Raw genomic sequence first — 56,563 nt, 5'->3', positions numbered from 1 at the left:
GCGAATCCCGCCCAGCTCCAGCACACGGCGTTCAATCTCGCTGAGCGAGATGCGCTTCTCTTCGATTTTGACCACCCGGCCACGGCGTCCTGCAATCTGGAATGTGCCCTTTTTATCGAAAATCAGCACATCATCGAGCAATAATCCATCCTGTTCAGGGATGATCGGCGAATGGGCACGAAACGCATCGCCTTCCTGCGCAATTGTCACGCCGGGGAAGGGCAACCAGGCAATCGCGTCCTCGCGGCGATAGCGCCAGGCAAGGATCCCCGTTTCAGTGCTGCCATAAATTTCATCCGGCCAGACACCCAGCCAGGCCGCTGCACTCTGCACATCACGCCACGGCAGCATACCGCCTGCTGAGAGGATCAGCGTGACCGGCGGCGGGGTAAGCTGCGGATCAAGGCGTTTTAAAAACGCGGGGCTACTGATAAAGGCGTAACGATACTGTTCCTCCAGCGCGGCGAGTTGCTCGGCGTAATAGAGCATGGCGGCGTGCAGTGGCAACCCGAGCGACATGGGCAAAAAGATGCGGAATGTCAGACCATACAGGTGCTGCGGCACCACCGAGGCGACAACCCGGCAGCCAGTCAGACGTTCGCCGAAGCGTGCGGCCAGCAATGCTGCTTCTTTGTCGAGACAGGCGATGGGTTTAATGACTCTGCGCGGTTGCCCGGTAGAGCCGGAGGTAAATAATTCGACATGGGCGTCGTTACGCAGCGCCGGAAACGTATATTCATCTGTGGCCTGGTGATTGTCGGATACCACAACCAGACGCGGCCCTTGCCAGTTCAATGCGCGATCGCTTAATACGCCGTCAAACAGTGCTTTTTGTTCCGCCAGTAATGATTCCCGGCTATGACCTGGAATAACCGGGGTTTTCCCGGCATGCAGCGTGGCCAGCAGGGCAACAATAAACAGATAGCTATTTTCAAAGCACAGTGCCCAGCGCTCGCCCGGCTGGCGGGCTAATTGCGCCATGCACTGGGCGACATCGTGACGTAAATGCCCCAGCGTCCATGTCTGTGCGCCAAGCCAGGCTATCGGCGTGTCGTCAGCGCGCGGGCTGCTTAGCCAGGCGGCGAAGGGTAGGGTCTTCATTGGATCTCTCGTTTTATCACCTGGCGGCGTACCAGCCATTCGCCCGCCATCAGCACGCCCATCAACAGATAAGCGATCATGCCGTTCCATGCTGTCCACAGGCGCATATCGCCATGCAGGGCGGTAAATAGCGCAATTCCGCCATTTACAATAAAAAAGCCGCACCAGATTTGCGTCACACGGCGGGTATAGCGAATGGCTGCGACGGGCAGCTGCGGTTCGCGCAGGCGCGCCAGCCGTTCCACCAGCGGCATTGCTGTCCAGAGCGATCCGCCAAATACTGCCAGCATGATGAGATTGACCGCCACCGGGTAGTACAGCAGTAGCTGGTGCGTTTTGAGCAACCAGCTGGCTGCGCAGAGCGCGATGCCGACGACCGCGACGCCGCCAGTAACCGCGCGCAGCGGCGCAGCCGCCTGCCGCGCCTGCCGCAAGCGAAAAAGCAACATCAACGCCATCAACGGCAGCAGCCAGTGCAGGCTGTTATGTGCCAGACCAAACCAGACCACAAATGGCCAGGCCAGCATTAACAGCGCAGCGAAGAGCTTTAGTCCCGATTCGAGGCGGGATTTACGCATGGCGACTTAGTCTTCCTGCAACAGGCGTTCTACGGCGTCGACCACGTCCTGCACGGTGCGCACCGCTTTGAACTCTTCCGGTTTGATCTTCTTACCGGTTTTCTTCTGCAGGTGCACAATCATGTCGACAGCGTCGATACTGTCCAGCTCGAGATCTTCGTACAGGCGGGATTCGGGGGTGATATCCTGCGGTTCGATTTCAAACAGTTTGGTGAGAAGCGCGGAGACTTCCTGATAAATTTCGTTTTTCTCAGTCATAGCGAACCCGTTCTTATGCGCGTTGAGCCTGGATAAAGGAAGCCAGCGTAGCGACTGAATAGAAATGCTGACGCATCTCTTCGCTTTCCGCGGACAGAACAACGGCATATTGATTTTTAATCGCCAGACCTAATTCCAGTGCATCGATTGAATCCAGCCCGAGGCCGTCCCCAAACAGCGCCACGTCCGTTTCGATGTCATCGGCGCTCAGTTCGTCCAGATTCAGTGTGTTAATGATGAGATTTTTAAGTTCAAGATAAAGCTGTTGCATCATTCATTCCTAAAAAGGTGCAAAACCCGGTGTCAATTGATGCAGAAGATGCCGGTTCAACTGCCTTGCTGCCAGCGCCGGTTCTTGCGATTCCGCATCAAAAAATTGTTTTATTGCCACCCTGTCGCGAACCTCAACGGTAAATAGCGGCTTGCGGGGTGGGACGTCATACCATCGGCTGTGTTTATCCAGCAGATGTTCACTACAGTGGATGACCACGATGCGTAAATCACAACCGCAGCGTACAGCAATGTTTGCCGCGCCGCGTTGCAGTGTCATTTTCTCGCCCGGCTGCGTCCGTGTGCCTTCCGGGAAGATTAAAATCGTGTCGCCCTGACGGAGCCGTTGCTCGCAGGCGGGGAGCAGGGCATCTGCCTGGCTGTTGATCAGGTAGTCCGCTGCTTTCACCACACCGCCGAGAAACGGATTGCGTAGCAGTGCGCTCTTCACCAGACAATCGGTTTCCGGCATCACTGATGCCAGCAGAACATAATCAATCAGCGTAGGGTGATTAGCGACCACCAGACAGCCGCGCTCATTGCGCAGCGTGTCGATACCGTGAATGCGGTAATCCAGCGCGCCTGTGGCTTTTGCGATATGTAAAAAAAGCCTGAAGCTGGCGGCGATACTACGCCGCGCCAGACGGCGGCGCTTTGCCCGATCCCGTACGGCAACCAGCAGCAGGTTAAACCACACCAGTGACAACAGCAGCCCGCCGATGCCGAAGAGCGCAAAGCACATACCGGTCATTAACAAGCGCCAGACCCAGTTGATGCGCAGTTTCAGCGATCTCATTTGCGGCTCCAGCGCCAGTTCAGGCGTTCGCCAGCAATGCTGAATGCCGGTGTGTGCGACAAATAATGTTGTAAAAATTGCAGACTTTGCGGCAGCGCAGGCTCGCCATCAAAACAGGCCGCTTCGCTGACGCAGCGCAGGCTTTCTCCCGCTTCGAATACCAGTGCGACGGCATAGGCCCAGGTTGGCATATCGGGATTCAGCCCGGGGTGATAAAACGCGGGCAGCGTGCCGTCAAAATCCACCATTAACACGCGCTTGTAGCCCGCCTGCAGGAAACAGATCACCTCGCACAGCCCCTGCTGGAAGGTGTCCAGCCCGGCGGAAATAGAAGAAGAGACGATCGGTTGCTGCATTGCGATGGTGAGATTGCCGACCGCCGAGTTGTGCACCGACATAGCAAAATCCGTTGGCGAGAGGTCCTGGCCTGTCGCCAGCGCTTGCAGAATACGGTAGTTACGCTCCAGTTCACCGTGGCGGCTGGTAAAGACAACCGCATCCACCTGATGCTGTCGCAGCAGGATCATGCCGCATTCGACAGCCAGACGGCTACCCGAGCTGAGACGGCGCGCGGTCATCATTGGCAGAGTGGTCAGTTTTGCCTGCGGCAACGCTGGATCGATAGCGTGACGGCTTTGTGACCAGTGTTGCCACTGTGCCGTTTCGCTTAATCCCGGTGCTCTGGCCTGCCAGTCGGTAATCTTGAGTGCAAATTTCATTAAACGCGCGTCCGCGAAAAAACGTGATTCCCATTGACGCCGGTAAAAGCGTCATGGCGGCACGGGGCCGCCCTGTCTTATTTTTTATGACATATCAATAAAGTATGCCCCACCCCGAGGTTATCGAGGCGTCTTTCTACGCTAAAGCCAGCCGTATCGAGATAACGCAGGAACTTCTCTGCGCTATAAAAACGGCTGTTGCCATTCGCCATACAGGTGAAGTACAGCGAGGTGGCATTCAGACTGAATGCGGCAGCATCAAATTTTTGCGCGTCCCAGAACAGTTCCATCACGCACAGCCTGGCGTCCGGTTTCATGGCCGCGGCTATTTTACTTAAGATGCCGACAATTTGTTCCCCGGAAAAGCAGTCCAGGAATTGACTCATCCACCAGATATCCGCTTCGTTGGGCAAGGGTGCATTGCTCAACATATCAATCGCGTGGAAGTTGATCCGTGAGGATAATTCCGCTGCTTCTACATTTTGCTGTGCCAGAACAATCTGTTCAGGTAAATCTAACAAGGTAATGGCGACATTATCATCATACTTACAGCAGTTAATCGCCCATTTCCCGGTATTGCCGCCTATATCGTACAGATTTCGCGGCTGGCTGGCGAATACATGCGGCAGTGCGGCATTAAACGCGGCATCGGAATAGTAATGATCAAAAGCAAACCAGCTATCACGCGCCGGGTTCGGTAATTGCGATAACGCCGGGTATATCGTTGGCCACTCGCCGAATACACGCAGTCCTGCGGGCTTCCCCTCTTTTAATGCTTCTTCAAGGAAAAACAGCCCCTGGTAACAAACGTCTTGCGAAAAGTCCATATTCACACGCGTCATTGTATCATGAAGCAGGTAGTGTCCGACTTTCGCCAGATAAAAGCGATCTTCACGCCGGGTGACAATTCGCCCGCTAAGCGCCATGTCCAGTAATATACTTGCGGCATATTCATCCGCCTCGCTTCCTTGCACAATTTCGTCCAGGGTTGCGCCCTGTTTTCCTTGTTTATCAAGAAAATCCAGCAGACCAAACTTACGCAAACACACCGCGGTCTGAAATAACATTGGGGCAAAAGCAATACGCTGCGCTTCAGCTATCGCTTCCAATGCGCTGAACGGATCCTGTTCATACATGCTGTGTGCAACCTTTTTTAAATGCATGAGGATTATCGGACCGTTACCGGCCCGACTTTAGGCAGGATGGCAATTAAAGCGCGGCACCGGATGACAAGTTCAACTGAATTTGTTTATCGAGGTTGTTCACCCAGGTATTGTATTTTTTATGAATCCGACCATCAGAGGCTTTGAGATTCATACTACTTTCGTAGTTGATGGAGTAGCTGCTGGCAGAGTAATTGATACGCACTTCGGCAATGTGCCCGCGGTTATCCAGACGGCCTTTAATCACGCCGGGACCCGCATCGTTCATTACCCACTGACGTTGTTGGCCCGCTTTCAGGATGGCAGCACGGACTTGTGCCTGAGTATGACCGGCGCTCACCGGGGCGTCGACATTTTGTACAATGGCGGTGCGGGCGCAGCCAGCCAGGGCACCGGCAACGGCAATCACGGCCAGGAACTTAACAATCTTTTTCATGCGAACTCCGTATCAAATAATTGAAGATTGAGAACATGCTTAATTGCTGGAATTAAGCCAACACAATGATGTCATTCAGCAAAATGAGTTTGCCTGCTAATGACAGCAGTGCAGGTTTTCATTCCTGCTTGCGAATTATGGGTGTTTTTTAAAGTGAGTATTGCCCGGCTTTTTATAATTTGTTGCCTGCGTTATGCCGGGCCAGCCTGAGTGCGCGAATAATAAAATAGGATTGTGTACAGTGCAACTATAACTGCTTACCGATATCTCACGTAATAATTGATATCGTATAAATTACAGGACATTAGCATGGTGATAAATAGGGTAATTAACGAGGTTGCCAGAATGTTATATTAATTCCAAACCTTAAGGTAAACTTTCCGTGGCTGGAACTGGCACCCTTGATAAAAAACAACGCCCGCATAAACTCTGCAGGCGTTATTATTTTCTTTACTTTATCGTTAATGGCATAAATATAAAACTACCCGCGTTGGTAGTATTTTACCCGGGTAGCCGACTTTTGGGCCGGCCTGGGCCAAGGAGGATCGCCAGTTTGCTGCCACCGGTAGTCGTCTCCATCCAGATTTTACATACGCTGGTGAGCGGAACAGATAACAGCATCCCTACCGGGCCAAGCAGCCATCCCCAAATTAATAACGACAGGAATACCACCAGCGTTGACATACCAAGACGGTGGCCCATCATGCGGGGTTCCAGGATATTACCGATGATCATATGCACCATCAGGAACAGCACACCCACCAATACGCATTCATAAACACCATTAAACAATAGCGCCTGTAGCATGGGCGGAATGGCGGAGATCACCGACCCGATATTGGGAACATAATTGAGCAGGAACGCCAGCACTCCCCACATCAGGGCGAATTGCACATCCAGCGCGACCAGACCCACCCAGACGATAACGCCCGTCCACAAGCTCAGCAGGGTTTTCAGCGCAAGATAATGCGAGACACCTTTCAATGCGCGGTGCAGCCCGGCGATGTGGATTTGCGGGTTACTCAGAGCAAAACGCAATTTGTAAGGTACATGGCGCACTTCAAACAACATAAAGACGACAGTCATCACCAGCAGGACAATGCTGGCCATTGCATTCGACAACTGTGTCATCATGGCCGTGGCAAAGGACATTAATCGATCGGAATCCATACGTTGCAGCATACGTTCTGGCGACATATGCATATTAAGGAAGGGCACCATTCGCTGAAATTCAAGGAACTTACGCGTAAACTCGCGATTATATTTCGGTAACAGTGTCATAAAGTCATTGATTGAGGCGGCCAGTACCCCCACCAGCGCGGTGAGCACAATCAACATCACCAGTACCACAATGGCAATAGCGATGGGACGCTTCAGTCCCCGGCGAATAAACCACCTGACTAACGGGTTGAGGACGATGGCGAAAAAGAGCGCCAGTAAGAGCTGCACAATAATGTCTGCCGCTGCATGGATACCGGCGAGGATCACCACCAGTGCAGCGAGTTTTAAAAGAATGTGTAAACCCATTTGATCAGGCTGAGGTTGCGTCATGTTTAATTCCTTTTGTCATCTGGCCTGTTCAAGTGTAGTGCCTGGTAAGCCCTTCGCCTGACTGAGATATTCTTAAAGTGCGTGCTGATTTCTCTGCGCCGACGTGGTAATAGTGAAACACTGTTGCAAATATCTGGATTGAACTCTCATGCCTGAAAACGCCGCCGAACCGGCGCTTAGCGGATTGCGCCTTAATCTGCGGATTTTGACCGTCGTTATTTTTAACTTTGCCAGTTACCTCACCATTGGACTGCCGCTGGCGGTACTGCCGGGCTATGTTCATGACGTGATGGGGTACAGCGCTTTCTGGGCGGGTCTGGTCATCAGTTTGCAGTACTTCGCCACGCTGCTCAGTCGCCCGCATGCCGGGCGTTACGCCGACTTGCTCGGGCCGAAAAAGGTTGTGGTGTTCGGCCTGTGCGGCGCGTTGCTCAGTGGTCTGAGCTATCTGCTGGCCGGTGCTGGCAGCCATGCGGGGATGCTGAGCCTGGCGCTGCTGTGCCTGGGACGGGTGATCCTCGGTATTGGTCAGAGTTTTGCAGGAACAGGCGCGACGCTGTGGGGCGTGGGTGTCGTGGGATCGATGCACATTGGCCGGGTCATCTCCTGGAACGGTATTGCAACGTATGGCGCAATGGCGCTCGGCGCACCGTTGGGCGTTCTGTGTTATCAGCATGCCGGTTTACAAGGCCTGTCATTAACCATAATGGCGGTAGCGTTGTTGGCTATTTTGCTGGCGCTGCCGCGTGCGGCGGTCAAAGCCAGTAAAGGTAAACCGCTGCCGTTTCGCGCCGTGCTTGGGCGTGTGTGGCTGTATGGTATGGCGCTGGCGTTGGGCTCTGCGGGGTTTGGTGTTATCGCCACCTTTATTACCCTCTACTATGATGCGAAGGGCTGGGAAGGCGCTGCGTTTGCCCTGACGCTGTTCAGCGTGGCTTTTGTCGGCGCGCGTTTGCTCTTTCCTAATGGTATTAACCGTCTTGGCGGCCTGAATGTGGCGATGATCTGCTTTGTGATTGAAACCCTCGGACTGGTGCTGGTTGGGCTGGCGGTTGATCCATGGATGGCAAAACTGGGCGTGTTCCTTGCCGGTGCGGGTTTCTCGCTGGTCTTCCCCGCCCTTGGCGTGGTGGCGGTGAAAGCTGTGCCGCAGCAAAATCAGGGATCGGCGCTGGCGACCTATACGGTGTTTATGGACTTGTCGCTGGGCGTGACCGGCCCGCTGGCAGGGCTGTTAATGGCGTGGTCGGGGGTGTCGACAATTTATCTTGCAGCGGCAGGCCTTGTTGCCGTGGCGCTGCTGCTGGCGTGGCAACTAAAGCAAAGGCCGCCGCTAAGAGAGGCATAAATACGGCTTCGGATGCTCAAAACGTGAGTATTGAGGACAAAAGGCCTGCTGTCTTTCTCCGTTGAACGTCGCCATCAGGCAATAAAAAAGGAACCCGCGGGTTCCTTTTTTGCATTCGCTGCGCGATTATTTCACCTCAATGGTGTTAATGATGTTCTCGGCGGCGGTTTGCGCTTGCTGCTGGTTGTCTGCTGGCAGGGTAACCTGCAGAGTCAGCAGCTTATTGTCGACTTTGCCCAGTACGACGGAAGACCATGCAGTCTGGCCTTTGGCGGAGATAATGCTGTCGAGCTGTTGCAGTGTCTGGCCTTTCAGTTCGATGGCTTTATTGGTCACCACTTGCAACTGTGGGTCGCGGGCGCGCTGCTGATCTTCCAGACGTTTCGCCAGTGCGGAAAGCGCTTCCTCGGTGTTGTCGCCCACGATCACAATCACTGCTTTCTGCCCGGTGGCATCGGAATAGACGTGCATATTATTGGCCTGGGTACCCAGTTTACCGCTCTGATCGGTCATATCCGCTGGCAGCGAGAAGCTGAGCTTACCATCAAGCAGTGTAACCGGCTGACCACTGGCATTGCTTTCTGCGGCCGCACCAGCAACAGGCTTTTTGCTGTCGCTGTTATCACAGCCTGCCAGCCCGACAACGAGCAGACCAATACCGACATATTTCACCAGATTGCGCATTGACTTCATCCTTTCAATAAACAGCCATAACGGCTCATCGGTGCATCTTATCATAACTGACAAGCCGTACCTTTAACTCGCCTGTAACGCGGGAATTTCAGATTTGTCTGCCAGTCTTTTCAGTAACATATTCAACAATACGCCGTACATCGGCAGGAAGAACGCGATGCTGATAAGCACCTTGAAGCCATAGTCAACGGTGGCGATTTCCATCCAGTGCTGCGCCATGAAGGCGTCCGGGCTGTGCCAGAAAGCAATAAAGAAGAACGCGATGGTATCGCTGGCGTTGCCGAATACAGTGGATGCCGCCGGTGCCAGCCACCAGCGTCGGTGCTGGCGCAGACGGTTAAACACATGCACATCAAGAATTTGACCCAACGCGTAGGCCATAAAACTGGCGGCGGCGATACGCGCCACAAACAGATTGAAGTGAGCAAGTGCGCCAAAGCCCTGCCAGGTGCCCATATAGAACAGTGACGAGATGGCGTAAGAAGCCAGCAGCGCCGGCACCATTACCGCAAAAATAATCCGTCGGGCCAACGGCGCGCCGAAAATGCGCACGGTTAAATCCGTCGCCAGGAAGATAAACGGGAAACTGAACGCGCCCCAGGTGGTATGGAAACCAAAAACAGCGACCGGTAGCTGAACCAGGTAGTTACTGGAGATGATCACCAGCAGGTGAAAAAGCGAAAGCCAGAACAGCGCCTTCATGCGCTGCGAGTGTGTAAACTGCGTCATATTGTGACCTTTTTGGTAAATGGGGTGAGGGAACCCAGTACTTTTTATGCACTGCTGTGCAGAGCCGCCGCATAATACTGCAATCGTAAACGGATGCAATGGCTAATTTTAGCGCAATCGTTAACCTCGCTTGCGTCACAAAAAAGGCAGCGTAAACTAATGCGGTTTTTTCCGTTGTGAGATGAAAATGACCGATCCGTTTACCACTGCCGACCATACGCTGGATGCCCAGGGCCTGCGCTGCCCGGAGCCGGTAATGATGGTGCGCAAAACTGTGCGCAATATGCAGGTTGGCGAAACTTTGCTGATTATTGCCGACGATCCGGCGACCACCCGTGATATTCCCGGCTTTTGCCGTTTTATGGAACATGAGCTGGTCGCCGGGCACACCGCGTCACTGCCTTACCGTTATCTGGTGCGTAAAAGCCACTAATCTTTGCTGCGTAACAGACGCAGCGCGTTGGCGGTGACCAGCACTGTTGCGCCCGTATCCGCCAGCACCGCCAGCCACAGTCCGGTAACGCCGGTAAGCGTCGTCACGAGAAAAATGGCTTTCAGGCCCAGCGCAATGGCGATGTTCTGCCGGATATTTCGATGGGTGGCGCGCGCCAGGCGAATCATCTGCCCAAGGCCAGTCAGGCGATTGTGGGTTAACGCGGCATCTGCGGTTTCCAGTGCCACATCGGTTCCGCTGCCCATCGCAACACCCAGCGTGGCCGCTTTCATCGCTGGCGCGTCATTAATACCATCTCCGACCATGGCCAGCGGCGCATGTTGATTCAGGGCTTGTACCGCACTGACTTTATCTTCCGGCAGCAACCCGGCACGGAAATCCAGCCCCAGCCTTCCGGCAATGGCCGCCGCAGCACGCGGGTTATCCCCGGTGAGGATCACCCCCTGTACGCCCAGGTCGTGCAAGTCGTCGACCGCGGCTTTCGCGTCTTCGCGCAGCGTGTCCTGCAAGGCGAGCGTACCGATCACCGCGTTATCACGCTGAACCACCACTACGGTCTGGCCCTGGCTTTCCTGCTGCGCAATTTGCGTCATCAAATCGCTTTCCAGCACACCTGCAGCGAGCTTATCCGGCGCGCTAATGCGAATAACATGCCCGTCGACCATGGCTTCAATCCCTTTCCCGGCGAGTGTACGCTGCGCCTGTGCAGTCAGAATTGGCAACTGGCGCTGCTGTGCATGCTGGACTATCGCCAGCCCCAGCGGATGAGTCGACCCCTGTTCTACCGCAGCGCTCAGGGCTAACAGTTCCTCTTCGCCGCCTTCGTTCAGCGGGGTTACGGCAGCGACCTGCGGCTTACCGATGGTCAACGTCCCGGTTTTATCGAATGCCACCTGACGGATAGTGCCCAACTGCTCCAGTGCCGCACCGCCTTTGATGAGCGCCCCACGGCGGGCTGCTGCCGCCAGCCCGGAGGTGATCGCCGCCGGCGTTGAGATCACCAGCGCGCACGGGCAGCCAATGAGCAACAATGCCAGGCCTTTGTAAATCCATGCCAGCCACGGTGCAGAAAACAGCAACGGAGGCAGGAGGGCGACCAGCAGCGCCACTGCCATGATCGCGGGTGTATAGACCCGGCTAAAACGATCGATAAAGCGTTCAATCGGCGCGCGGCGTTCCTCCGCTTCTTCAATCAATTTTAGAATGCGATCGATGGCGCTTTCGCCCGGGCGGGACACCACTTCGAGCGTGACCAGCCTGTCGACGCTGGTGGCTCCGGCGGGAACATGTTCACCGCTGGCGCGCCCGACCGGTACCGACTCGCCGGTCAGTGCGCTTTCGTCAAAACTGGCGAAGGTTGTCAGCAGCCGGCCATCTGCCGGTAAACGCCCGCCGGCAGGCACTTCAATGGTGTCGCCAGGTTGCAGTTCACTGGCCGCGACGGACTCGCGTTCGTCATTGCGCAGGCGTATGGCTGTATCCGGCTTCAATGCCATCAACGCCGTAACACCGCGACGCGCACGGCTGGCAGCCCAGCCCTCAAGGCGTTCACCAATCAAAAACAGCAGCAATACCATTGCGGCTTCGGCGGTCGCGCCGATAAACAACGCGCCGATAGCAGCGACACTCATCAGCGTTTCGATAGCGAACCAGCTACCGCTTTTCATTAAACGTAACGCCTGACGGGCAATCGGCCACAGACCTACCAGTGTGGTCGCGATAAAGGCCCCCTGGCCGAAGGGGTGATTAAACTTTTCCAGCCCCCAGCTTAGCGCCATCATGACCACCAACAGAAGCAACGGCAAATTCTCGCGCAGGCGTGAAGAAGCAGGTTCTGGCGAGCTGTCGGTGCTGCGTAACTGATAACCGGCCTGTTGTACCGCCTGCTCAATCTGGTGACGAATGTCGCGGCTGGCCACGACTGTCAGCTTTTCGGTGGCAAACGCCACTTGCACCCCGTTAATGCCGTCGAGCTGGCGCACGGCGTTTTCGACTTTGCGGGCGCAGGCGGCGCAATCCATGCCGCTAACATGCCAGCTAAAACGTTCACCTCCGACAGGGCTTTCCTCTATGGCTCTGTTTTCGCAGGCTTCGTCGGCGCAGCAGGCGTGCGATTTTTCCGGCATTGGGCGCAGTTTAACGGCGGCGAACTGCGGCGCTTTGTTCTGTTGGGATGGCGGTGTGGGGGCGGTCATGGCATCCTCCGGCTAATGATAATTTTCTCATTAACCGGAGTATGCACTCTGGAGTCGACTCCAGAGTCAAGCGTTTTAAATATACAACGAGCGGACGATAAGAAAGTGCCCTGCAAAATAGCAGGCGGAGGAGATGGCGTTATCTGCGCTGAAGCGTTTGCGGTAGTGGCTACCCAGCCAGACCACGTTGCCAATCAGCAGCAGCGCGGCGCCGACAAAAGCCGAAAGCGCCGTACTGGTTGGGCGGAAGAACCAGAGTTCACCGGCCAGCCAGACCATGACCAGCGTCATAGCGAAAAATGTCAGTACAGGCAGACGCATCTCTTCCAGCCGCGACCAGATCACCGCCACTAACAGTGCGCCAATCACCAACAGCACCAGCGGTAACGGCCAGAAAAAAGAGAGCGTCATCTGGCTGGCAAAGTAGATGGTGTACAGCAAATGGGCGAGGAAAAAAGCCCCGAAGGCGTACAACATTTTTTGCCGTGACAGCAACATCAATGCATCACCCACCAGCGAAGCGCACAGACCCGCGAGTACCAGATAGCTGATGGCATCAAACATGGGCGCTTGCCAGGCCAGCAACAGCAGAAGGAGTAAGGTGACGGGTTTGAATACCCAGCGCTGCCATGCCGGGCCGCGATAAGACGCGTCGACATACAACCAGGCAGACAGACAGACAGCAATAAATGACCAAAGCATAATTAAGTCCCTGTATCTTTTAGCGTTGCGTGAATCTCTCTTATTCAGTGTAGTGGGGGGGAAAGGGGGATGACAATGCGACTCCCCCCTGAAGGGTGTAATTCCGCTTTTTCTGACAGGGTTATTTCTTTGCTTTCAGCTTTTTTTGCCACAGCAGCAGTTCAAAAACACCGAACAAAAAGATGCGCGCTTGTTCTGCTCTGGTCATTTGTGGACCCTCTTTCGGCAGGGCTGTTTTCAGCATGGTGGCCTGTAAGGCATGCATAAACACGGTAAAAACGAGCGCCACATTGACGAAAATATTCAACGGGCGTGGAAACGGCTGAATTAAATTCCACAGCAAAAAGACCCAGATGCAGAGCATCATCAGGCGTCCCAGATTAATCAGCAGCGGCATGCTTCTCTCCTTGCGCTTCGCGGTGATACAGACGATAGGCGACCTGACCCGCCACTTTTTCCCGATGCAATTGCCAGTGCGCAGGCACCGGCGGTTGCCCATTTTCTACTTCGCTTTCGATATAAACCAGCGCGTCATCGGCGAGCCAGCCATTGTTTTCCAGCAAACGCAGCGTCTCTTCCAGCATCCCTTTACGAAAGGGGGGATCGATAAACACAATATTGTGCGGCGTACCTGACGCCGCTAAAAACGCCAGCGTATTGGTATTAACCACGTTGGCATTCTTAGCATTGAGCGTGGACAGATTCTTTTGCAACTGCGCGGCAACACTGCGTTCCATTTCCAGCAGCGTGGCGCTGGCGGCATAACGCGAGAGCGCCTCCAGCCCCAGCGCCCCGCTGCCCGCGAAACAGTCGAGACAATGCGCGTCTACCATTGAAGGTGCCAGCCAGTTGAATAAGGTTTCCCGCACGCGGTCGGTCGTCGGGCGCAGGCCTGGGCTGTCGGGTACCGGCAACTTACGGCCTCGCCATTGCCCGCCAATAATGCGTATCTGGCCGCTGGCGGCACGGTTAGGTTTCTTCATGGTCATCGCTTTGGTCATCATTTCGGCCTGCTATTCTAGCGGCCCGACGCTGGACGTTAAACCCTAATCCGCAGGTCGTGATGAGCGTTAAGTAAAGTGGTAGACTATCCGACTAATTAACAAATGTTTTCAGCCCTGGTCGTGCAGACAGGCTGCGCCATGAATCAATCGCGAGGAGTGTAGTCGCCAATGGCAAATGAGAAGAAACGTGGCTTTTTTTCCTGGCTGGGCTTTGGACAGAAAGAACAGGCCGATGAGGCGCAAACCGGGCAACAACCGTCCCCTGAACATCCGGTAGAGGAGACGCCGGTTGTTGAGCCAGCTGTCGATAGCGAAAAATTCGCCGAAGAAGTCGTCGAAGTCACTGAGCAGCTCGCACAGGAAGAGGCCGCCCACGAGGATACGTTGCCGGAACTTGCGGTAGAAGCGCAGCATGCCAGCGTTGAGCATGAAGAACTGCCGTTGCCTGAAGAGGTGGCGCAGCAGGAAATCGGTGCGGAAGAGTGGCAGGCTGAAGCCGAACCGCAAGATGAGGCGGCCGCGGAAGAAACCGATCTGCCGTTGAGTGATGAAGCGCTGGATGCGCAGGCGCTGGCTGCCGAGGCGGCAGAAGAAGCGGTGCTGGTTGTGCCGGTGGAAGAGGCGGCAACCGGGCAGGAAGCGCTCGAACAGGAGAAACCAACAAAAGAGGGGTTCTTTGCGCGTCTTAAACGCAGCCTGCTAAAAACAAAAGAAAACCTCGGTTCCGGATTTATCAGTCTGTTCCGCGGTAAAAAGATCGACGATGATCTGTTTGAAGAGCTGGAAGAGCAACTGCTGATTGCAGATGTTGGGGTCGATACCACGCGCAAAATCATCACCAACCTGACCGAAGGCGCCAGCCGTAAGCAACTGCGTGACGCAGAAGCACTTTATGGTTTGCTGAAAGAGGAAATGAGCGAGATCCTCGCGAAGGTCGACGCCCCGCTCAATGTGGACGGTAAAAAGCCGTTTGTTATTTTGATGGTTGGCGTGAACGGCGTGGGTAAAACTACCACCATTGGTAAACTGGCGCGCCAGTTTGAGCAGCAGGGGAAATCGGTGATGCTGGCAGCGGGGGATACGTTCCGTGCGGCCGCCGTTGAGCAGTTGCAGGTATGGGGCCAGCGTAACAATATTCCGGTAGTGGCCCAGCACACGGGTGCGGATTCCGCCTCGGTGATTTTTGACGCCATCCAGGCGGCAAAAGCACGCAATGTGGATGTGTTAATTGCCGATACTGCCGGGCGCTTGCAGAACAAAGCGCACCTGATGGAAGAGTTGAAAAAGATTGTCCGCGTGATGAAAAAGCTGGATGAAGATGCGCCGCACGAAGTGATGCTGACGCTTGATGCCAGCACCGGGCAAAATGCGATAAGCCAGGCCAAACTGTTTCACGAGGCGGTCGGGTTGAGCGGTATTACGCTGACGAAGCTGGATGGTACCGCCAAAGGCGGCGTGATTTTCTCGGTCGCGGATCAGTTTGGCATTCCTATTCGTTACATTGGCGTCGGCGAGCGTATTGAAGATCTACGTCCGTTTAATGCGGGCGATTTTATAGAGGCACTTTTTGCCCGAGAGGATTAATAATGATTCGCTTTGAACACGTCAGCAAAGCCTATCTTGGTGGGAGACAAGCGTTGCAGGGGGTGACTTTCCACCTGCAGCCGGGCGAGATGGCCTTTCTGACCGGGCATTCCGGTGCGGGGAAAAGCACCTTGCTGAAGCTTATCTGCGGGATTGAGCGGCCCAGCGCCGGTAAAATTCTGTTCGGTGGGCATGATATTACGCGTCTGAAGAACCGTGAAGTGCCGTTTTTGCGTCGTCAAATCGGTATGATTTTTCAGGATCACCATCTGTTGATGGACCGCACGGTATTCGACAATGTCGCGATCCCGCTGATTATTGCGGGTGCCAGCGGCGATGATATCCGCCGTCGTGTGTCGGCCGCGCTGGATAAAGTCGGCTTGCTCGACAAAGCGAAAAGTTTCCCCATCCAGCTTTCCGGCGGTGAACAGCAGCGCGTGGGCATTGCCCGGGCGGTGGTGAATAAGCCTGCGGTGCTGCTGGCGGATGAGCCGACCGGTAACCTGGATGAAGCGCTCTCTGAAGGGATCCTGCGTCTGTTCGAAGAGTTTAACCGCGTTGGGGTTACCGTGCTGATGGCGACGCACGATCTGGGGTTAATTTCCCGGCGTTCCTATCGCATGCTGAACCTGAGCGACGGCCATTTGCACGGAGGCCATGCGGGTGAATAAGCGTGATGCATTAAACCAGATCCGGCAGTTCGGCAGTAAGTTGGATCGTTTTCGTCAATCGTCTGGCTCGTCCGGCGACAGCAATCGCAATGCGGCGCGGCGCGGCAAAACACCGCCTAAAGCGCCATCGCGTAAAAGCAATGTTTTTAACGAACAGGTGCGCTACGCCTGGCATGGTGCTTTGCAGGATCTGAAAAGCAAACCGCTGGCGACATTCCTGACGGTGATGGTTATCGCCATCTCGCTGACGCTGCCGAGTGTCTGCTATATGGTGTATAAAAACGTCAACCAGGCGGCTTCGCAGTACTATCCTTCACCGCAGATCACCGTGTATTTCGACAAAGCGCTGGATGATAACGCCGCGCAGCAGGTGGTTGGGCAGTTGCAGTCCGAGCAGGGCGTTGAAAAGGTGAACTACCTGTCACGTGAGGATGCACTGGGTGAGTTCCGTAACTGGTCCGGCTTTGGCGGTGCGCTGGATATGCTGGAAGAGAACCCGTTGCCAGCGGTTGCAGTGGTGGTGCCCAAACTCGATTTCCAGGGCACGGACTCGCTGAATACGCTGCGCGATCGCATTTCGCATATTCAGGGCATCGATGAAGTGCGGATGGATGACAGCTGGTTTGCGCGCCTGGCCTCGCTGACCGGGCTGGTGGGGCGAGTGTCAGCCATGATTGGCGTTCTGATGGTGGCAGCCGTGTTCCTGGTGATTGGCAACAGCGTGCGGCTGAGCATTTTTGCCCGCCGCGACACCATTAACGTGCAGAAACTGATTGGCGCAACGGATGGCTTTATTCTGCGTCCCTTCCTGTACGGTGGTGCTCTGCTGGGCTTCTCCGGTGCCTTTTTGTCGCTGATCCTGTCAGAAATCCTGGTGATGCGTTTGTCCTCGGCGGTAACCGAAGTGGCGAAGGTGTTTGGCACCCAATTTGAGCTGAGCGGATTGTCTTTTGATGAGTGTCTGTTGCTGTTGCTGGTGTGCTCCATGATTGGCTGGATCGCGGCCTGGCTGGCGACAGTGCAACATTTACGTCACTTTACTCCGGATTAAAAAAAGTCTGGTATACTCTTTCCCTGCAATGAAGTTCCCGTAGCAGGGAAAGCGTATGACCTCCTTTCTGCCGTTCCTTGCTTCGGTTTTCATCCTGATGTCACAATTTGTGCGTAATTTATTCACAACCCTACAAGGAACTTGTGGATAAAATCACTGTCTGATAAAAAAGTGGATGTTATTCTCGTTGCTGATAAGCGCTGGCATGTTTGTTGCCTGATGGGGACAGACCGCCGCCAGTTGAAAGTGAATTGAGAGGATTTGAATGACCAAAGAAATGCAAACTTTAGCTTTAGCCCCTGTTGGTAACCTGGAATCGTATATCCGGGCCGCTAACGCATGGCCGATGTTGACGGCTGATGAAGAACGGGCACTGGCTGAAAAGCTGCATTACCAGGGCGATCTGGAAGCAGCGAAAAAGCTGATTCTGTCTCACCTGCGCTTTGTTGTTCATATTGCTCGTAACTACTCAGGCTATGGTCTGCCACAGGCGGATTTGATCCAGGAAGGGAACATCGGTCTGATGAAAGCCGTGCGTCGCTTCAACCCGGAAGTGGGAGTGCGTCTGGTCTCCTTCGCCGTGCACTGGATTAAAGCCGAAATCCATGAGTACGTGCTGCGCAACTGGCGTATCGTGAAAGTCGCGACCACCAAAGCGCAGCGTAAGCTGTTCTTTAATTTGCGCAAAACCAAACAGCGTCTGGGTTGGTTCAACCAGGACGAAGTAGAAATGGTTGCCCGTGAACTGGGTGTTACCAGCAAAGACGTGCGTGAAATGGAATCACGTATGGCTGCGCAGGACATGACGTTTGACATGTCTTCCGATGACGATGCGCAGGACAGCCAGCCGATGGCTCCGGTGCTCTATCTGCAGGACAAATCATCCAACTTTGCCGATGGCATTGAAGATGATAACTGGGAAGAGCAGGCCGCGAATAAGCTGACCGATGCCATGCAGGGGCTTGACGAACGTAGCCAGCAGATTATCCGCGCGCGCTGGCTGGACGAAGAGAACAAGACCACGTTGCAGGAACTGGCTGACCGTTACGGCGTCTCTGCCGAACGTGTACGCCAGCTCGAAAAAAACGCGATGAAAAAACTGCGCGCAGCGATCGAAGCGTAAGCATACTTGCCTTGAATAAGCCGGGTCGGCGCAAGCCTCACCCGGTTTTTTATTGCCTGATTACCATCCCATTATCACTCTCAGGCATAGCTCCTCCTCTCTTCTGTTGCACTTATCCTACTTTGCTTCTGTCACATCCTGGCAGCAGAGCTGTCCTGTCGGTGTCCCGTTGCTTGCGCGAAACTGAGCGAAATATCGCATTGCTAAAGGCGCTATATACTTGTTAGGCGGGCATACACAGACAGGGGACATAAACGTGAAGAATAACGAATTGCACCAGCGCCGTTTGCAGGCGACGCCGCGAGGGATTGGGGTGATGTGCGGTTTCTACGCCGAGAAAGCGGAGAACGCGACGCTGTGGGATGTGGAAGGGAATGAAGTGATCGATTTCGCTGCCGGGATCGCTGTGCTCAATACCGGGCACCGTCACCCTAAAGTGATCGCCGCAGTAGAAAAACAGTTGCAGGCATTTACGCACACGGCTTATCAAATCGTACCGTACGAAAGCTATGTCTCGCTGGCGGAACGCATTAATGCACGTGTGCCGGTGAATGGACCGGCGAAGACGGCGTTTTTTTCGACCGGTGCCGAAGCGGTTGAAAACGCCGTGAAAATTGCCCGTGCCTATACCCGTCGCCCGGGTGTTATTACTTTTGGCGGTGGCTTTCATGGTCGCACATTTATGACCATGGCGCTGACTGGCAAAGTCGCGCCCTACAAAATCGGTTTCGGCCCGTTTCCTGGTTCGATTTATCACGCGCAATACCCCAATGCACTCCATGGCGTAAGCACAGAAGAGGCGCTGAAAAGCCTGGAACGTATCTTTAAGGCGGATATAGCCGCCGATCAGGTGGCGGCCATTCTACTGGAGCCGGTACAGGGTGAAGGCGGCTTCAACGTCGCACCGAATGATTTTATGCAGGCGCTGCGTGCATTATGCGACAGCCACGGTATTTTGCTGATTATGGACGAGGTGCAGAGCGGTTTTGCACGTACCGGCAAACTGTTTGCTTCTGAATATTATGACGTGAAACCTGATCTTATCACCATGGCTAAAAGCCTTGCCGGTGGGCTGCCTTTATCGGCCGTCGCCGGGCGTGCGGAGGTAATGGACGCACCAGCGCCTGGCGGTCTGGGCGGTACCTACGCCGGTAACCCACTGGCCGTCGCGGCAGCGCATGCGGTAATGGATGTGATTGAAGAAGAGGATCTTTGCGAGCGTGCTAATCATCTGGGCAAACATTTGGTGGAAGTGCTGAATAACGCCAAAGCGTATTGCCCGCATATTGCCGAGATTCGCGCTCAGGGTTCAATGGTGGCGGTGGAGTTTAACGATCCGCATACTGGCGCGCCGTCGCCGGAGTTTACCAAACAGGTACAGGATAAAGCGCTGGCTGCGGGGCTATTGCTGTTGAGTTGCGGTGTTTACGGTAACGTTATCCGGTTCCTGTATCCGCTGACTATCCCGGAAGTACAATTCCGTAAAGCGCTGGATATTCTGCACCAGTCGCTGACGCAGTAATTATTCAGCCGCCTTATGGGCGGCTTTCTTCTCTTCTCTCATCACGCTGTCGTATAACCTTCAAAAATGTTATTCCATATTCCGAAAAATGGGGTATGTTTTAGCAGAGTATGCTGCCCAGGCACCGGCAGAATGGCTAATAACGACTATCATATTCTTTGCTTATGATAATAAGCAAAACAATGTGCCACACAACAACATCACAACAAATGCAATAACCATAACAATGGGGAATCTCAGGATGAAAATGAAGGGCAAAGCGTTACTGGCAGGATGTATTGCGTTAGCAATGAGCAACGTGGCATTCGCCAAAGATATCAAAGTTGCCGTTGTGGGTGCGATGTCCGGCCCGGTTGCGCAGTACGGTGACCAGGAATTTACCGGCGCTGAGCAGGCGATTGCCGATATCAACGCGAAGGGCGGCATCAAAGGCGACAAACTGGTTGCGGTAAAATATGACGATGCCTGTGACCCGAAACAAGCGGTTGCGGTTGCGAACAAAGTGGTCAATGACGGCATCAAATACGTTATTGGTCACCTGTGCTCCTCTTCTACTCAGCCAGCGTCAGATATTTATGAAGACGAAGGCATTCTGATGATCACACCTGCGGCGACAGCACCGGAGCTGACGGCGCGTGGTTACAAGCTGACGCTGCGTACTACCGGTCTGGATTCCGATCAGGGACCGACCGCGGCGAAATACATTCTGGAAAAAGTGAAGCCACAACGTGTTGCCGTTATTCATGACAAACAGCAATACGGCGAAGGGCTGGCGCGTGCTGTACAAGACGGGCTGAAAAAAGGCGGCGCGAATGTGGTGTTCTTTGATGGCATCACCGCAGGTGAAAAAGACTTTTCTACGCTGGTGGCGCGCCTGAAGAAAGAAAATATCGACTTCGTTTATTACGGTGGCTACCACCCGGAAATGGGCCAGATCCTGCGTCAGTCTCGTGCGGCAGGTCTGAAAACCGCCTTTATGGGGCCGGAAGGGGTAGCAAACGTCTCCTTGTCTAACATTGCCGGAGAATCGGCTGAAGGCATGCTGGTCACCAAGCCGAAGAACTACGATCAGGTGCCGGCGAACAAACCGATTGTGGATGCGATCAAAGCTAAAAAACAGGATCCAAGTGGTGCATTCGTGTGGACCACCTACGCAGCGCTGCAGTCACTGGCTGCGGGTCTGAACCAGTCTGCCGATCCGGCGGCTATCGCAACGTATCTGAAAGGCCACTCGGTGGATACCGTTATGGGGCCGCTCTCCTGGGATGAGAAAGGCGATCTGAAAGGCTTTGAGTTCGGTGTCTTCACCTGGCATGCGAACGGCACAGCGACCGACGCGAAGTGAGAGTGAACTGACTGTCGCCTGTCGTGCCGTTGGCACGTTGGCGGCATTCACTGGCCCCGGTTGTTGACATCAGCCAGCGCCGGGGCTTTGCCGGTTTGCCGCAGCCTTGCTGCAAACGGTAAGAATAACTATGCCGGGTAAGCGTCGCGCTGCCCGGCATTTTTTTAGCGTTTTTCCCAGCCGTTTTTCTGCGCGGTAAAACCCAGCGCCTGCGTAAAGGCGGCCATCACCCCTCTGTCTTCGACACCGATATCCATTATCCACCAACTGGTGATAGCAGGGTTATCGCGGATCACTTCCTCCACCAGATATTGCCCTACACCACGGCGGCGAGTGACGTCCCGCACGCGAAGTGAGTCCAGCGCGCCTTCCGTTCCGCGCAAGGTTACGCGAACGGCGGCCAGCAAACGGTCATTAAAACGCGCGGCATAAATGCGGTGCGTGTCGTCAACATCCAGAGAGGCGGGTGAGTATTCCGGCCAGACCTTCGCTAAATCAATATGATCCTGCTCGGTAAACGTTACCAGTCGGATAATAGTCAATTTCATCTACAGCTTGTCCAAAAGGCGAAAGATACTGTGAGTGTAATCAATTTGCCTGACGGGGTCTGAGAGTTTTTTATTTTTCATGCAACAGGCGAATAATTTTGCCCCAGCCGCTGAGGTAGCGTGAAACATTGGAGATCGAAAAACACGCAGAATTTTAACCTGAACACTAGTGATTTATTCCGCTCTTTGTACCATTATTTTATGCTGGGGTCGGGGCTTTTTTTGTTTATCTCCGATTAAATACAGAATATTATCTCTGCTTAATCGCCTGAAAAATAGAGGATTTAGTCTGGTTTTTGGCAAAAGACTGCGCTAAACCATTAAAGGCACTGGTAAAAATAGCGTTGTACATTAAAAGCACAGTCCGCTTTTAACCATAATAAAACAAAATTATTACACAAATAATTCATGCTCCCGGTGCCCGCGGGCCTGTGAGCTGAAGCGTGAAGTGTAAACACGACATCACGAATGGGGATTTACAAAAAATGAAAAGGAACGCGAAGACGTTGATCGCGGGGATGGTTGCACTTGCGATGTCTCACGCGGCCATGGCGGCAGAGATTAAAGTCGCGGTTGTCGGTGCGATGTCCGGTCCGGTTGCCCAGTGGGGCGACATGGAGTTTAACGGCGCGCGGCAGGCCATTCACGATATTAATGCCAAAGGCGGCATCAAGGGCGACAAACTGGTTGCCGTGGAATATGACGATGCCTGTGATCCGAAACAAGCCGTTGCTGTCGCAAACAAAATTGTTAACGACGGCGTTAAATATGTGATTGGCCATCTTTGCTCATCATCCACGCAGCCGGCGTCCGATATTTATGAAGACGAAGGCATTCTGATGATTACCCCTGGTGCGACGAACCCGGAACTGACCCAGCGCGGCTATCAGCACATTATGCGTACTGCCGGGCTGGACTCTTCGCAGGGCCCCACTGCTGCGAAATATATTCTTGGCACAGTTAAACCGCAGCGCATCGCTATTATTCACGATAAGCAACAGTACGGCGAAGGCCTTGCACGTTCAGTGCAAGAAGGCCTGAAAGCTGGCGGTGCAAACGTTGTGTTCTTCGACGGCATCACCGCGGGTGAAAAAGATTTTTCAGCGCTGATTGCGCGTCTGAAAAAAGAAAATATCGACTTTGTCTACTACGGTGGTTACTACCCGGAAATGGGGCAAATGCTGCGTCAGGCGCGTTCCAACGGCCTGAAAATCCAGTTTATGGGCCCGGAAGGTGTGGGCAATGCCTCGCTCTCCAACATTGCGGGTGATGCGGCGGAAGGCATGTTGGTCACAATGCCGAAACGCTATGACCAGGATCCGGCGAACCAGAGTATCGTTGATGCGCTGAAAGCAGAGAAAAAAGATCCGAGCGGCCCGTATGTGTGGATCACTTACGCCGCTGTACAGTCGCTGGCGACAGCGCTGGAGCGCACCGGCGGCGGTGAGCCGCTTGCACTGATCAAAGATTTAAAAGCCAACGGGGCTAAAACCGTAATTGGGCCGCTGAACTGGGATGAAAAAGGCGATCTGAAGGGATTTGATTTTGGTGTCTTCCAATGGCACAGCGATGGTTCGTCGTCTGTGGCGAAATAACTGTCATCCCTCTCTCCGGGCGCAACGTCCGGAGAGATTTAAGAAGGTTATGTTATGTCCGAGCAGTTTCTTTATTTCTTGCAGCAGATGTTTAACGGCGTCACGCTGGGAAGCACTTATGCATTGATCGCCATTGGTTACACCATGGTTTACGGCATTATCGGCATGATTAACTTCGCCCATGGCGAGGTGTACATGATCGGTAGTTATGTCTCTTTTATGATTATCGCTGCGCTAATGATGATGGGCATCGACTCCAGCTGGTTGCTGGTGGCAGCCGGTTTCGTCGGCGCTATTGTGATTGCCAGCGCCTATGGCTGGAGCATCGAACGGGTGGCCTATCGCCCCGTGCGTAACTCCAAGCGCCTGATTGCGCTCATCTCCGCCATCGGTATGTCTATCTTTCTGCAAAACTACGTCAGCCTGACCGAAGGTTCGCGTGATGTGGCATTGCCAAGCCTGTTTAATGGCCAGTGGGTTGTAGGCCATAGTGAAAACTTCTCCGCAAGTATCACGACCATGCAGTTAGTTATCTGGATTGTGACCCTGGTTTCCATGCTGGCGCTGACGCTGTTTATCCGTTATTCCCGTATGGGCCGCGCCTGCCGCGCCTGTTCTGAGGATTTGAAAATGGCCAGCCTGCTGGGCATCAACACGGACCGCGTGATCGCACTGACTTTTGTGATCGGTGCAGCAATGGCGGCTGTGGCGGGTGTTCTGCTGGGGCAATTTTATGGCGTTATCAACCCTTATATCGGTTTTATGGCTGGGATGAAGGCTTTTACCGCGGCGGTACTGGGCGGTATCGGCAGTATTCCTGGTGCAATGATCGGTGGGTTGATCCTCGGGGTAGCGGAGTCCCTCTCTTCGGCGTATTTAAGCACCGAATATAAAGATGTGGTGTCGTTTGCGCTGTTGATCGTGGTGTTGCTGGTGATGCCTACCGGTATCCTCGGTCGCCCGGAGGTTGAAAAAGTATGAAACCGATGCATTTTGCGATGGCGCTGCTTTCAGCTGCGATGTTCTTTATCCTCGCGAGCGTCTTTATGGGTGTGCAACTGGAACTGGATGGCACCAAACTGGTGGTCGACACCGCGGCGGATATCCGTTGGCAGTGGGTATTTATCGGCACCGCAGTGGTCTTTTTCTTCCAACTGTTGCGCCCGGTTTTCCAGAAATCCCTGAAAGGTGTTTCCGGGCCGAAATTCGTTCTGCCGGCGATTGATGGTTCAACCCTCAAGCAGAAACTGTTCCTGCTGGCGCTGTTGGTGATTGCCGTGGTGTGGCCGTTTGTGGTGTCACGCGGTACGGTAGACATTGCCACCATGACAATGATTTATATCATCCTCGGTCTGGGGCTGAACGTAGTGGTAGGGCTGTCTGGGCTGCTGGTGCTGGGCTACGGCGGGTTCTATGCCATTGGCGCTTACACCTTTGCGTTGTTGAACCATTATTACGGTCTTGGTTTCTGGACGTGTCTGCCGCTGGCCGGGCTTGCCTCCGCGGCTGCGGGTTTCCTGCTTGGCTTCCCGGTGCTGCGCCTGCGCGGTGATTATCTGGCGATTGTCACGCTGGGTTTCGGCGAGATTGTTCGCATTTTGCTGCTGAATAACACCGAAGTGACCGGTGGTCCGAACGGCATTAGCCAGATCCCTAAACCGACGCTGTTTGGCCTCGAGTTCAGCCGTACGGCACGTGAGGGCGGTTGGGATACCTTCAGCAATTTCTTCCATGTCGATTACGATCCTAGCGACCGGGTGGTGTTCCTCTACTTAGTGGCGCTGCTGCTGGTGGTCCTGACCCTGTTTGTGATCAACCGCCTGTTGCGGATGCCGCTGGGCCGCGCATGGGAAGCCCTGCGTGAAGACGAAATCGCTTGTCGCTCACTGGGCTTAAGTCCGACCCGTATTAAGCTGACGGCGTTTACCATAAGCGCGGCATTTGCCGGCTTCGCCGGGACGTTGTTTGCGGCTCGCCAGGGGTTTGTCAGCCCGGAGTCGTTCACTTTCGCCGAATCGGCCTTTGTACTGGCGATTGTGGTACTGGGGGGAATGGGGTCGCAGTTTGCAGTGATCCTTGCGGCGATTCTGCTGGTAGTGTCCCGCGAACTGATGCGTGACTTTAACGAGTACAGCATGTTGATGCTGGGTGGTTTGATGGTACTGATGATGATCTGGCGTCCGCAGGGCTTGCTGCCGATGACCCGTCCACAGTTAAAACTGAAAGATGGGCAAGTGAAAGGAGAGCAGGCATGAGTCAGCCTTTGTTATCCGTTGACGGTCTGATGATGCGTTTTGGCGGCCTGCTGGCCGTGAACAACGTGTCGCTTGAACTGCGTGAACAGGAAATTGTCTCGCTGATTGGCCCTAACGGTGCCGGCAAAACCACCGTTTTTAACTGCCTGACCGGTTTTTATAAGCCAACGGGCGGCACCATTAAACTGCGCGAGCAGCATCTGGAAGGGCTGCCGGGGCAGCAAATCGCCCGTATGGGTGTGGTGCGTACGTTCCAGCATGTGCGGTTGTTCCGTGAAATGACGGTGATTGAAAACCTGCTCGTAGCGCAACACCAGCAGCTTAAAACAGGCGTATTTGCCGGGTTACTGAAAACGCCATCATTCCGCCGTGCGCAAAGTGAAGCGCTGGACCGGGCAGCAACCTGGCTGGATCGTATTGGTTTGTTAGCGCACGCTAACCGCCAGGCCAGCAACCTCGCTTATGGAGACCAGCGTCGTCTGGAGATTGTTCGTTGCATGGTGACGCAGCCGGAAATTCTGATGCTCGATGAACCGGCCGCGGGTCTGAACCCGAAAGAGACCAAAGAACTGGACGAGCTGATCGTAGAGCTGCGTAACAATCACAACACGACAATCCTGCTTATTGAGCATGATATGAAGCTGGTAATGGGCATTTCCGACAGAATTTATGTGGTGAACCAGGGGACGCCGCTGGCGAACGGAACGCCGGAAGAGATCCGCAATAATCCGGATGTGATCCGCGCCTATCTGGGTGAGGCATAAGATGGAAAAAGTGATGTTATCTTTTGACAAAGTAAGTGCCCACTACGGCAAAATTCAGGCTCTGCACGATGTCAGTCTGCACATTAATCAGGGTGAGATTGTGACGCTGATTGGCGCGAATGGCGCGGGAAAAACGACGCTGCTGGGTACTCTGTGCGGCGATCCGCGCGCCACCAGTGGGCGCATTGTGTTTGATGGCAAAGATATTACCGACTGGCAAACCGCAAAGATCATGCGGGAAGCGGTGGCGATCGTTCCAGAAGGGCGACGTGTCTTCTCGCGTATGACGGTGGAAGAGAACCTGGCCATGGGCGGTTTTTTTGCCGACAGTACGCAGTATCAGACGCGTATTAAATGGGTTTACGAGCTGTTTCCGCGTTTGCATGAACGCCGCATTCAGCGTGCGGGCACCATGTCCGGCGGCGAACAGCAGATGCTGGCTATTGGCCGTGCACTGATGAGCCAGCCGCGTTTGCTGCTGCTGGACGAACCATCGCTTGGGCTGGCGCCGATTATTATTCAACAAATCTTCGACACCATTGAACAGTTGCGTAAAGAAGGGATGACCATCTTCCTCGTTGAGCAGAACGCCAACCAGGCGCTGAAGCTTGCCGACCGCGGCTACGTGCTGGAAAACGGTCATGTGGTGCTGGAAGATACCGGGGATGCCTTGCTGGCAAACGAAGCTGTGCGTAGCGCTTATCTGGGCGGTTAATCTTTTCCGCAAAATGCCCAAACCGGTCACTTGTGGCCGGTTTTTTATTGTCTTAAAAGTGCCATGCCGGGATGCTGCCGGCGGATTTGATGGGATATGATGCGTGCGGCGCTTGAGGCTTTTTGCCTCATGACAGTCGGTCGTTGTGCGGCAGAAAGAAGAAAGCCCCGAAGGTAAATTTTCAATTCACCAATGCACTGCACCCATTTCTTGGAGTACCCACCACGGGGCATTAGATATCCATTGCCTGAATACTTGATTTGTATGCAAAATGAACCCCACAGATACTCTAACAGGGAACAAAAGAGAGGCTTCTTGAAGGCCACGTATGTATTTATGGCGGTAACGGAATCTGGTGTTCAGATTTTGTCCAGCGCCACGGAATGTACCCTGGTCCCGGTTACAGAAGACTTCGCCATTTATAGGCACTGAATATGAAACACATAACCCTTTTGCTGCTGGCTATTTCATCAGCTTCGATTGCTGCCCCTAAACTACCTGACGCGGAGCAAGTTGCGCTTACGTTTAACAAATGGTACATGCAGCAGATAAATCAAGAAAAGGAACCAATTGAAGGGACTATCATCGACAAATACGTAACCCGTGACACACTCAAAAAGTTAAGAATGGCGAACACGCCACAGCACGCAGATGATATGTATTACGACAGCGATTTCTTCATAAAAACCCAGGATTGGGATAAAGACTGGGTGACTGACGTTACGGTGTTATTTGGTGCTTACGATCCTGTTTGCACAACCGCTTATATTGCGTTCGGCAAAAATAAGAAACACATAATTGCAGACTGTATGGTGCAGGAAGACGGCGCTTGGAAGATTCAATCTGTTAGCATGGGGAGCGCTTCTGAAGCTATCACACCGATAAAGTAACTATATTTACCATGACATTACTGGCCCGCCCCCTCGGAGGCGCTCAGCTCGGTTCTGTGGCCTTCAGCCTGTTTCTGACGCCTCTGTCCATCTCGTGAAAAAACGCGCCTGATAATTCCGGCACGCTTGCATGGCTATGCACTTAGATCTGCTCTCCACAAATTAATGATTACAGATTATGAAATGTCCGCTTTTGGCACTCAGCTGCCATAAGACGATCAAACAACTCAGAGGACATTTCTGTCTCGCGATAAAGGTGCCTTTTCTGCTTTGCGTTGACAGAGCAGCAGGCGATGAAACAACCGCGGACCTTACTCTGGTGTGTCTTTATGGTGTGTTTCACACTGTTAATATTCATCTGGTTGACCCGAAAATCGCTACAGAGATGTCGACCAGGATGTGGCGGCTTTCATGGCTTACGAATCCGGTTAGTAGCAACCTGGGGGCAGGGAGCAATCCCGGCCTTTTCAGGAGAGGGTGTCTGGTATTTCGCTGAGCGTCTTTATAAAGGGCTTCTCTGCAAGTGGGCACGCCCTTTCCCTTGTCTTCCGGCGATTCGCCATTTTTCCTTCACCTTACTATCATCCTACCGACATTTCCCTGACGTCTGATTGTCATTTATTTGTAATTAAACAGTTATTTTTCTGTCATTCGAGCGTGTCATGTTACCTCGCGAGCATAAAACGCGTGATATCGCGCACCCCGAATAACAAGAGAGAGCACAATGACAACGTTACGACATACAGCTTTGGGTCTGGCGCTGGGATTCGTTTTTGCCGGCAATGCTATGGCCGCAACCACCATTCCATTCTGGCATTCCATGGAGGGGGAGTTAGGTAAAGAAGTTGACTCCCTGGCGCAACGTTTCAATGAAACCCACCCGGATTACAAAATCGTACCGGTATACAAAGGCAACTATGAACAGAGCCTGAGTGCCGGTATTGCGGCATTCCGTACCGGTAATGCCCCGGCGATTTTGCAGGTTTATGAAGTGGGTACCGCGACCATGATGGCCTCGAAAGCGATCAAACCGGTGTACCAGGTATTTAAAGACGCGGGCATCAACTTTGATGAAAGCCAGTTCGTTCCTACGGTGGCAGGCTATTACACCGACTCTAAAACCGGCCATTTGCTCTCTCAGCCGTTCAACAGCTCCACGCCAGTGCTGTATTACAACAAAGATGCCTTCAAAAAAGCGGGCCTGAACCCGGATCAGCCGCCAAAAACCTGGCAGGATCTGGCCGAATACACCGCGAAGCTGAAAGCAGCGGGTATGAAATGCGGTTACGCCAGCGGCTGGCAGGGCTGGATCCAGATTGAAAACTTCAGTGCCTGGCATGGTCTGCCAGTGGCAACCAAAAATAACGGTTTTGACGGCACTGACGCCGTGCTGGAATTCAATAAACCGGAGCAGGTCAAACACATTGCGATGCTTGAAGAGCTGAATAAGAAAGGGGATTTCAGCTACTTTGGGCGTAAAGATGAATCAACCGAGAAGTTCTATAATGGCGATTGCGCGATCACGACTGCCTCTTCAGGGTCACTTGCAGATATTCGTCACTATGCGAAATTCAACTACGGCGTGGGCATGATGCCTTACGACGCTACCGTGAAAGGTGCGCCGCAGAACGCCATTATCGGCGGGGCCAGTCTGTGGGTGATGCAGGGTAAAGACGCGGCGACCTACAAAGGGGTTGCCCAGTTCCTGGAATACCTGGCTAAACCGGAAAATGCCGCCGAATGGCACCAAAAAACCGGCTACCTGCCGATTACCACCGCTGCGTATGACCTGACCCGTAAAGAGGGCTTCTACGACAAGAACCCGGGTGCGGACATCGCCACACGTCAGATGTTGAACAAACCGCCGTTGGCATTTACCAAAGGTTTGCGTCTGGGCAACATGCCCCAGATCCGTACTATCGTGGATGAAGAACTGGAAAGCGTATGGACCGGTAAAAAATCCCCGCAACAGGCGCTGGATGCAGCCGTAGAGCGCGGAAACCAGTTGCTGCGCCGTTTCGAGCAGTCCACCAAGTCCTGATGTCACCCTGCCGGATGGCGCTCCGTTTACCCGGCTACGTAAGTCCCCTGGCCGGGTAAGCCGAATCGGCTGCCCGGCATTTTCTTAAAAGAGCCGCTCTATGTCCTCATCCCGTCCGGTGTTTCGTTCGCGCTGGCTGCCTTATCTTCTGGTTGCGCCGCAACTGGCAATCACCCTTATTTTCTTTATCTGGCCTGCGGGCGAAGCGTTGTGGTACTCCGTACAAAGCGTTGATCCGTTCGGTCTTTCCAGCCAGTTTGTTGGGTTGGATAACTTCGTCGCGCTGTTTCACGACAGCTATTATCTCGACGCCTTCTGGACGACGATCCGCTTTAGTGCGCTGGTGACCTTTAGCGGTCTGATTGTCTCGCTGTTTTTCGCCGCGCTGGTGGATAACGTGGTACGCGGTAGCCGGATTTACCAAACGCTTATGCTGTTGCCCTACGCCGTCGCGCCCGCAGTGGCCGCGGTGCTGTGGATCTTCCTCTTTAACCCAGGACGTGGGCTGATCACCCATTTTCTGGAGCAGTTTGGTTACGACTGGAACCACGCGCAGAACAGCGGCCAGGCGATGTTCCTGGTGGTGTTTGCCTCGGTCTGGAAGCAGATCAGCTACAACTTCCTGTTCTTTTTCGCCGCGCTGCAATCGATTCCTCGTTCGCTGGCGGAAGCTGCGGCCATTGATGGCGCAGGGCCAGTGCGACGTTTCTTTAAACTTTCGCTGCCACTGATTGCGCCGGTGAGTTTTTTCCTGCTGGTGGTCAACCTGGTGTACGCCTTCTTTGATACCTTCCCGGTGATCGATGCCGCAACGGCGGGCGGGCCTGTACAGGCGACCACCACCCTGATTTATAAAATCTACCGCGAAGGTTTCGCCGGCCTGGATCTGTCGGCCTCTGCGGCTCAGTCGGTGGTATTGATGGTGCTGGTGGTGATATTGACGGTCGTTCAGTTCCGTTATGTTGAAAGTAAGGTGCGCTACCAATGATTGAGAATCGCCCCGGGCTGACGCTGTTCAGCCATATCATGCTTATTCTCGGGATCGCGGTCGTGCTGTTCCCGCTGTATGTCGCCTTTGTCACCGCTACGCTGGATATTAACGCAGTATATGACACCCCGATGACGCTGATCCCCGGCACCCATCTTTGGGAAAATTTGCGCAATATCTGGGTGAATGGCGTTGGTGTGAACAGCGCGCCTTTCTGGCTGATGCTGACCAACAGCTTCATTATGGCGCTGGTGATCACTGTCGGGAAAATCGCCGTCTCGATCCTCTCTGCCTTTGCCATTGTCTGGTTTCGCTTCCCGCTGCGAAATCTCTTCTTCTGGATGATTTTCAGTACGCTGATGCTGCCGGTGGAAGTGCGTATCTTTCCGACGGTAGAAGTGATCGCCAATCTGAAAATGATCGACAGTTATACCGGTTTAACGCTGCCGCTGATGGCTTCGGCCACGGCGACATTCCTGTTCCGTCAGTTCTTTATGACGCTGCCGGATGAGTTAATCGAAGCGGCGCGTATTGACGGGGCGTCACCGATGCGCTTTTTCCGCGACATTGTGCTGCCGCTATCCAAAACCAACCTCGCGGCGCTGTTTGTCATCACCTTTATCTACGGCTGGAACCAGTATCTGTGGCCGTTGCTGATTATCAGCGACGTCAACCTCGGTACGGCGGTCGCGGGCGTGAAGGGCATGATCGCCAGTGGTGAAGGCACCACGCAATGGAACCAGGTGATGGCGGCGATGTTACTGACCTTGCTCCCCCCGGTGATTATCGTTTTAGCCATGCAACGTGCGTTTGTGCGTGGTTTAGTGGACAGTGAGAAATAAGATGGCAGGATTGAAATTACAAGCGGTGACGAAAAGTTGGGACAGCGGAAAGACACAGGTGATCCAACCGCTGACGCTGGATGTCGCCGACGGCGAATTTATTGTCATGGTTGGGCCCTCAGGCTGTGGTAAGTCCACCCTGCTGCGCATGGTGGCCGGGCTGGAGCGCGTTTCCAGCGGCGACATCTGGATCGACAGCCAGCGCGTAACCGAAATGGAGCCGAAGGATCGCGGTATCGCAATGGTGTTTCAGAATTATGCGCTCTATCCGCATATGAGCGTCGAAGAGAACATGGCGTGGGGACTCAAGATCCGCGGGATGGGCAAAGAGCATATTGCCGGGCGCGTCGCAGAGGCGGCACGCATTCTTGAACTGGAAGGGATGCTAAAGCGCCGCCCGCGTGAACTCTCCGGCGGGCAGCGCCAGCGTGTTGCGATGGGGCGCGCGATAGTTCGCGATCCGGCCGTGTTCCTGTTTGATGAGCCGCTTTCTAACCTCGACGCCAAATTGCGCGTGCAGATGCGTCTGGAGTTGCAACAACTCCATCGTCGCCTGAAAACTACCTCCTTGTACGTGACCCACGATCAGGTCGAAGCCATGACCCTGGCGCAGCGCGTGATGGTGATGAACAAAGGGGTCGCGGAGCAGATTGGCACCCCGGTTGAGGTGTATGAAAAGCCTGCCAGCCGCTTTGTGGCGAGTTTTATCGGCAGCCCAGCCATGAATTTGCTGGACGGTCGCATTAGCAGCGCAGGTACCCATTTTGAACTGGATAGCGGCATGGCGTTGCCCATCAATTGGTACTATCGCGGCTATGCCGGGCGCAAGATGACGCTGGGTATCCGCCCGGAACATATTGCGTTAAGCTCACAGTCCGCAGGTGGTGTCCCGCTGGTGATGGAGACGCTGGAAATGCTCGGCGCAGATAATCTGGCTCATGGCCGCTGGGGCGAGCAGAAGTTGGTGGTGCGTCTGGCGCATCAGGAACGCCCGGCGGCGGGCAGCACGTTATGGCTGCATGTGCCGGAAAATCACCTGCACTTTTTTGATGGTGAAACAGGACAACGCGTATGAGTAACTGGCCCTATCCCCGGATTGTCGCCCACCGTGGCGGCGGCAAACTGGCTCCGGAAAATACCCTTGCCGCAATTGACGTTGGCGCCCGCTTTGGGCACACGATGATCGAGTTTGACGCCAAGCTTTCAAAAGATGGGCAGATCTTTTTGCTGCACGACGACAATCTCGAGCGCACCAGTAACGGTTGGGGCGTGGCGGGGGAACTGGCGTGGAACGACTTGCTCAAAGTCGATGCTGGCGGTTGGTACAGCGGCGAATTTAAAGGTGAACCGTTGCCCCTCCTTTCGCAAGTGGCTGAGCGCTGCCGTGAACACGGTATGATGGCCAATATCGAAATCAAACCGACTACCGGCACGGGGCCACTGACCGGGAAAGTAGTGGCGCTGGCGGCTCGCGAACTCTGGGCCGATCAAACCGCACCGCTGCTGTCGTCGTTTGAAATCGATGCCCTGGAGGCTGCACAGCAGGCGGCTCCTGAGTTACCGCGTGGGTTACTGCTGGATGCATGGCGCGATGACTGGCAGGCGCTAACAACTCGCCTCGGATGTGTCTCTTTACACCTGAATCACCGTCTGTTGGATGAGTCGCGCACACGTATGCTGCATGATGCCGGGCTACGTATTCTGGTCTATACCGTCAACGATCCCCAGCGTGCACAAACGTTGCTGCGCTGGGGTGTTGACTGTATCTGTACCGATAACATTGAAGAAATCGGCCCGCATTTCCAGTTTTAAGGTGTTGTGGACAGCGGTGTGCTCTGCAGCAAACCGCCGCTCTGGTTTTGTGGCAGCATATGTTGCTGTGTGCCGGGGCTCACAGTGCTGTTCGCTCCGCTACTGAGCAGGTTGCCGCTCTGGTTTTGCGGCAACATATGCTGTTGCGTCTTCACCCTGCCGTCATTATTGATCCCCTGGCTGAGCATTCCGCCGTTGGTATTGGGGAGCACTTGCTGGCGGCTGGGATCGAACTCCCCCGGCTGAGCCTGCCTTACGCGTTGCGAGTTGTTGTTGATTTGCGTTTGTAGCTGCTGCTGTTGCTGGCGCGTTTGCGTCTGTAACTGTTGATTCAGCATCCCTTTCTGTTGCTGTTGTTGGTTGAGCATCCGCGTTTCCATGCGTTGCTGGCTGGGGATCACATAACCCGGTTGGTTCGGATTATTGGTGGTGTTCAGCGGCTGCGCAAAAGCGGTAAATGGCAGCAGAGCCGCCACAAACAGGTATTTTTTCATTTTCCTTTCCTCCATTGAGGCTCTCCTTAAGTTTACCTGCTTTCATTCATGAAAATGATTTTTTAGGAGTTGTGAACCAGGCTTAAGCGGGGACTGTAGCCCTTATTCTGGAGAACGACGATGATGAAACCGAAGTTGACGCGTTGGGTGGCGATTGCGGCCCTGACGGCGGCAGGCTGTTTTAGCGTAGGTGCAGCGCCCCCCCCGGCGCAGGCACCTGCACCCGTATCTTACGGTGTAGAAGCGGACGTCTTCCATCCTGTGCGCGCGAAGCAGGGCATGGTGGCCTCAGTAGATGAAGCGGCGACCCGTGTCGGTGTTGATATTCTGAAGCAGGGTGGTAATGCGGTAGATGCCGCCGTTGCGGTGGGTTATGCGCTGGCCGTCACCCATCCGCAAGCGGGGAATCTTGGGGGCGGCGGTTTTATGATGCTGCGCACCAAAGACGGGAAGGTGACTGCTATCGACTTCCGCGAAATGGCACCGGCGGCAGCGTCACGAGATATGTTCCTCGACGATCAAGGCAACCCGGACAGTAAAAAATCGCTGACTTCACATCTGGCCTCCGGCACCCCCGGCACCGTGGCGGGTTTTTCGCTTGCGCTGGAAAAGTACGGCACATTACCGCTAAACAAAGTGGTGCAACCCGCCATCAAGCTGGCTAAGCAGGGCTTTGTCGTCAATGACGCCCTGGCAGATGACCTGAAAACCTACGGTAGCGAAGTGTTGCCGAACCATGAAAACAGCAAAGCAATTTTCTGGAAGGACGGTGAGCCGCTGAAAAAGGGCGATAAACTGGTACAAAGCAACCTGGCTAAAAGTCTGGAATTGATTGCCGAAAAGGGGCCGGATGGTTTCTATAAAGGCGCGATTGCAGAGCAGATCACGCAAGAGATGAGCAAGAACGGCGGGCTTATCACGAAAGAGGACCTGGCAAATTACAAAGCGGTGGAGCGCACGCCCATCAGCGGTGATTATCGTGGTTATCAGGTTTATTCAATGCCGCCACCGTCTTCGGGGGGCATCCATATTGTGCAGATCCTCAACATCCTTGAAAACTTCGACATGGCGAAATATGGCTTTGGCAGTGCCGACGCCATGCAGGTGATGGCAGAGGCGGAAAAATATGCCTATGCCGATCGTTCTGAATATCTCGGCGATCCTGATTTTGTAAAAGTGCCCTGGCAGGCGCTGACCAGCAAAGCTTATGCGAAAGAGATCGCCAGTAAGATCGATATCAACAAAGCACGCCCTTCCAGCCAAATTCGCCCCGGGAAGCTGGAACCCTACGAGAGTAATCAAACCACGCATTTCTCGGTGGTGGATAAAGACGGCAATGCGGTTTCCGTGACTTATACGCTGAATACCACCTTTGGCACCGGTATTGTCGCCGGGAATACGGGCATTTTGCTGAATAACGAAATGGACGATTTCTCCGCCAAACCCGGCGTGCCGAACGTGTACGGGCTGGTGGGCGGCGATGCAAACGCCGTGGGGCCGGGTAAGCGCCCGCTCTCGTCAATGTCGCCCACGATTGTGGTGAAAGACGGCAAAACCTGGCTGGTTACGGGCAGTCCTGGAGGGAGTCGCATTATCACCACTGTGCTGCAAATGATCGTTAACAGCATTGATTTCGGGATGAACGTCGCCGAAGCGACCAGTGCGCCGCGTTTCCATCATCAATGGCTGCCGGATGAATTGCGCGTTGAGAAAGGCTTCAGCCCGGACACGCAAAAATTGCTTGAGCAGCGTGGGCAAAAAGTGGTGGTAAAAGCCGCGATGGGCAGTACGCAGAGCATTATGGTAGAGCCGGATGGTACGCTGTATGGCGCGTCCGATCCGCGTTCGGTGGATGATTTAACGGCCGGGTATTAAACATTACCCTCTCCCCAACGGGGAGAGGGTAAGCATTAGCCTTTCATGCGCGCCATAAAGTAAGAGTCGACATATTCACCGTTGCGAAACGCAAAACGTTTTGCGGTACCTTCAATTTCAAAACCGAACTTGCGGTACAGGGCGAGCGCCGGCGCGTTATCGACAAAGACCGTCAGCTCAATACGTTCAATGCGCAACCAGTTATCACATAAGTTGATCATTTCACGCATCAGCGCACTGGCGACGCCACGATTATGGAACGCTGCAGACACCGCCATGCCAAACACGGCCACATGGCTACGACGCTGATTCTGTTCCACCGTCAGGGTCAGATTTCCCACCACCTGCCCATCAATACAGGCAACCAGCTGGCGGCGACCCGTCTGCGGTTTAAGGCGATCTTCCCACAGTTCGGCCGGAGGATGAGGGAGTTGTAGCAGGTTATGATACACCTCAGGGTGCGCATAAAACTGGCGTAAGGCGTCTGCATCGCGCGCTTCAGCATGGCGTATCACTATCTCACTCATCCTGCTTCTCCTTGTTGGTCGGTATGACCTCCACCTTCCTGGCTTTGTTACACAGCGTCAACTGCCATTTTTTGCAAAAAGGAGTAGACAAGTGCGAATGATAATGATTATTATTGCCATGCGTTCAGGGAAACCGTTGCGGTAATCCTGAAAGCACGACATTGCTCACATTGCTTCCAGTATTTTCTTAGCCAGCCGGGTGCTGGCTTTTTTTTGCCCTGAATCTGGCGGTCTTTTAGGAAGTGGTTCAGGGACAATCTCCGCCAGGTTGCGCTATGGTAGAGGCAGTCACCTTAACAAGGACTGGATCATGACCTTACATTGCGCATTTATCGGCTTTGGCAAAAGCACGACCCGTTATCACCTACCTTATGTTTTAAACCGGAAAGCGAGCTGGAATGTGGCGCATATTTTCCGTCGCCATCCCAAGCCAGAAGAGCAGAACCCGCACTACCAGCACATCCATTTCACCAGCGACCTTGATGATATTTTTAATGATCCTCAGGTTAAACTGGTGATCGTTTGCACGCACGCTGACAGCCACGTTGAGTATGCGAAGCGCGCGCTGGAAGCGGGTAAAAATGTGCTGGTCGAAAAACCGTTTACCCCGACAATGACAGAAGCCATCACCCTTTTTGAGCTGGCGAAGCGTAAAAAACTGACGGTTACGCCATATCAGAATCGCCGCTTCGACGCCTGTTTCCTGACCACCAAAAAAGCCATCGAAAGCGGTAAGCTGGGCGATATCGTCGAAATCGAAAGCCATTTTGATTACTACCGCCCAGTGGCTGAAACGAAGCCAGGCCTGCCGCAGGATGGCTCGTTTTACGGTCTGGGTGTGCACACGATGGATCAAATCATTTCGCTGTTTGGTCGCCCGGATCACGCCGCATATGACATTCGTAGCCTGCGTAATAAAGCCAACCCGGATGATACCTTCGAGGCGCAACTGTTTTATGGTGACCTGAAAGCCATCGTCAAAACCAGCCATTTGGTGAAGCTCGACTATCCGAAATTCATTGTGCATGGTACGAAAGGGTCGTTCATTAAATACGGTATCGATCAGCAGGAAACCAGCCTGAAGGCCAATATCATGCCGTGGGATGACGGGTTTGCGGTGGACGAGAGTATCGGCATTCTTGAATATGTGAATGCGGCTGGTGAGTCGGTGCGTGAGGAGATTGCTCCTGAAACCGGCGACTATGGGCGCGTCTATGATGCGCTGTACGATACGCTGGTGAACGGTGCGCCAAATTACGTCAAGGAATCTGAAGTTCTCACTAATCTTGAGCTGTTAGAACGCGCTTTTGAGCAGGCCTCTCCTGCCACGGTAACCCTCGCTAAATAGCCTGAAATGACTCCTCTGTACTTGTTCATTTTTTTTGAACAGAGGAGTCAATTTTCACCCTCTATGATCGTTGAACGATTGCGTCCACACTTACCCCATCGACAACATACGGGGGTAAAAAAAATGATCTTCTTACGCAAAGCAAACGACCGTGGTCATGCAAATCATGGCTGGCTGGATTCCTGGCACACCTTCTCTTTCGCAAATTATTATGACCCGAATTTTATGGGCTTCTCGGCACTCCGCGTCATCAACGACGACGTGATCGACCCAGGCCAGGGCTTTGGTACACATCCGCACAAAGACATGGAAATCCTGACTTATGTGCTGGAAGGCGCCGTTGAGCACCAGGACAGCATGGGCAATAAAGAGCAGGTTCCGGCGGGCGAATTCCAGATTATGAGTGCGGGCACCGGGGTGCGTCACTCAGAATACAACCCGAGCGATACCGAGCGTCTGCGTCTGTACCAGATCTGGATCATTCCGGAAACGAACGGCATCACGCCGCGTTATGAGCAGCGTCGTTTTGACGCGGCGCAGGGCAAACAGTTGGTGCTGTCGCCGCAAGCGCGCGACGGTTCGTTGAAAGTGCATCAGGACATGGAGCTTTATCGCTGGGCACTGTTGAAAGATGAGCAGTCTGTGCACCAAATCGCGGCTGACCGCCGTGTGTGGATCCAGGTCGTAAAAGGTGACGTCACCATTAACGGTACCAAAGCTACCACCAGCGATGGTCTGGCCATTTGGGATGAGCAGGCGATTTCGGTTCACGCTGATAGCGACAGTGAAATCCTGTTGTTCGACCTGCCGCCGGTATGATGTGGCTTAAATAAATCACGTAACCTTCCGGTTTAGGCCGGAAGGTTACGCGTTGTCCGTGATAAACTGAGAAAATCTCTCTCAGAAAATAATGTCAGGACGATGAAAAAGAAAAGACCCGTACTTCAGGATGTGGCCGATCGCGTGGGCGTGACCAAAATGACGGTCAGCCGTTTTTTACGTAACCCGGAACAAGTTTCCGTGGCATTACGTGGCAAAATCGCGGCTGCGCTTGATGAACTGGGTTATATTCCCAATCGCGCTCCCGATATCCTTTCTAACGCGACCAGCCGCGCTATAGGCGTGTTACTTCCTTCTCTGACCAACCAGGTTTTTGCCGAAGTGTTACGCGGTGTTGAAAGCGTAACGGACGCGCACGGGTATCAAACGATGCTGGCGCACTTCGGTTACAAAGCGGAACTGGAAGAGGAGCGTCTGGAATCTATGCTCTCCTGGAACATTGACGGTCTGATCCTCACCGAACGTACGCACACGGCGCGCACGCTGAAAATGATTGAAGTGGCGGGCATTCCGGTAGTGGAACTGATGGACAGTCGTTCGCCTTGCCTGGATATTGCCGTCGGTTTTGACAACTTCGAAGCGGCGCGGCAGATGACGGCAGCTATCATTGAACGCGGTCACCGGGGCGTCGCTTATCTTGGCGCACGTCTGGATGAGCGTACTATCATCAAACAGAAGGGTTATGAGCAGGCGATGCTGGATGCCGGGTTAACGCCGTACAGTGTGATGGTAGAACAATCTTCTTCCTACACCGCCGGCATTGAACTGATGCGTCAGGCACGGCGCGAGTACCCGCAACTGGACGGGATTTTCTGCACTAACGATGACCTGGCGGTCGGCGCGGCGTTTGAGTGCCAGCGGCTGGGGCTACGTATCCCTGAAGATATGGCAATCGCCGGGTTCCACGGTCACGACATTGGCCAGGTAATGGAGCCGCGTCTGGCAAGCGTGCTCACGCCGCGTGAACGTATGGGGCGTATTGGCGCCGAGCGTCTGCTGGCGCGCATTCGTGGTGAGGCAGTTACGCCGAAAATGTTAGATTTAGGTTTCACTTTGTCACCAGGTGGATCTATTTAGTCTGACAAATTTGAAGTAGCTCACACTTATTCATCTCTGGCACGAATGGATATTGCTTCTCCATTACCCCGGCAGGACAATGTTACCGATAACAGTTACCCGTAACAATTCACTCTTGCACCTGTGGGGGCCTCCCTTTGAGCACGACTAATCTTGATCACCATGTTTATGTCCTGATGGGCGTTTCCGGCAGTGGTAAATCGGCTGTTGCCAGCGAAGTTGCGCATCAGCTGCATGCCGCGTTTCTCGACGGCGACTTTTTGCACCCGCGAAGCAACATCACCAAAATGGCATCCGGCGAGCCGCTGAATGACGATGATCGCAAACCGTGGCTGCAGGCACTTAACGATGCAGCTTTCGCCATGCAACGCACTAATAAAGTGTCGCTGATTGTCTGTTCGGCACTGAAAAAACACTATCGCGATCTGCTGCGTGACGGTAATCCAAACCTCTCCTTTATCTACCTGAAAGGGGATTTCGAGGTGATCGAAAGCCGCCTGAAAGCGCGTAAAGGCCACTTCTTTAAAACCCAGATGCTGGTCACCCAGTTCGACACGCTGGAAGAGCCGGGCGCAGATGAGCGCGATGTGCTGATTGTTAATATCGACCAGCCGCTGGACGGTGTAGTGGCCAGCACAATTGACGTCATTAATAAAGGCAGTGCGCAGTGAGTACATTAACGCTTGTTTTAACAGCAGTCGGCTCTGTGTTGCTGCTGCTGTTTTTAGTGATGAAAGCCCGTATGCACGCTTTTGTCGCTTTGATGGTGGTTTCTATTGGTGCAGGGCTGTTCTCGGGTATGCCGCTGATTAAGATCGCGCAGACCATGGAAAAAGGCATGGGCGGTACGCTGGGCTTCCTGGCGATTGTGGTCGCACTTGGCGCTATGTTCGGCAAAATTCTGCATGAAACCGGCGCAGTGGATCAAATTGCCGTCAAAATGCTTAAATCTTTCGGCCACAGTCGCGCGCATTATGCGATTGGTCTGGCGGGTTTGATTTGTGCGTTGCCGCTATTTTTTGAAGTGGCGATTGTGCTGCTCATTAGCGTGGCGTTTTCCATGGCGCGCCACACCGGTACAAACCTGGTGAAACTGGTGATTCCGTTGTTTGCAGGTGTCGCAGCGGCTGCCGCGTTCCTGCTGCCAGGGCCTGCGCCGATGCTACTGGCATCGCAGATGCATGCCGACTTTGGCTGGATGATCCTGATTGGTCTTTGCGCGGCCATTCCTGGCATGCTGATTGCCGGTCCGCTGTGGGGCAATTTTATTAGCCGCTATGTGGAATTGCACATTCCGGAGGAGGTCAGCGAACCCCATCTGGGTGAAGGCAAAATGCCATCGTTCACCTTTAGTCTGGCGCTGATCCTGCTGCCGCTGGTGTTGGTGGGGATGAAAACCATCGCCGCACGCTTTGTCACAGAAGGCAGTAACCTCTACGACTGGCTGGAATTCATCGGTCATCCCTTCACTGCAATTCTCGTTGCCTGCCTGGTGGCGATTTATGGCCTGGCGATGCGCCAGGGGATGGCGAAAGATCGGGTAATGGAAATTTGCGGGCACGCACTGCAACCGGCAGGGATTATTCTGCTGGTGATTGGCGCAGGCGGCGTGTTCAAACAGGTGCTGGTTGACTCCGGCGTTGGCCCGGCGCTCGGCGAAGCACTAACAGGGATGGGTTTGCCTATCGCCATCACCTGTTTTGTGCTGGCTGCGGCGGTGCGCATTATTCAGGGCTCTGCCACCGTTGCCTGCCTGACTGCAGTGGGGCTGGTGATGCCGGTCATCGAACAACTGCACTTCAACGGCGCGCAAATGGCAGCACTCTCTATCTGTATCGCGGGTGGGTCAATTGTGGTGAGCCATGTCAACGATGCCGGTTTCTGGCTATATGGCCGCTTTACCGGAGCGACCGAAGCGCAAACCCTGAAGACATGGACGATGATGGAAACCATCCTGGGGACCGTCGGCGCGATTATTGGCATGATTGCGTTTACGCTGCTGAGCTAAATCGGCCTGGCCCGGTGACGTTATGCTTGCCGGGCCTGTCTGTCCCGCAGGCCGGAAAAGGCGAAGCCGCCATCCGGCCTTTTTCATGTTATCCCTTCATCCATACCCGAATGCCATCAAGGAACATCTGGGTGGCGAGCATCACCAGAATTAACCCCATCAGACGTTCCAGCGCATTTACACCTTTCTCGCCAAGCAGACGCAGAAACAGCGAAGATTGCAGCAGAATCGCCACGGTACCGCCCCAGGCAATCAGCAATGCGATCACCAGGTGGCCCATCCGGTTAGGGTACTGATGCGATAACAACATCAATGTCGCCAGCAGCGTCGGTCCAGCGACCAGGGGGATGGCCAGCGGCACAATAAAGGGTTCTTCGCCTGCGGGCAGGCCGCTGCTGCTGCCAGACTCGCTGGGAAAAATCATCTTAATGGCGATCAGAAACAGAATAATCCCGCCAGAAATTGAAACCGTCTCGGCACGTAAGTTAAGCAGGGCGAGGATCTTTTCGCCGGCAAACAGGAAGATAAACATCACCAGCAGCGCGATAAGCAATTCGCGGATCATGATCGCCCGGCGGCGTTTTGGCTCAGTGTGTTTCAACACCGACATAAAGATGGGAAGGTTGCCCAGCGGATCCATTATCAGGATCAACAGCACGGTGGCGGAGATGATATCAGTCATTCATTCTTATCCCTGATGCAGGCGGCTGGATGGCATAATTAGCCGCGTTTCTGATGCATTCGCTATCATTGATTAATTTCACTTGCGACTTTGGCTGCATTTTGTAATGTGGGCAATGGTCCAGTCGGAAACTGGTTCGCATACACAGCACACATCTCTGCAGGAACTTCGCTATGAAAAATGTTGGTTTTATCGGCTGGCGCGGTATGGTCGGCTCCGTACTCATGCAACGCATGAGCGATGAGCGCGACTTTGACGCCATTCGCCCTGTCTTCTTCTCAACTTCACAGTTTGGGCAGGCTGCTCCCGCGTTTGGCGGCCAGCCAGCAGGCACGCTCCAGGATGCCTATGATCTGGAAGCGCTGAAGGCACTCGACATTATTGTCACCTGCCAGGGCGGCGATTATACCAACGAAATCTATCCAAAGCTCCGTGAAAGCGGCTGGCAAGGTTACTGGATCGATGCTGCCTCTTCTTTACGCATGAAAGATGACGCCATTATTATTCTCGACCCGGTTAACCAGCACGTCATTAACGAAGGGCTGAACAATGGCATTAAAACGTTTGTTGGCGGTAACTGCACCGTCAGCCTGATGCTGATGTCTCTTGGCGGCCTGTTCGCCAATGATCTGGTGGAGTGGGTTTCCGTGGCGACTTATCAGGCGGCTTCTGGCGGCGGTGCGCGTCATATGCGCGAACTGCTGACGCAGATGGGCCAGTTGCACCACCGTGTTGCTGGTGAGCTTGCGGATCCGGCTTCTGCCATTCTGGATATTGAGCGTAAAGTGACGGCGCTGACTCGCAGCGGCGAACTGCCGGTCGATAACTTCGGTGTGCCGCTGGCGGGAAGCCTGATCCCATGGATCGATAAACAACTCGACAACGGTCAGAGTCGCGAAGAGTGGAAAGGCCAGGCCGAAACCAACAAAATTCTGAATACCTCAAGCATTATTCCTGTTGATGGTTTGTGCGTGCGTATTGGCGCGCTGCGTTGCCACAGCCAGGCATTCACCATCAAACTGAAAAAAGACGTTTCTATTCCGACCGTGGAAGAGCTGCTTGCTGCGCACAACCCGTGGGCGAAAGTGGTGCCAAACGATCGTGAAGTAAGTATGCGCGAGCTGACTCCGGCTGCCGTAACCGGCACGCTGACAACGCCGGTTGGTCGTCTGCGTAAACTCAATATGGGGCCGGAGTTCCTTTCTGCCTTTACCGTGGGTGATCAGTTGTTGTGGGGCGCGGCGGAGCCGCTGCGCCGGGTGCTGCGCCAGCTGGCGTAAGAACACTCAGAGCAAAAAGGGCGCTTCGGCGCCCTTTTTTTATGCTTTTTTCCCGCCAGACAGCGCGATTGTGTTTATTTTTTTAACAGACTGAAAGCGTTGGCTATGCTTTATGTTGGGTGTCTTAACATTTTGCCTGAAAAGGGACCGCGCAGAGCAAATTCCTATGGAGTGCTGCGCCGTCCGGGTCAAAAAAAGTATCGCAACCGAACGTAACAACGGTGGAAGGTGCGATACCACTACAACAGGATGAGAATAATGTCCGTTCATGTTGATAAAGACGTGATTGACGCGCTAATTGCCGGTCATTTTGCCGATCCCTTCTCCGTACTGGGAATGCATTCGACCGACGCGGGTCTTGAAGTTCGCGCCCTGTTGCCAGATGCCACAGAGGTGTGGGTCATCGAGCCAAAAACCGGGCGCAAAGTTGGCAAGCTCGAATGTCAGGACTCCCGGGGCTTTTTCAGCGGCGTACTGGAACGTCGCAAAAACCCTTTCTATTACCAGTTCGCCGTGGTCTGGCATGGCCAGGAGAACCTGATTGATGATCCTTATCGCTTCGGCCCGCTGTTGCAGGAAATGGACATCTGGCTGCTGAGCGAGGGGACACATACCCGGCCTTATGAAACACTGGGCGCGCATGCAGACACCGTAGATGGCGTCGTGGGTACGCGTTTCTCTGTCTGGGCGCCGAACGCCCGGCGCGTCTCGGTTGTCGGGCAATTTAACTATTGGGATGGTCGCCGCCACCCGATGCGTCTGCGACGCGAGAGCGGGATCTGGGAGTTATTTATTCCCGGCGCGCTCAATGGGCAATTGTATAAGTTCGAGATGATCGACGCGGAGGGTAATCTGCGTATCAAAGCCGATCCCTATGCGTTTGAAGCCCAGATGCGTCCGGACACGGCCTCGTTAATTTGCGGCCTGCCGGGCAAAAAAACGCAGAGTGAAGAGCGGCAAAAGGCGAATCAATTTGATGCGCCGATCTCCATCTATGAAGTTCACCTCGGCTCCTGGCGTCGCCATACGGATAACAACTACTGGCTGAGCTACCGCGAACTGGCGGATCAACTGGTGCCTTATGCCAAATGGATGGGCTTTACCCATCTGGAGTTGCTCCCGGTCAATGAACACCCCTTCGACGGAAGCTGGGGCTACCAGCCTACCGGGATCTATGCGCCCACCCGGCGGTTTGGCACACGTGATGATTTCCTGCATTTCATTCATACCGCGCATGCCGCTGGCTTAAGCGTCATTCTCGACTGGGTGCCGGGCCACTTTCCATCCGATGATTTTGGTCTGGCGGAATTCGATGGCACCAAACTCTACGAGCACAATGACCCGCGCGAGGGGTATCACCAGGACTGGAATACCCTGATCTATAACTATGGTCGCCGGGAAGTGAGCAACTTTTTGGTGGGCAACGCGCTGTACTGGATTGAACGTTTTGGCATTGATGCGCTGCGTGTCGATGCAGTAGCGTCAATGATTTACCGCGATTACAGCCGTAAAGAGGGAGAGTGGATCCCTAACGAATTTGGCGGGCGTGAAAACCTCGAGGCCATTGAGTTCTTGCGTAATACCAACCGTATTATCGGCGAGCAGGCGCCGGGTGCGGTCAGCATGGCGGAAGAGTCGACTGATTTTGCCGGTGTGTCGCGTCCTGCGTCGATGGGCGGGCTGGGTTTCTGGTTCAAATGGAACCTGGGCTGGATGCACGACACGCTGGACTATATGAAGCTCGATCCGGTGTACCGCAAGTATCACCACGACAAGCTCACCTTCGGCATGATCTACAACTACACCGAAAACTTTATTCTGCCGCTCTCGCACGATGAAGTGGTGCACGGCAAGAAATCGATTCTTGACCGGATGCCGGGAGATGCCTGGCAAAAATTTGCCAACCTGCGTGCTTACTACGCCTGGATGTGGGCTTTCCCGGGTAAAAAGCTGATGTTTATGGGCAGCGAATTCGCCCAGGGACGCGAATGGAACCACGACAGCAGCCTTGACTGGCATTTGCTGGAGGGCGGTGATAACTGGCACCACGGGGTGCAGCGGCTGGTGCGCGATATGAACCACCTCTACCGTCATCATAAAGCGCTACACGAGCTGGATTTTGATCCCTATGGCTTTGAGTGGCTGGTGGTAGACGATCACGAAGCGTCGGTTTTTGTCTTTGCGCGCCGCGATAAACAGGGCAATGAAATTATCGTCGCCAGTAACTTTACGCCTGTTCCGCGGCCCGGTTACCGCGTGGGCATTAATCAGCCGGGACGCTGGCGCGAAGAGCTGAACAGTGACTCCATGCATTACCACGGCAGTAACACCGGTAACGGCGGCGTAGTACACAGTGAGGCCATTGCTAATCGTGGCCATGAGCACTCGCTTCTTCTGACGTTGCCACCGCTGGGTACCATCTGGCTGGTGCGGGAGGGGGAATGACGCAACTGACGGCCGGTCATGCCATCCCCCACGGTGCACATGTGCTGGAGGAGGGGGTGAACTTCACCCTCTTTTCCGCCCATGCGGAGCGGGTGGAGTTGTGCATTTTCGATGATGAAGGCAACGAACAACGCCTCTCTTTGCCCGGGCGTACCGGCGATGTCTGGCACGGGTTTTTACCGGGTGCGCGGGCAGGGCTGCGTTATGGCTACCGGGTCCACGGCCCGTGGGATCCGGCAAAGGGGCACCGCTATAATCCGGCCAAACTGTTGCTTGATCCGTGCGCGTTGCGGGTAGAAGGCGATACGCCCGACAACCCCCTGTTTCATAGCGGCTATGACAGCCCCGATCCGCATGATAACGCCGCCATTGCGCCGCGCAGCGTGGTCGTCGATGCCTCGTTCGACTGGCAACACGATGTCTCTCCGCGTATTCCCTGGGGTAACACCGTTATCTATGAAGCCCATGTGAAAGGGCTTACCTGGCTGCATCCGGACATCCCGCCTGCAATCCGCGGAACTTATAAAGCGCTCGGGCACCCGGTGATGATCGACTGGTTTAAACAACTGGGGATCACCGCGCTGGAACTGTTGCCGATCGCCCATTTCGCCAGCGAACCGCGCTTACAGCGATTGGGGCTTAGCAATTACTGGGGCTATAACCCGCTGGCGTTGTTTGCGTTGGATCCGCGCTACGCCAGCGTTCCCGAACAGGCCATCACGGAGTTTCGCGAGGCAGTGAGAGCACTCCATCAGGCCGGGATCGAAGTGATCCTCGATATTGTGCTTAACCACAGCGCCGAGACGGATCTGGACGGACCGACCTTCTCGCTGCGCGGAATTGATAACCGTAGCTATTATTGGATCAGAGAGGATGGTGATTACCACAACTGGACAGGCTGTGGTAACACCCTGAATTTGAGCCATCCCGGTGTGGTGGAGTATGCCCTCGCATGTCTGCGTTATTGGGTCGACACATTCCACGTCGATGGTTTTCGTTTCGACCTCGCATCGGTGATGGGCCGCACGCCAGCGTTTAGCCAGCAGGCCCCGCTGTTTACGGCGATTAAAAACGATCCGTTATTGCGCGATCTGAAATTAATCGCGGAGCCGTGGGATATCGGTCCCGGCGGTTATCAGGTGGGAAATTACCCCGCACCGTTTGCGGAGTGGAACGATCATTTCCGCGATGCAGTGCGTCGTTTCTGGCTGGAACAATCGCTGCCGCTGGGGGAATTTGCCGGGCGCTTCGCTGCCTCAAGCGATGTTTTCAAACGCGGAGGCCGGCTGCCGTCGGCATCGGTAAACCTCATCACCGCGCATGACGGTTTTACGCTGCGGGACTGCGTTTGCTTTAACCATAAGCATAACGAAGCGAATGGTGAAGATAACCGCGACGGAACCAACAGCAACCATAGCAATAATCATGGTGTTGAGGGGTTAAATGCCCCGCTGGATGTGACCGAAAGACGGCGCGCCAGCCTACACGCCCTGTTAACAACGTTGCTGTTGTCGCAGGGGACGCCAATGCTGCTGGCCGGAGATGAACAGGGCCACAGCCAGCACGGCAATAACAACGCCTATTGTCAGGACAATGCCCTGACATGGCTGGACTGGACTAAAGCGGATAGCGGCCTTGTTGCCTTTACCTCTGCGCTTATCCATCTGCGCCAGCAAATTCCGGCCTTAACCTGCGATACATGGTGGGAAGAGGGCGACGGTCATGTCGCCTGGCTGAACAATCAGGGAGAGCCGCTCACGGCAAAAGAGTGGCAACAGGGGATCCTGCGTTTGCAAGTGCTGCTGTCGGGCAATGTATTGATTGTGATTAATGCAACGCCAGAAGTAGCGGAAATCGTATTGCCCGAAGGGGAGTGGCGCGCCATTCCTCCCTTTGCAGGAGATGACAACCCGGTCGTAATGGCTGTCTGGCATGGGCCTGCACACGGAACGTGTGTATTCAAGCGGTCATAAGAAAATGGAGTCAGTCATGGTGAGATTAGAAAAGAACGACCCTACAATGTTGGCTCGTCAGCTGCCATTAAAGTCTGTCGCCCTGATTCTGGCTGGAGGGCGCGGTACGCGCCTGAAAGATTTAACCACCAAACGAGCTAAACCTGCGGTGCATTTCGGCGGGAAATTCCGCATCATCGACTTTGCCCTCTCCAACTGTATTAACTCCGGTATTCGCCGTATTGGCGTCATCACGCAATATCAGTCGCACACGCTTGTGCAGCACATTCAGCGTGGCTGGTCATTTTTCAACGAAGAGATGAACGAGTTCGTTGATTTACTGCCCGCCCAGCAACGTGTGCATGGCGAACAATGGTATCGCGGCACGGCAGATGCTGTGACGCAGAACCTCGATATCATTCGCCGTTACGGTGCTGAATACATCGTGATCCTCGCCGGTGACCATATCTATAAACAGGATTATTCGCGCATGCTGATTGACCATGTTGAGAAAGCAGCGCGTTGTACGGTGGCCTGTTTACCCGTGCCGGTACATGAGGCTACTGCGTTTGGCGTCATGGCCGTCGACGAGCAAGACAAAGTGATCGACTTTGTGGAAAAGCCGGCAAATCCTCCCAGCATGCCTGGTGATGACAGCAAAGCGCTGGCCAGCATGGGCATCTATATTTTCGATGCGGAGTATCTGTACGCCCTGCTCGAAGCCGATGATAAAAACCCCAACTCCAGCCACGACTTTGGTAAAGACATTCTGCCGCAGGTCGTCGAAGCAGGCATGGCGTATGCACATCCTTTCCCGCTCTCCTGTGTGCAGTCGGATCCCGAGTCTGAACCCTACTGGCGCGACGTGGGGACGCTTGAAGCGTACTGGAAAGCCAATCTCGATCTGGCCTCGGTGGTGCCGGAGCTGGACATGTACGATCAAAGCTGGCCGATCCGTACCTATAATGAATCTCTGCCACCGGCAAAATTCGTCCAGGATCGATCGGGCAGCCACGGTATGACGTTGAATTCACTGGTTGCGGGTGGCTGCGTGATCTCCGGATCGGTGGTGGTTCAGTCGGTATTGTTCAATCGGGTACGGGTGAACTCGTTCTGCAATATCGATTCGTCGGTCCTGTTACCGGACGTCTGGGTGGGACGATCCTGCCGTCTGCGTCGTTGCATTATCGACAGAGCGTGTGAAATCCCTGAAGGGACGGTGATTGGCGAAAACGCGGAAGAAGATGCCCGTCGCTTTTATCGTTCCGAGGAAGGCATTGTGCTGGTCACGCGTGAAATGTTACGCAAGTTGAAAGTCTGAGTGCATTGATTCAAACCTTGCGCGGAAGGGTTCCGCGCGCTGTTTTCCCGCTAATGGCTTCGCTAACCGGGTGGTTTTGAACAGGAGCGATAATGCAGGTTTTACATGTATGTTCTGAGATGTTTCCGTTGCTGAAGACCGGAGGTCTTGCGGATGTAATTGGCGCATTACCTGCGGCGCAGATTGCCGGTGGTGTTGATACTCGCGTATTGCTTCCCGCGTTCCCTGACATTCGACGCGGTGTGACCGATGCAAAAGTGGTGAGCCGCCGCGATACGTTCGCCGGGCGCATCAACCTGCTGTTTGGTCATTTTAATGGGGTGGGGATTTACATGATCGATGCGCCGGATCTTTACGATCGCCCCGGCAGCCCATACCACGATACCAATCAGTTTGCTTACCCGGATAACGTGTTGCGTTTCGCGCTATTGGGCTGGGTGGGGAGCGAAATGGCCAGCGGGCTTGATCCGTTCTGGCGCCCCGATGTGGTGCACGCCCATGACTGGCATGCCGGGCTGGTGCCTGCCTACCTTGCTGCGAACGGTCGTCCGGCGAAATCTGTCTTTACGGTGCACAACCTCGCTTATCAAGGCATGTTTTATGCACACCATATGAATGACATCCAACTGCCATGGTCATTCTTTAACATGCACGGACTGGAGTTCAACGGGCAGATCTCGTTTTTGAAAGCAGGGCTGTATTACGCCGACCATATTACGGCCGTCAGCCCAACGTATGCCCGGGAGATTACCGAACCGCAGTACGCCTATGGAATGGAAGGGTTGCTGCGCCAGCGCCAGTTAGAAGGCCGCTTAAGCGGGATTCTTAACGGTGTGGATGAAAAGATTTGGGACCCGTCGACAGACCTGCTGCTGGGCGCGCGTTACACCCGGGATTCGCTGGAAGAAAAAGCAGAGAACAAGCGTCAGTTGCAAATCGCCATGGGACTGAAGGTCAACGACAAGGTGCCACTGTTTGCAGTGGTGAGCCGTTTGACCAGCCAGAAAGGGCTGGATTTAGTGCTGGAAGCTTTACCGGGGCTGCTGGAGCAGGGGGGGCAACTGGCCCTGCTTGGTGCGGGCGATCCGGTGTTACAGGAGGGGTTCCTCGCCGCGGCGGCTGAGCACTCCGGTCAGGTTGGTGTGCAGATTGGTTATCATGAAGCTTTCTCGCATCGCATTATGGGTGGCGCCGATGTGATTCTGGTGCCGAGCCGTTTTGAGCCATGCGGTTTAACACAGCTGTATGGCCTGAAGTACGGAACCTTGCCGCTGGTTCGTCGTACCGGTGGCCTGGCGGATACCGTTTCCGACAGTTCGCTGGAGAACCTGGCTGATGGTATTGCCAGTGGTTTCGTCTTCGAAGACAGTAATGCCTGGGCGCTGCTTCGTGCGATCAGGCGTGCTTTCGTGTTGTGGTCCCGGCCTTCGCTGTGGCGCTATGTCCAGCGTCAGGCAATGGCCATGGATTTTAGCTGGCAGGTCGCAGCGCAGTCGTACCGCGATCTTTACTTTCGGTTGAAATAGTTTTCCAGGAATCACTCCTATGAATGCACCTTTTACTTATGCTTCACCGACGTTAAGTATTGAGGCATTAAAGCACTCGATTGCTTACAAACTGATGTTCATCATTGGTAAAGATCCGGTCATCGCGAATAAACACGAATGGCTGAACGCAACGCTGTTTGCGGTGCGCGATCGGCTGGTGGAGCGCTGGCTGCGTTCCACCCGCGCGCAGCTCTCTCAGGAGGTGCGTCAGGTCTACTACCTGTCGATGGAGTTCCTGATTGGCCGCACGCTCTCGAATGCGCTGCTTTCACTCGGTATTTATGACGATGTGAAAAATGCGCTTGAGGAGATGGGGCTGGATCTGGAAGAGTTGATCGATGAAGAGAACGACCCCGGTCTGGGCAATGGCGGTCTTGGCCGACTGGCGGCCTGCTTCCTGGATTCGCTGGCGACGCTGGGCTTGCCGGGGCGTGGTTACGGTATCCGCTACGACTACGGCATGTTTAAACAGAACATTGTTGATGGGCGTCAGAAAGAGTCGCCAGACTACTGGCTGGAGTACGGTAACCCGTGGGAATTCAAACGCCATAATACGCGCTATAAAGTCCGGTTCGGCGGCCGTATTCAGCAAGAGGGCAGAAAGAGCCGCTGGGTTGAAACCGAAGAGATCCTTGCGGTGGCTTACGACCAGATTATCCCCGGCTATGACACCGACGCCACCAACACGCTGCGACTGTGGAATGCACAGGCCAGTAGCGCCATCAACCTGGGTAAATTTAACCAGGGGGATTACTTCGCGGCGGTGGAAGATAAAAACCACTCAGAAAACGTCTCACGGGTACTCTACCCGGATGACTCTACCTACTCCGGGCGCGAGTTGCGTTTGCGCCAGGAGTACTTCCTGGTTTCGGCGACGGTGCAGGATATTCTGAGCCGCCACTACCAGTTGCACCAAACGTATGACAACCTGGCGGATAAGATAGCTATCCACCTCAATGACACTCATCCGGTGTTGTCGATCCCCGAACTGATGCGATTGCTGATTGATGAGCATAAATTTGAGTGGGACGAGGCGTTTGAAGTCACTTGCCAGGTATTCTCTTACACCAACCATACGCTGATGAGTGAGGCACTGGAGACCTGGCCGGTAGAAATGCTGGGCAAAATCTTACCGCGCCATCTGCAAATCATCTTTGAAATTAACGACTACTTCCTGAAAACACTGCAGGAGCAGCATCCTAACGATATTGAGCTGTTGGGACGGACATCGATTATTGATGAAGCCAGCGGTCGCCGGGTGCGTATGGCTTGGCTGGCGGTTGTGGTCAGTCATAAAGTTAATGGTGTTTCGGAGCTGCATTCCAACCTGATGGTGCAGTCGTTGTTTGCCGACTTTGCCGAAATCTTCCCGATGCGCTTCATCAACGTTACCAACGGCGTAACGCCGCGCCGCTGGCTGGCGCTGGCCAACCCGTCGTTGTCGGAAGTGCTGGACGAAAATATCGGCCGTACCTGGCGTACCGACCTCAGTCAGCTCAGCGAGCTGGAGCAACATATTGACTACCCGACGGTAAATCAGGCGGTGCGTCATGCCAAGCTGGAGAATAAAAAACGGCTCGCCAATGTCATCGGTCAGCAGCTCAATGTGGTGGTAAATCCGAAGGCGCTGTTTGATGTGCAGATCAAGCGTATTCATGAGTACAAACGTCAACTTATGAACGTGCTACATGTGATCACCCGCTATAACCGCATTAAAGCCGATCCGACGGCAGAGTGGGTGCCGAGGGTGAATATTTTCGCTGGCAAGGCGGCCTCGGCATATTACATGGCCAAGCACATTATTCACTTGATTAACGATGTCGCGCAGGTGATCAACAACGATCCGGACATCGGCGATAAGCTGAAAGTGGTGTTCATTCCTAACTACAGTGTCAGCCTGGCTCAGGTAATTATTCCCGCGGCGGATCTCTCTGAGCAAATTTCGCTGGCGGGTACGGAGGCTTCCGGTACCAGTAACATGAAATTTGCCCTGAACGGCGCGCTGACTATCGGTACGCTGGATGGCGCAAATGTGGAGATGCTGGAGCATGTCGGTGCAGAAAATATCTTTATCTTCGGCAATACGGCAGATGAAGTGGAAGAGCTGCGCCGTAAGGGCTACAAACCGCGTGAATACTACGAGAGCGACCCGGAGTTGCACCAGGTCCTGACGCAAATCGCGACCGGGCAATTTAACCCGCAAGATCCGGGGCGTTACCGTGATCTGGTGGATTCGTTAATCAACTTTGGCGACCACTATCAGGTATTGGCGGATTACCGCAGCTATGTTGACTGCCAGGACAAAGTGGACGAGCTGTATAAACATCCTGAGGAGTGGACGACCAAAGCAATGCGCAATATCGCCAATATGGGGTACTTCTCATCTGACCGTACTATCCAGGAGTATGCAGAAAACATCTGGAATATCAAACCGGTCCGTCTGTAGTCAGCAGAAAACCTCTCCCCGGTGGGGAGAGGTTTTTGGTAATTAAGAGGCCAGCGACAGTTCCGCTTTATTATGACGGGTCAGCCACTGTGCTACGCGCGATTGCTCTTCTGCGTTTAACCACATGCCCAGTTTGGTCCGGCGCCAGATGGCATCATCCAGACGGCGCACCCATTCATGCTCAACCAGGTAGCGCAACTCCGCTTCATACAGCTCGTGACCGAAATGCTCACCCAAATCCTCAATGCTGTTGGCATTGGCGAGGATCAGTTCGCTGTTGCTACCATAAGTACGGGCGTAATGGCGTGCCTGCGACTCACTGATAAATGGATAGCGGCGGCGCAGTTTTGCGGCAAAATCACCGCGATCGCCTGCTAAATCGCCGCCCGGCAGTACACACTCTTTGGTCCACGCCGGGCCAATGCCTTTGTAATACGGCGACAGTTTTTCCAGCGCGTGTTCAGCCAGTTTACGGTAGGTGGTGAGCTTACCGCCAAAGACCGACAACAGCGGAGCTTTGCCATTATCGTCATGGATATCCAGCGTATAATCGCGGGTGATGGCCTGCGGGGAGTCTGACTCATCATCACACAGCGGACGTACGCCAGAATAGGTCCAGGCGATATCTTCGCGGGTCAACTGTTTCTTAAAGTGGCCGTTGTAGACTTTGAGCAGGTAGTTAATCTCATTCTCGTCGATCTCAACCTTTTTCGGGTCGCCTTTATATTCCACATCGGTGGTACCGATAATGGAAAACTCATCCATCCACGGGATCACAAACACAATGCGTTTGTCTTCGTTTTGCAGAATGTAAGCCTGCTTCTGTGAATGAACGCGCGGGACCACAATGTGGCTGCCTTTGATCAAACGGATACCATAAGGGGACGGCAGATGCATACCATCATCAAAGAACTGTTTCACCCACGGGCCAGTGGCGTTAACCAGACCGCGCGCCTGCCAGCTCTGTTTTTCCCCGGTATCGATATCTTCCGCTTCGACAATCCACATACCATTTTCACGGCGCGCGCTGGTGGCGCGTGTGCGGGTTAAGACCTTACCACCTTTACGCTCGACCATTTGCGCATTGGCGACGACCAGTCGCGCGTCGTCCACCCAGCAGTCAGAATATTCGAAACCGCGCACGATTTCTGGTTTCAGTACCGATTCTGCGCCAAAACGCAAACCAGCCGAAGCCGGTAAGCTGGTACGTTTACCCAGGTGATCGTACATAAACAGGCCAATACGAATCATCCATGCCGGACGCAAATGCGGGCGATGCGGCAGACGGAAGCGCATCGGGAAGGCGATATGCGGCGCCATTTTTAACAACACTTCACGTTCGGCAAGCGCTTCGCTTACCAGCCGGAATTCATAGTGTTCAAGGTAGCGCAGCCCACCGTGGATTAATTTGGAGCTGGCGCTGGAGGTCGCACAGGCGAGATCCTGTGCTTCCAGCATCAGCACAGATAAACCACGCCCTGCGGCGTCTGCCGCGATACCGGCACCGTTGATGCCCCCACCTATCACAATCAGATCTTTGGTTTCCATGCTGCCCTCACGCACTTTCGTTATAGCTCAAAAATGTTCGATATCGCTCATAATAGCAAATGAACGCGCCTTTGGTAACATCAAAAAAACAATTTAGAGTGATATGCATAACATAATGGCGTTTACCTGCCGTCACGACGTACACTTGACGGCAGAATAGCCATCACCTGTGTCAATTAAGAGAATGTCATGGAACACTTTGAGTGCATTAACGTAGAAGAAACCCATCAAAAACTGCAGCAGCATCAGGCAGTACTGGTGGATATCCGCGATCCGCAAAGCTTTGCCATGGGCCATACGCCGGGTGCATTTCACCTGACCAACGACACGTTAGGCGCGTTTATGCGCGATAACGACTTCGACACGCCGGTTATGGTGATGTGTTACCACGGCAACAGCAGCAAAGGCGCAGCGCAATATTTGCTCCAGCAGGGTTACGACAAGGTATATAGCGTGGATGGCGGTTTTGATGCCTGGCATCGCCATTTCCCGGCTGAAGTGGCGCACGGCACGCTTTAGGCCTCCCGCCTCTCTCGCTATACTGTCTCTCTTTGTATGGATTAAGCGACGCCAGCCATGTTAATGATTACCTCTTTTGCTAACCCTCGCGTCGCCCAGGCGTTTGTTGACTATATGCAGACCCAGGGTGTGATCCTGACCATTCAACATCATGCGCAAAGCGACATCTGGCTGGCGGATGAGAGCCAGGCTGAGCGCGTGCGGGCAGAGCTGGCGCGGTTTATGGAAAACCCGTCCGACCCGCGCTATCTGGCAGCAAGCTGGACATCCGGGCAGACAGACAGTGGTCTGCATTACCGTCGTTTTCCGCTGATGGCGGCCCTGCGCGAGCGGGGTGGGCCATTGACGTTGCTCATTGCCGCGCTCTGCGTCGTGGTGTTTGTACTGATGAGTATCGTTGGCGATCAAACCGTGATGATGTGGCTGGCCTGGCCCTGGGATGACAGTGTGCAGTTTGAGGTCTGGCGCTACTTCGCACATGCGGTAATGCATTTTTCGCTGGTGCATATCATCTTTAACCTCTTTTGGTGGTGGTATCTTGGCGGAGCGGTAGAAAAGCGTCTCGGCAGCGGTAAGCTGCTGGTGATCACCCTTATCAGCGCGCTACTGAGTGGTTTTATCCAGCACAAGTTGACCGGCCCGTGGTTTGGCGGTTTATCCGGTGTGGTTTATGCGTTGATTGGCTATGTCTGGCTGCGTGGCGTGCGTGACCCGCAGCCGCAAGTGGCATTGCCGAATGGCTTGTTTATCTTTACCGTGGCATTGATGGTGGCCGAATGGTTCGGTTTGACCGGCTTCGCCATTGCCAGCGGAGCACATACCGCCGGGCTGGTGATCGGCCTGGCGATGGCGCTGGTGGATTCGCAGAATGTGCGAAAACGAACATAATTCTTCAGGGACAATTCATGAAA

General features: G+C 54.2%; 53 protein-coding genes and 3 pseudogenes (2 of these 56 only partly in view). 36 read left to right on the top strand and 20 right to left on the bottom strand.

The features are described from left to right. The 9 genes and pseudogenes from RTX30_RS11365 to RTX30_RS11325 all read right to left on the bottom strand — a co-directional run. Positions 1 to 1,101, bottom strand: the 5' portion of a protein-coding gene (locus tag RTX30_RS11365) for an AMP-binding protein (RefSeq protein ID WP_312689796.1). Its footprint begins 258 nt before the window's first position; the window shows 1,101 of its 1,359 coding nt (coding positions 1-1,101); it begins with the start codon at positions 1,099 to 1,101; its stop codon lies off the left edge, out of view. After that, entirely contained in the window at positions 1,098 to 1,679 is a 582-nt protein-coding gene (locus RTX30_RS11360) for a hypothetical protein (RefSeq protein WP_312689795.1), read from the bottom strand. The genes RTX30_RS11365 and RTX30_RS11360 overlap by 4 nt, the downstream gene beginning before the upstream one ends. Before the next feature lie 6 nt (positions 1,680 to 1,685). Then, positions 1,686 to 1,937: an acyl carrier protein gene (locus RTX30_RS11355; protein WP_312689794.1), complete on the bottom strand. Its 252-nt coding sequence runs from the start codon at positions 1,935 to 1,937 to the stop codon at positions 1,686 to 1,688. A 13-nt stretch (positions 1,938 to 1,950) separates the two neighbouring features. Further along, complete coding sequence (locus tag RTX30_RS11350) at positions 1,951 to 2,208, bottom strand: phosphopantetheine-binding protein (protein ID WP_312689930.1); 258 nt, start codon at positions 2,206 to 2,208, stop codon at positions 1,951 to 1,953. Then, a pseudogene (locus tag RTX30_RS11345) lies at positions 2,189 to 3,021 on the bottom strand (lysophospholipid acyltransferase family protein). Before RTX30_RS11345 ends, RTX30_RS11350 begins: the two are co-directional and overlap by 20 nt. Next, positions 3,000 to 3,722, bottom strand: coding sequence for a beta-ketoacyl synthase chain length factor (locus tag RTX30_RS11340; RefSeq protein ID WP_312689793.1), 723 nt, complete (start codon positions 3,720 to 3,722; stop codon positions 3,000 to 3,002). Before RTX30_RS11340 ends, RTX30_RS11345 begins: the two are co-directional and overlap by 22 nt. 77 nt (positions 3,723 to 3,799) lie before the next feature. Then, the gene (locus tag RTX30_RS11335; RefSeq protein WP_312689792.1) at positions 3,800 to 4,858 is read right to left on the bottom strand and encodes a methyltransferase; all 1,059 of its coding nucleotides are present in this window, start codon (positions 4,856 to 4,858) and stop codon (positions 3,800 to 3,802) included. 73 nt (positions 4,859 to 4,931) lie between these two features. Then, entirely contained in the window at positions 4,932 to 5,321 is a 390-nt protein-coding gene (locus tag RTX30_RS11330; RefSeq protein ID WP_312689790.1) for a hypothetical protein, read from the bottom strand. A 501-nt stretch (positions 5,322 to 5,822) separates the two neighbouring features. Continuing rightward, complete coding sequence (locus tag RTX30_RS11325; protein ID WP_312689788.1) at positions 5,823 to 6,872, bottom strand: AI-2E family transporter; 1,050 nt, start codon at positions 6,870 to 6,872, stop codon at positions 5,823 to 5,825. A gap of 148 nt (positions 6,873 to 7,020) precedes the next feature. On the opposite strand from RTX30_RS11325, the gene RTX30_RS11320 reads away from it, so the two are divergent. Beyond that, the gene (locus RTX30_RS11320) at positions 7,021 to 8,220 is read left to right on the top strand and encodes an MFS transporter (RefSeq protein WP_312689786.1); all 1,200 of its coding nucleotides are present in this window, start codon (positions 7,021 to 7,023) and stop codon (positions 8,218 to 8,220) included. 126 nt (positions 8,221 to 8,346) lie between these two features. On the opposite strand, the gene RTX30_RS11315 is transcribed toward RTX30_RS11320, so the two are convergent. Together RTX30_RS11315 and RTX30_RS11310 are read right to left on the bottom strand one after the other, a co-directional pair. Next, positions 8,347 to 8,904, bottom strand: a complete 558-nt coding sequence (locus RTX30_RS11315) for a DcrB family lipoprotein (RefSeq protein WP_312689928.1) — start codon at positions 8,902 to 8,904, stop codon at positions 8,347 to 8,349. A gap of 72 nt (positions 8,905 to 8,976) precedes the next feature. Beyond that, positions 8,977 to 9,642 (bottom strand): 7-cyano-7-deazaguanine/7-aminomethyl-7-deazaguanine transporter, encoded by a 666-nt coding sequence (locus tag RTX30_RS11310; protein WP_312689784.1) that lies wholly within the window; start codon positions 9,640 to 9,642, stop codon positions 8,977 to 8,979. A 187-nt stretch (positions 9,643 to 9,829) separates the two neighbouring features. On the opposite strand from RTX30_RS11310, the gene tusA reads away from it, so the two are divergent. Continuing rightward, positions 9,830 to 10,075: a sulfurtransferase TusA gene (tusA, locus tag RTX30_RS11305; RefSeq protein WP_312689783.1), complete on the top strand. Its 246-nt coding sequence runs from the start codon at positions 9,830 to 9,832 to the stop codon at positions 10,073 to 10,075. On the opposite strand, the gene zntA is transcribed toward tusA, so the two are convergent. From zntA to rsmD, 4 genes are all read right to left on the bottom strand, one after another. After that, entirely contained in the window at positions 10,072 to 12,291 is a 2,220-nt protein-coding gene (gene zntA, locus RTX30_RS11300; protein WP_312689782.1) for a Zn(II)/Cd(II)/Pb(II) translocating P-type ATPase ZntA, read from the bottom strand. The two genes, tusA and zntA, sit on opposite strands and share 4 nt — an antisense overlap. Before the next feature lie 75 nt (positions 12,292 to 12,366). Beyond that, positions 12,367 to 12,993, bottom strand: a complete 627-nt coding sequence (locus tag RTX30_RS11295; protein ID WP_312689780.1) for a lysoplasmalogenase — start codon at positions 12,991 to 12,993, stop codon at positions 12,367 to 12,369. 121 nt (positions 12,994 to 13,114) lie between these two features. Then, the gene (locus RTX30_RS11290) at positions 13,115 to 13,384 is read right to left on the bottom strand and encodes a DUF1145 family protein (protein ID WP_312689926.1); all 270 of its coding nucleotides are present in this window, start codon (positions 13,382 to 13,384) and stop codon (positions 13,115 to 13,117) included. Continuing rightward, complete coding sequence (rsmD, locus tag RTX30_RS11285; protein WP_312689925.1) at positions 13,374 to 13,976, bottom strand: 16S rRNA (guanine(966)-N(2))-methyltransferase; 603 nt, start codon at positions 13,974 to 13,976, stop codon at positions 13,374 to 13,376. Before rsmD ends, RTX30_RS11290 begins: the two co-directional genes overlap by 11 nt. Before the next feature lie 189 nt (positions 13,977 to 14,165). On the opposite strand from rsmD, the gene ftsY reads away from it, so the two are divergent. The 6 genes from ftsY to RTX30_RS11255 all read left to right on the top strand — a co-directional run bounded on the left by ftsY (position 14,166) and on the right by RTX30_RS11255 (position 21,293). Further along, positions 14,166 to 15,581 carry a signal recognition particle-docking protein FtsY gene (gene ftsY / locus RTX30_RS11280; protein ID WP_312689778.1) on the top strand — a complete coding sequence of 472 codons (1,416 nt, stop codon included), beginning with the start codon at positions 14,166 to 14,168 and terminating at the stop codon, positions 15,579 to 15,581. A gap of 2 nt (positions 15,582 to 15,583) precedes the next feature. Then, positions 15,584 to 16,252 carry a cell division ATP-binding protein FtsE gene (gene ftsE, locus RTX30_RS11275; protein ID WP_312689776.1) on the top strand — a complete coding sequence of 223 codons (669 nt, stop codon included), beginning with the start codon at positions 15,584 to 15,586 and terminating at the stop codon, positions 16,250 to 16,252. Next, the gene (gene ftsX / locus RTX30_RS11270; RefSeq protein WP_312689924.1) at positions 16,245 to 17,303 is read left to right on the top strand and encodes a permease-like cell division protein FtsX; all 1,059 of its coding nucleotides are present in this window, start codon (positions 16,245 to 16,247) and stop codon (positions 17,301 to 17,303) included. Before ftsE ends, ftsX begins: the two co-directional genes overlap by 8 nt. A 265-nt stretch (positions 17,304 to 17,568) precedes the next feature. Next, the gene (rpoH, locus tag RTX30_RS11265; protein WP_312689774.1) at positions 17,569 to 18,426 is read left to right on the top strand and encodes an RNA polymerase sigma factor RpoH; all 858 of its coding nucleotides are present in this window, start codon (positions 17,569 to 17,571) and stop codon (positions 18,424 to 18,426) included. Between the two features lie 256 nt (positions 18,427 to 18,682). After that, positions 18,683 to 19,948, top strand: coding sequence for a 4-aminobutyrate--2-oxoglutarate transaminase (locus RTX30_RS11260; RefSeq protein ID WP_312689772.1), 1,266 nt, complete (start codon positions 18,683 to 18,685; stop codon positions 19,946 to 19,948). Between the two features lie 241 nt (positions 19,949 to 20,189). Next, positions 20,190 to 21,293, top strand: coding sequence for a branched-chain amino acid ABC transporter substrate-binding protein (locus RTX30_RS11255; RefSeq protein WP_312689770.1), 1,104 nt, complete (start codon positions 20,190 to 20,192; stop codon positions 21,291 to 21,293). Positions 21,294 to 21,457: 164 nt separating this feature from the next. On the opposite strand, the gene panM is transcribed toward RTX30_RS11255, so the two are convergent. Next, positions 21,458 to 21,841, bottom strand: coding sequence for an aspartate 1-decarboxylase autocleavage activator PanM (gene panM / locus RTX30_RS11250; RefSeq protein WP_312689768.1), 384 nt, complete (start codon positions 21,839 to 21,841; stop codon positions 21,458 to 21,460). A gap of 485 nt (positions 21,842 to 22,326) precedes the next feature. Between panM and livK the strand changes: the two genes are divergently transcribed. The 13 genes and pseudogenes from livK (at position 22,327) to ugpQ (ending at position 33,743) form a co-directional block, all read left to right on the top strand. Next, positions 22,327 to 23,436, top strand: a complete 1,110-nt coding sequence (gene livK / locus RTX30_RS11245) for a high-affinity branched-chain amino acid ABC transporter substrate-binding protein LivK (protein WP_312689766.1) — start codon at positions 22,327 to 22,329, stop codon at positions 23,434 to 23,436. Positions 23,437 to 23,490: 54 nt separating this feature from the next. After that, entirely contained in the window at positions 23,491 to 24,417 is a 927-nt protein-coding gene (gene livH / locus RTX30_RS11240; protein ID WP_312689764.1) for a high-affinity branched-chain amino acid ABC transporter permease LivH, read from the top strand. Further along, positions 24,414 to 25,691: a high-affinity branched-chain amino acid ABC transporter permease LivM gene (locus RTX30_RS11235; protein WP_312689762.1), complete on the top strand. Its 1,278-nt coding sequence runs from the start codon at positions 24,414 to 24,416 to the stop codon at positions 25,689 to 25,691. The genes livH and RTX30_RS11235 overlap by 4 nt, the downstream gene beginning before the upstream one ends. Then, entirely contained in the window at positions 25,688 to 26,455 is a 768-nt protein-coding gene (gene livG, locus RTX30_RS11230) for a high-affinity branched-chain amino acid ABC transporter ATP-binding protein LivG (RefSeq protein WP_312689760.1), read from the top strand. The genes RTX30_RS11235 and livG overlap by 4 nt, the downstream gene beginning before the upstream one ends. 1 nt (position 26,456) lies before the next feature. Beyond that, a complete protein-coding gene (gene livF, locus RTX30_RS11225; protein ID WP_312689758.1) occupies positions 26,457 to 27,170 on the top strand; it encodes a high-affinity branched-chain amino acid ABC transporter ATP-binding protein LivF in 714 nt (237 codons plus the stop codon). A 434-nt stretch (positions 27,171 to 27,604) separates the two neighbouring features. Beyond that, positions 27,605 to 28,060: a DUF3828 domain-containing protein gene (locus tag RTX30_RS11220; protein WP_312689756.1), complete on the top strand. Its 456-nt coding sequence runs from the start codon at positions 27,605 to 27,607 to the stop codon at positions 28,058 to 28,060. A 178-nt stretch (positions 28,061 to 28,238) separates the two neighbouring features. After that, positions 28,239 to 28,400: pseudogene (locus RTX30_RS22375) on the top strand (hypothetical protein); the annotation flags it as partial. Further along, positions 28,354 to 28,492: pseudogene (locus RTX30_RS11215) on the top strand (Hok/Gef family protein). The pseudogenes RTX30_RS22375 and RTX30_RS11215, both read left to right, overlap by 47 nt. Before the next feature lie 292 nt (positions 28,493 to 28,784). Continuing rightward, positions 28,785 to 30,101: a sn-glycerol-3-phosphate ABC transporter substrate-binding protein UgpB gene (ugpB, locus tag RTX30_RS11210; RefSeq protein WP_312689754.1), complete on the top strand. Its 1,317-nt coding sequence runs from the start codon at positions 28,785 to 28,787 to the stop codon at positions 30,099 to 30,101. A gap of 100 nt (positions 30,102 to 30,201) precedes the next feature. Next, positions 30,202 to 31,089 carry a sn-glycerol-3-phosphate ABC transporter permease UgpA gene (gene ugpA / locus RTX30_RS11205; protein ID WP_312689752.1) on the top strand — a complete coding sequence of 296 codons (888 nt, stop codon included), beginning with the start codon at positions 30,202 to 30,204 and terminating at the stop codon, positions 31,087 to 31,089. Beyond that, the gene (gene ugpE / locus RTX30_RS11200; RefSeq protein ID WP_312689750.1) at positions 31,086 to 31,931 is read left to right on the top strand and encodes a sn-glycerol-3-phosphate ABC transporter permease UgpE; all 846 of its coding nucleotides are present in this window, start codon (positions 31,086 to 31,088) and stop codon (positions 31,929 to 31,931) included. The genes ugpA and ugpE overlap by 4 nt, the downstream gene beginning before the upstream one ends. 1 nt (position 31,932) lies before the next feature. Next, the gene (locus tag RTX30_RS11195) at positions 31,933 to 33,006 is read left to right on the top strand and encodes a sn-glycerol-3-phosphate import ATP-binding protein UgpC (protein ID WP_312689748.1); all 1,074 of its coding nucleotides are present in this window, start codon (positions 31,933 to 31,935) and stop codon (positions 33,004 to 33,006) included. Beyond that, entirely contained in the window at positions 33,003 to 33,743 is a 741-nt protein-coding gene (ugpQ, locus tag RTX30_RS11190; RefSeq protein ID WP_312689746.1) for a glycerophosphodiester phosphodiesterase, read from the top strand. Before RTX30_RS11195 ends, ugpQ begins: the two co-directional genes overlap by 4 nt. On the opposite strand, the gene RTX30_RS11185 is transcribed toward ugpQ, so the two are convergent. Continuing rightward, on the bottom strand, positions 33,740 to 34,237 hold the full coding sequence (locus RTX30_RS11185) for a DUF2756 family protein (RefSeq protein ID WP_312689744.1): 498 nt from the start codon (positions 34,235 to 34,237) through the stop codon (positions 33,740 to 33,742). The genes ugpQ and RTX30_RS11185 overlap by 4 nt on opposite strands. A gap of 120 nt (positions 34,238 to 34,357) precedes the next feature. Between RTX30_RS11185 and ggt the strand changes: the two genes are divergently transcribed. Beyond that, entirely contained in the window at positions 34,358 to 36,112 is a 1,755-nt protein-coding gene (gene ggt / locus RTX30_RS11180; protein WP_312689742.1) for a gamma-glutamyltransferase, read from the top strand. 35 nt (positions 36,113 to 36,147) lie between these two features. Here ggt and yhhY read toward each other — a convergent pair whose 3' ends face one another. Beyond that, positions 36,148 to 36,639: an N-acetyltransferase gene (gene yhhY / locus RTX30_RS11175; protein WP_312689740.1), complete on the bottom strand. Its 492-nt coding sequence runs from the start codon at positions 36,637 to 36,639 to the stop codon at positions 36,148 to 36,150. Between the two features lie 310 nt (positions 36,640 to 36,949). On the opposite strand from yhhY, the gene RTX30_RS11170 reads away from it, so the two are divergent. The 5 genes from RTX30_RS11170 to gntU all read left to right on the top strand — a co-directional run bounded on the left by RTX30_RS11170 (position 36,950) and on the right by gntU (position 41,912). Continuing rightward, entirely contained in the window at positions 36,950 to 37,987 is a 1,038-nt protein-coding gene (locus RTX30_RS11170; RefSeq protein WP_312689738.1) for an oxidoreductase, read from the top strand. Positions 37,988 to 38,110: 123 nt separating this feature from the next. Then, a complete protein-coding gene (locus RTX30_RS11165; protein WP_312689736.1) occupies positions 38,111 to 38,806 on the top strand; it encodes a pirin family protein in 696 nt (231 codons plus the stop codon). Positions 38,807 to 38,908: 102 nt separating this feature from the next. After that, a complete protein-coding gene (gene gntR / locus RTX30_RS11160; RefSeq protein ID WP_312689734.1) occupies positions 38,909 to 39,904 on the top strand; it encodes a gluconate operon transcriptional repressor GntR in 996 nt (331 codons plus the stop codon). A 137-nt stretch (positions 39,905 to 40,041) separates the two neighbouring features. Continuing rightward, a complete protein-coding gene (gene gntK, locus RTX30_RS11155) occupies positions 40,042 to 40,575 on the top strand; it encodes a gluconokinase (RefSeq protein ID WP_312689732.1) in 534 nt (177 codons plus the stop codon). Beyond that, positions 40,572 to 41,912: a gluconate transporter gene (gene gntU, locus RTX30_RS11150; RefSeq protein WP_312689730.1), complete on the top strand. Its 1,341-nt coding sequence runs from the start codon at positions 40,572 to 40,574 to the stop codon at positions 41,910 to 41,912. Before gntK ends, gntU begins: the two co-directional genes overlap by 4 nt. An 88-nt stretch (positions 41,913 to 42,000) precedes the next feature. On the opposite strand, the gene RTX30_RS11145 is transcribed toward gntU, so the two are convergent. Beyond that, positions 42,001 to 42,594 (bottom strand): YhgN family NAAT transporter, encoded by a 594-nt coding sequence (locus tag RTX30_RS11145; RefSeq protein ID WP_312689728.1) that lies wholly within the window; start codon positions 42,592 to 42,594, stop codon positions 42,001 to 42,003. Positions 42,595 to 42,767: 173 nt separating this feature from the next. Between RTX30_RS11145 and asd the strand changes: the two genes are divergently transcribed. From asd to glgP, 6 genes are all read left to right on the top strand, one after another. Further along, positions 42,768 to 43,874, top strand: coding sequence for an aspartate-semialdehyde dehydrogenase (asd, locus tag RTX30_RS11140; RefSeq protein WP_312689726.1), 1,107 nt, complete (start codon positions 42,768 to 42,770; stop codon positions 43,872 to 43,874). 258 nt (positions 43,875 to 44,132) lie between these two features. Next, the gene (gene glgB / locus RTX30_RS11135; protein WP_312689724.1) at positions 44,133 to 46,319 is read left to right on the top strand and encodes a 1,4-alpha-glucan branching enzyme; all 2,187 of its coding nucleotides are present in this window, start codon (positions 44,133 to 44,135) and stop codon (positions 46,317 to 46,319) included. Further along, positions 46,316 to 48,292: a glycogen debranching protein GlgX gene (gene glgX / locus RTX30_RS11130; protein WP_312689722.1), complete on the top strand. Its 1,977-nt coding sequence runs from the start codon at positions 46,316 to 46,318 to the stop codon at positions 48,290 to 48,292. The genes glgB and glgX overlap by 4 nt, the downstream gene beginning before the upstream one ends. A 16-nt stretch (positions 48,293 to 48,308) precedes the next feature. Beyond that, positions 48,309 to 49,592, top strand: a complete 1,284-nt coding sequence (glgC, locus tag RTX30_RS11125) for a glucose-1-phosphate adenylyltransferase (RefSeq protein WP_312689720.1) — start codon at positions 48,309 to 48,311, stop codon at positions 49,590 to 49,592. A gap of 92 nt (positions 49,593 to 49,684) precedes the next feature. After that, entirely contained in the window at positions 49,685 to 51,118 is a 1,434-nt protein-coding gene (glgA, locus tag RTX30_RS11120) for a glycogen synthase GlgA (RefSeq protein WP_312689718.1), read from the top strand. Positions 51,119 to 51,137: 19 nt separating this feature from the next. Beyond that, positions 51,138 to 53,585, top strand: coding sequence for a glycogen phosphorylase (gene glgP, locus RTX30_RS11115; RefSeq protein WP_312689716.1), 2,448 nt, complete (start codon positions 51,138 to 51,140; stop codon positions 53,583 to 53,585). 42 nt (positions 53,586 to 53,627) lie between these two features. Here glgP and glpD read toward each other — a convergent pair whose 3' ends face one another. Then, positions 53,628 to 55,133 (bottom strand): glycerol-3-phosphate dehydrogenase, encoded by a 1,506-nt coding sequence (gene glpD, locus RTX30_RS11110; protein WP_312689714.1) that lies wholly within the window; start codon positions 55,131 to 55,133, stop codon positions 53,628 to 53,630. A 189-nt stretch (positions 55,134 to 55,322) separates the two neighbouring features. Between glpD and glpE the strand changes: the two genes are divergently transcribed. The 3 genes in view from glpE to RTX30_RS11095 are tightly spaced (at most 57 nt apart) and all read left to right on the top strand, a layout consistent with a single transcriptional unit that may run on beyond the window. Beyond that, entirely contained in the window at positions 55,323 to 55,652 is a 330-nt protein-coding gene (gene glpE, locus RTX30_RS11105) for a thiosulfate sulfurtransferase GlpE (protein WP_312689712.1), read from the top strand. A 57-nt stretch (positions 55,653 to 55,709) separates the two neighbouring features. Then, complete coding sequence (glpG, locus tag RTX30_RS11100) at positions 55,710 to 56,540, top strand: rhomboid family intramembrane serine protease GlpG (protein WP_312689710.1); 831 nt, start codon at positions 55,710 to 55,712, stop codon at positions 56,538 to 56,540. 17 nt (positions 56,541 to 56,557) lie between these two features. Beyond that, positions 56,558 to 56,563: the 5' end (the start) of a DeoR/GlpR family transcriptional regulator gene (locus tag RTX30_RS11095; protein WP_312689708.1), read on the top strand. It continues 753 nt past the right edge of the window; the window shows 6 of its 759 coding nt (coding positions 1-6); its start codon is at positions 56,558 to 56,560; the stop codon falls past the right edge of the window.

Source organism: Kosakonia sp., from assembly GCF_032052965.1.
GTDB lineage: Bacteria > Pseudomonadota > Gammaproteobacteria > Enterobacterales > Enterobacteriaceae > Kosakonia.
This window is presented reverse-complemented; position numbering and strand designations above follow the sequence as displayed.

Excerpts from the sequence above, each read along its gene's own strand:
- RTX30_RS11360 (WP_312689795.1), bottom strand. The coding sequence starts at position 1,679 with ATGCGTAAATCCCGCCTCGAATCGGGACTAAAGCTCTTCGCTGCGCTG.
- RTX30_RS11355 (WP_312689794.1), bottom strand. The coding sequence starts at position 1,937 with ATGACTGAGAAAAACGAAATTTATCAGGAAGTCTCCGCGCTTCTCACC.
- RTX30_RS11350 (WP_312689930.1), bottom strand. The coding sequence starts at position 2,208 with ATGCAACAGCTTTATCTTGAACTTAAAAATCTCATCATTAACACACTG.
- RTX30_RS11340 (WP_312689793.1), bottom strand. The coding sequence starts at position 3,722 with ATGAAATTTGCACTCAAGATTACCGACTGGCAGGCCAGAGCACCGGGA.
- RTX30_RS11335 (WP_312689792.1), bottom strand. The coding sequence starts at position 4,858 with ATGTATGAACAGGATCCGTTCAGCGCATTGGAAGCGATAGCTGAAGCG.
- RTX30_RS11330 (WP_312689790.1), bottom strand. The coding sequence starts at position 5,321 with ATGAAAAAGATTGTTAAGTTCCTGGCCGTGATTGCCGTTGCCGGTGCC.
- RTX30_RS11325 (WP_312689788.1), bottom strand. The coding sequence starts at position 6,872 with ATGACGCAACCTCAGCCTGATCAAATGGGTTTACACATTCTTTTAAAA.
- RTX30_RS11320 (WP_312689786.1), top strand. The coding sequence starts at position 7,021 with ATGCCTGAAAACGCCGCCGAACCGGCGCTTAGCGGATTGCGCCTTAAT.
- RTX30_RS11315 (WP_312689928.1), bottom strand. The coding sequence starts at position 8,904 with ATGCGCAATCTGGTGAAATATGTCGGTATTGGTCTGCTCGTTGTCGGG.
- RTX30_RS11310 (WP_312689784.1), bottom strand. The coding sequence starts at position 9,642 with ATGACGCAGTTTACACACTCGCAGCGCATGAAGGCGCTGTTCTGGCTT.
- tusA (WP_312689783.1), top strand. The coding sequence starts at position 9,830 with ATGACCGATCCGTTTACCACTGCCGACCATACGCTGGATGCCCAGGGC.
- zntA (WP_312689782.1), bottom strand. The coding sequence starts at position 12,291 with ATGACCGCCCCCACACCGCCATCCCAACAGAACAAAGCGCCGCAGTTC.
- RTX30_RS11295 (WP_312689780.1), bottom strand. The coding sequence starts at position 12,993 with ATGCTTTGGTCATTTATTGCTGTCTGTCTGTCTGCCTGGTTGTATGTC.
- rsmD (WP_312689925.1), bottom strand. The coding sequence starts at position 13,976 with ATGAAGAAACCTAACCGTGCCGCCAGCGGCCAGATACGCATTATTGGC.
- ftsY (WP_312689778.1), top strand. The coding sequence starts at position 14,166 with ATGGCAAATGAGAAGAAACGTGGCTTTTTTTCCTGGCTGGGCTTTGGA.
- ftsE (WP_312689776.1), top strand. The coding sequence starts at position 15,584 with ATGATTCGCTTTGAACACGTCAGCAAAGCCTATCTTGGTGGGAGACAA.
- rpoH (WP_312689774.1), top strand. The coding sequence starts at position 17,569 with ATGACCAAAGAAATGCAAACTTTAGCTTTAGCCCCTGTTGGTAACCTG.
- RTX30_RS11255 (WP_312689770.1), top strand. The coding sequence starts at position 20,190 with ATGAAAATGAAGGGCAAAGCGTTACTGGCAGGATGTATTGCGTTAGCA.
- panM (WP_312689768.1), bottom strand. The coding sequence starts at position 21,841 with ATGAAATTGACTATTATCCGACTGGTAACGTTTACCGAGCAGGATCAT.
- livK (WP_312689766.1), top strand. The coding sequence starts at position 22,327 with ATGAAAAGGAACGCGAAGACGTTGATCGCGGGGATGGTTGCACTTGCG.
- livH (WP_312689764.1), top strand. The coding sequence starts at position 23,491 with ATGTCCGAGCAGTTTCTTTATTTCTTGCAGCAGATGTTTAACGGCGTC.
- RTX30_RS11235 (WP_312689762.1), top strand. The coding sequence starts at position 24,414 with ATGAAACCGATGCATTTTGCGATGGCGCTGCTTTCAGCTGCGATGTTC.
- livG (WP_312689760.1), top strand. The coding sequence starts at position 25,688 with ATGAGTCAGCCTTTGTTATCCGTTGACGGTCTGATGATGCGTTTTGGC.
- livF (WP_312689758.1), top strand. The coding sequence starts at position 26,457 with ATGGAAAAAGTGATGTTATCTTTTGACAAAGTAAGTGCCCACTACGGC.
- RTX30_RS11220 (WP_312689756.1), top strand. The coding sequence starts at position 27,605 with ATGAAACACATAACCCTTTTGCTGCTGGCTATTTCATCAGCTTCGATT.
- ugpB (WP_312689754.1), top strand. The coding sequence starts at position 28,785 with ATGACAACGTTACGACATACAGCTTTGGGTCTGGCGCTGGGATTCGTT.
- ugpA (WP_312689752.1), top strand. The coding sequence starts at position 30,202 with ATGTCCTCATCCCGTCCGGTGTTTCGTTCGCGCTGGCTGCCTTATCTT.
- ugpE (WP_312689750.1), top strand. The coding sequence starts at position 31,086 with ATGATTGAGAATCGCCCCGGGCTGACGCTGTTCAGCCATATCATGCTT.
- RTX30_RS11195 (WP_312689748.1), top strand. The coding sequence starts at position 31,933 with ATGGCAGGATTGAAATTACAAGCGGTGACGAAAAGTTGGGACAGCGGA.
- ugpQ (WP_312689746.1), top strand. The coding sequence starts at position 33,003 with ATGAGTAACTGGCCCTATCCCCGGATTGTCGCCCACCGTGGCGGCGGC.
- RTX30_RS11185 (WP_312689744.1), bottom strand. The coding sequence starts at position 34,237 with ATGAAAAAATACCTGTTTGTGGCGGCTCTGCTGCCATTTACCGCTTTT.
- ggt (WP_312689742.1), top strand. The coding sequence starts at position 34,358 with ATGATGAAACCGAAGTTGACGCGTTGGGTGGCGATTGCGGCCCTGACG.
- yhhY (WP_312689740.1), bottom strand. The coding sequence starts at position 36,639 with ATGAGTGAGATAGTGATACGCCATGCTGAAGCGCGCGATGCAGACGCC.
- RTX30_RS11170 (WP_312689738.1), top strand. The coding sequence starts at position 36,950 with ATGACCTTACATTGCGCATTTATCGGCTTTGGCAAAAGCACGACCCGT.
- RTX30_RS11165 (WP_312689736.1), top strand. The coding sequence starts at position 38,111 with ATGATCTTCTTACGCAAAGCAAACGACCGTGGTCATGCAAATCATGGC.
- gntR (WP_312689734.1), top strand. The coding sequence starts at position 38,909 with ATGAAAAAGAAAAGACCCGTACTTCAGGATGTGGCCGATCGCGTGGGC.
- RTX30_RS11145 (WP_312689728.1), bottom strand. The coding sequence starts at position 42,594 with ATGACTGATATCATCTCCGCCACCGTGCTGTTGATCCTGATAATGGAT.
- asd (WP_312689726.1), top strand. The coding sequence starts at position 42,768 with ATGAAAAATGTTGGTTTTATCGGCTGGCGCGGTATGGTCGGCTCCGTA.
- glgB (WP_312689724.1), top strand. The coding sequence starts at position 44,133 with ATGTCCGTTCATGTTGATAAAGACGTGATTGACGCGCTAATTGCCGGT.
- glgX (WP_312689722.1), top strand. The coding sequence starts at position 46,316 with ATGACGCAACTGACGGCCGGTCATGCCATCCCCCACGGTGCACATGTG.
- glgC (WP_312689720.1), top strand. The coding sequence starts at position 48,309 with ATGGTGAGATTAGAAAAGAACGACCCTACAATGTTGGCTCGTCAGCTG.
- glgA (WP_312689718.1), top strand. The coding sequence starts at position 49,685 with ATGCAGGTTTTACATGTATGTTCTGAGATGTTTCCGTTGCTGAAGACC.
- glgP (WP_312689716.1), top strand. The coding sequence starts at position 51,138 with ATGAATGCACCTTTTACTTATGCTTCACCGACGTTAAGTATTGAGGCA.
- glpD (WP_312689714.1), bottom strand. The coding sequence starts at position 55,133 with ATGGAAACCAAAGATCTGATTGTGATAGGTGGGGGCATCAACGGTGCC.
- glpE (WP_312689712.1), top strand. The coding sequence starts at position 55,323 with ATGGAACACTTTGAGTGCATTAACGTAGAAGAAACCCATCAAAAACTG.
- glpG (WP_312689710.1), top strand. The coding sequence starts at position 55,710 with ATGTTAATGATTACCTCTTTTGCTAACCCTCGCGTCGCCCAGGCGTTT.